Origin of the sequence: Pantoea wallisii, from assembly GCF_002095485.1 — a bacterium.
Taxonomy (GTDB): Bacteria; Pseudomonadota; Gammaproteobacteria; order Enterobacterales; family Enterobacteriaceae; genus Pantoea; species Pantoea wallisii.
Window position 1 is genome coordinate 1 of sequence record NZ_MLFS01000004.1, and the last position, 56,711, is coordinate 56,711.

General features: G+C 56.1%; 51 protein-coding genes, 1 tRNA gene and 5 pseudogenes (1 of these 57 running past the window's edge). 31 read left to right on the plus strand and 26 right to left on the minus strand.

Features of this window, described 5'->3' with window-relative positions; genetic code table 11:
• Positions 1-125: 125 nt before the first annotated feature.
• The 3 genes from eptB to HA48_RS02065 form a co-directional block, all read right to left on the minus strand.
• Positions 126-1,820, minus strand: coding sequence for a kdo(2)-lipid A phosphoethanolamine 7''-transferase (gene eptB / locus HA48_RS02055; RefSeq protein WP_128599556.1), 1,695 nt, complete (start codon positions 1,818-1,820; stop codon positions 126-128).
• A gap of 271 nt (positions 1,821-2,091) precedes the next feature.
• Positions 2,092-2,520: an organic hydroperoxide resistance protein gene (locus HA48_RS02060; RefSeq protein WP_128599557.1), complete on the minus strand. Its 429-nt coding sequence runs from the start codon at positions 2,518-2,520 to the stop codon at positions 2,092-2,094.
• A 96-nt stretch (positions 2,521-2,616) separates the two neighbouring features.
• Positions 2,617-3,081, minus strand: coding sequence for a MarR family winged helix-turn-helix transcriptional regulator (locus HA48_RS02065; RefSeq protein WP_128599558.1), 465 nt, complete (start codon positions 3,079-3,081; stop codon positions 2,617-2,619).
• 61 nt (positions 3,082-3,142) lie between these two features.
• Between HA48_RS02065 and HA48_RS02070 the strand changes: the two genes are divergently transcribed.
• Positions 3,143-3,736: an HD domain-containing protein gene (locus HA48_RS02070; RefSeq protein ID WP_128599559.1), complete on the plus strand. Its 594-nt coding sequence runs from the start codon at positions 3,143-3,145 to the stop codon at positions 3,734-3,736.
• Positions 3,737-3,783: 47 nt separating this feature from the next.
• On the opposite strand, the gene HA48_RS02075 is transcribed toward HA48_RS02070, so the two are convergent.
• Complete coding sequence (locus HA48_RS02075; protein WP_128599560.1) at positions 3,784-4,080, minus strand: HTH-type transcriptional regulator; 297 nt, start codon at positions 4,078-4,080, stop codon at positions 3,784-3,786.
• Between the two features lie 616 nt (positions 4,081-4,696).
• On the opposite strand from HA48_RS02075, the gene HA48_RS02080 reads away from it, so the two are divergent.
• The 5 genes and pseudogenes from HA48_RS02080 (at position 4,697) to HA48_RS02100 (ending at position 10,131) form a co-directional block, all read left to right on the plus strand.
• Positions 4,697-5,413: a DUF3053 domain-containing protein gene (locus HA48_RS02080; protein WP_128599561.1), complete on the plus strand. Its 717-nt coding sequence runs from the start codon at positions 4,697-4,699 to the stop codon at positions 5,411-5,413.
• A 432-nt stretch (positions 5,414-5,845) separates the two neighbouring features.
• Positions 5,846-7,779: pseudogene (locus tag HA48_RS02085) on the plus strand (PTS mannitol transporter subunit IICBA).
• A 94-nt stretch (positions 7,780-7,873) separates the two neighbouring features.
• Positions 7,874-9,021: pseudogene (mtlD, locus tag HA48_RS02090) on the plus strand (mannitol-1-phosphate 5-dehydrogenase).
• Between the two features lie 65 nt (positions 9,022-9,086).
• Entirely contained in the window at positions 9,087-9,632 is a 546-nt protein-coding gene (gene mtlR / locus HA48_RS02095) for a mannitol operon repressor MtlR (protein WP_208613095.1), read from the plus strand.
• A 136-nt stretch (positions 9,633-9,768) separates the two neighbouring features.
• Entirely contained in the window at positions 9,769-10,131 is a 363-nt protein-coding gene (locus tag HA48_RS02100) for a YibL family ribosome-associated protein (protein WP_128599562.1), read from the plus strand.
• Positions 10,132-10,136: 5 nt separating this feature from the next.
• Here the strand turns inward: HA48_RS02100 and HA48_RS02105 are convergent, their stop codons facing one another.
• From HA48_RS02105 to HA48_RS02125, 5 genes are all read right to left on the minus strand, one after another.
• Entirely contained in the window at positions 10,137-11,099 is a 963-nt protein-coding gene (locus HA48_RS02105) for a VirK/YbjX family protein (protein WP_128599563.1), read from the minus strand.
• Between the two features lie 193 nt (positions 11,100-11,292).
• On the minus strand, positions 11,293-11,802 hold the full coding sequence (locus tag HA48_RS02110; RefSeq protein WP_128599564.1) for a hypothetical protein: 510 nt from the start codon (positions 11,800-11,802) through the stop codon (positions 11,293-11,295).
• Positions 11,783-12,280 (minus strand): DUF2778 domain-containing protein, encoded by a 498-nt coding sequence (locus tag HA48_RS02115; protein ID WP_128599565.1) that lies wholly within the window; start codon positions 12,278-12,280, stop codon positions 11,783-11,785. The genes HA48_RS02110 and HA48_RS02115 overlap by 20 nt, the downstream gene beginning before the upstream one ends.
• A 259-nt stretch (positions 12,281-12,539) precedes the next feature.
• Entirely contained in the window at positions 12,540-13,157 is a 618-nt protein-coding gene (gene sodA, locus HA48_RS02120) for a superoxide dismutase [Mn] (RefSeq protein ID WP_128599566.1), read from the minus strand.
• Between the two features lie 158 nt (positions 13,158-13,315).
• Positions 13,316-14,341, minus strand: a complete 1,026-nt coding sequence (locus HA48_RS02125; RefSeq protein ID WP_128599567.1) for a LacI family DNA-binding transcriptional regulator — start codon at positions 14,339-14,341, stop codon at positions 13,316-13,318.
• Positions 14,342-14,636: 295 nt separating this feature from the next.
• On the opposite strand from HA48_RS02125, the gene HA48_RS02130 reads away from it, so the two are divergent.
• Genes HA48_RS02130 through alsE form a run of 4 tightly spaced genes read left to right on the plus strand, consistent with a single transcriptional unit; the run spans position 14,637 to position 17,388 of the window.
• Entirely contained in the window at positions 14,637-15,077 is a 441-nt protein-coding gene (locus HA48_RS02130; RefSeq protein WP_128599568.1) for a PTS sugar transporter subunit IIA, read from the plus strand.
• Positions 15,078-15,095: 18 nt separating this feature from the next.
• Positions 15,096-15,362 (plus strand): PTS sugar transporter subunit IIB, encoded by a 267-nt coding sequence (locus HA48_RS02135; RefSeq protein ID WP_128599569.1) that lies wholly within the window; start codon positions 15,096-15,098, stop codon positions 15,360-15,362.
• A gap of 31 nt (positions 15,363-15,393) precedes the next feature.
• Positions 15,394-16,653 carry a PTS ascorbate transporter subunit IIC gene (locus HA48_RS02140; protein WP_128599570.1) on the plus strand — a complete coding sequence of 420 codons (1,260 nt, stop codon included), beginning with the start codon at positions 15,394-15,396 and terminating at the stop codon, positions 16,651-16,653.
• A 54-nt stretch (positions 16,654-16,707) separates the two neighbouring features.
• A complete protein-coding gene (alsE, locus tag HA48_RS02145) occupies positions 16,708-17,388 on the plus strand; it encodes a D-allulose 6-phosphate 3-epimerase (protein WP_128599571.1) in 681 nt (226 codons plus the stop codon).
• 100 nt (positions 17,389-17,488) lie between these two features.
• Here alsE and HA48_RS02150 read toward each other — a convergent pair whose 3' ends face one another.
• Positions 17,489-18,829: an aspartate aminotransferase family protein gene (locus HA48_RS02150; protein ID WP_128599572.1), complete on the minus strand. Its 1,341-nt coding sequence runs from the start codon at positions 18,827-18,829 to the stop codon at positions 17,489-17,491.
• A gap of 171 nt (positions 18,830-19,000) precedes the next feature.
• On the opposite strand from HA48_RS02150, the gene HA48_RS02155 reads away from it, so the two are divergent.
• The gene (locus tag HA48_RS02155) at positions 19,001-19,777 is read left to right on the plus strand and encodes a DeoR/GlpR family DNA-binding transcription regulator (protein WP_128599573.1); all 777 of its coding nucleotides are present in this window, start codon (positions 19,001-19,003) and stop codon (positions 19,775-19,777) included.
• Here the strand turns inward: HA48_RS02155 and fdhD are convergent.
• Positions 19,774-20,625 (minus strand): formate dehydrogenase accessory sulfurtransferase FdhD, encoded by an 852-nt coding sequence (gene fdhD / locus HA48_RS02160; RefSeq protein ID WP_128599574.1) that lies wholly within the window; start codon positions 20,623-20,625, stop codon positions 19,774-19,776. The two genes, HA48_RS02155 and fdhD, sit on opposite strands and share 4 nt — an antisense overlap.
• A 129-nt stretch (positions 20,626-20,754) precedes the next feature.
• On the opposite strand from fdhD, the gene fdnG reads away from it, so the two are divergent.
• The 9 genes from fdnG (at position 20,755) to HA48_RS02210 (ending at position 30,887) form a co-directional block, all read left to right on the plus strand.
• Positions 20,755-23,802, plus strand: a complete 3,048-nt coding sequence (fdnG, locus tag HA48_RS02170; protein WP_139807974.1) for a formate dehydrogenase-N subunit alpha — start codon at positions 20,755-20,757, stop codon at positions 23,800-23,802.
• A gap of 12 nt (positions 23,803-23,814) precedes the next feature.
• Entirely contained in the window at positions 23,815-24,714 is a 900-nt protein-coding gene (gene fdxH / locus HA48_RS02175) for a formate dehydrogenase subunit beta (protein ID WP_128599577.1), read from the plus strand.
• A complete protein-coding gene (gene fdoI / locus HA48_RS02180; protein WP_128599578.1) occupies positions 24,714-25,355 on the plus strand; it encodes a formate dehydrogenase cytochrome b556 subunit in 642 nt (213 codons plus the stop codon). The genes fdxH and fdoI overlap by 1 nt, the downstream gene beginning before the upstream one ends.
• Entirely contained in the window at positions 25,355-26,281 is a 927-nt protein-coding gene (gene fdhE, locus HA48_RS02185; protein ID WP_128599579.1) for a formate dehydrogenase accessory protein FdhE, read from the plus strand. The genes fdoI and fdhE overlap by 1 nt, the downstream gene beginning before the upstream one ends.
• A gap of 85 nt (positions 26,282-26,366) precedes the next feature.
• On the plus strand, positions 26,367-26,978 hold the full coding sequence (locus HA48_RS02190; protein ID WP_128599580.1) for a glutathione S-transferase: 612 nt from the start codon (positions 26,367-26,369) through the stop codon (positions 26,976-26,978).
• Positions 26,979-26,986: 8 nt separating this feature from the next.
• Positions 26,987-28,366, plus strand: a complete 1,380-nt coding sequence (selA, locus tag HA48_RS02195) for an L-seryl-tRNA(Sec) selenium transferase (protein WP_128599581.1) — start codon at positions 26,987-26,989, stop codon at positions 28,364-28,366.
• The gene (gene selB / locus HA48_RS02200; RefSeq protein WP_128599582.1) at positions 28,363-30,216 is read left to right on the plus strand and encodes a selenocysteine-specific translation elongation factor; all 1,854 of its coding nucleotides are present in this window, start codon (positions 28,363-28,365) and stop codon (positions 30,214-30,216) included. Before selA ends, selB begins: the two co-directional genes overlap by 4 nt.
• 112 nt (positions 30,217-30,328) lie before the next feature.
• Positions 30,329-30,616, plus strand: a complete 288-nt coding sequence (locus tag HA48_RS02205; protein ID WP_128599583.1) for a type II toxin-antitoxin system ParD family antitoxin — start codon at positions 30,329-30,331, stop codon at positions 30,614-30,616.
• Entirely contained in the window at positions 30,579-30,887 is a 309-nt protein-coding gene (locus tag HA48_RS02210) for a type II toxin-antitoxin system RelE/ParE family toxin (protein WP_128599584.1), read from the plus strand. The genes HA48_RS02205 and HA48_RS02210 overlap by 38 nt, the downstream gene beginning before the upstream one ends.
• A 57-nt stretch (positions 30,888-30,944) precedes the next feature.
• On the opposite strand, the gene glyS is transcribed toward HA48_RS02210, so the two are convergent.
• Together glyS and glyQ are read right to left on the minus strand one after the other, a co-directional pair.
• Positions 30,945-33,014 (minus strand): glycine--tRNA ligase subunit beta, encoded by a 2,070-nt coding sequence (gene glyS, locus HA48_RS02215; protein ID WP_128599585.1) that lies wholly within the window; start codon positions 33,012-33,014, stop codon positions 30,945-30,947.
• Between the two features lie 9 nt (positions 33,015-33,023).
• Positions 33,024-33,935: a glycine--tRNA ligase subunit alpha gene (gene glyQ / locus HA48_RS02220; RefSeq protein ID WP_128599586.1), complete on the minus strand. Its 912-nt coding sequence runs from the start codon at positions 33,933-33,935 to the stop codon at positions 33,024-33,026.
• 200 nt (positions 33,936-34,135) lie between these two features.
• On the opposite strand from glyQ, the pseudogene HA48_RS02225 reads away from it, so the two are divergent.
• Positions 34,136-35,130 (plus strand): annotated as a pseudogene (locus HA48_RS02225) (acyltransferase).
• Here HA48_RS02225 and HA48_RS02230 read toward each other — a convergent pair.
• The 3 genes from HA48_RS02230 to xylA all read right to left on the minus strand — a co-directional run bounded on the left by HA48_RS02230 (position 35,115) and on the right by xylA (position 38,942).
• Entirely contained in the window at positions 35,115-36,047 is a 933-nt protein-coding gene (locus HA48_RS02230; RefSeq protein ID WP_128599587.1) for a GlxA family transcriptional regulator, read from the minus strand. The pseudogene HA48_RS02225 and the gene HA48_RS02230 overlap by 16 nt on opposite strands.
• A 112-nt stretch (positions 36,048-36,159) precedes the next feature.
• On the minus strand, positions 36,160-37,602 hold the full coding sequence (gene xylB, locus HA48_RS02235) for a xylulokinase (protein WP_128599588.1): 1,443 nt from the start codon (positions 37,600-37,602) through the stop codon (positions 36,160-36,162).
• Positions 37,603-37,619: 17 nt separating this feature from the next.
• Positions 37,620-38,942, minus strand: a complete 1,323-nt coding sequence (xylA, locus tag HA48_RS02240) for a xylose isomerase (protein ID WP_128599589.1) — start codon at positions 38,940-38,942, stop codon at positions 37,620-37,622.
• Between the two features lie 357 nt (positions 38,943-39,299).
• Here xylA and xylF point away from each other — a divergent pair, with 357 nt between their 5' ends.
• From xylF to HA48_RS02275, 7 genes and pseudogenes are all read left to right on the plus strand, one after another.
• On the plus strand, positions 39,300-40,292 hold the full coding sequence (gene xylF, locus HA48_RS02245) for a D-xylose ABC transporter substrate-binding protein (protein ID WP_128599590.1): 993 nt from the start codon (positions 39,300-39,302) through the stop codon (positions 40,290-40,292).
• 26 nt (positions 40,293-40,318) lie between these two features.
• Positions 40,319-41,839 (plus strand): xylose ABC transporter ATP-binding protein, encoded by a 1,521-nt coding sequence (locus tag HA48_RS02250; RefSeq protein ID WP_128599591.1) that lies wholly within the window; start codon positions 40,319-40,321, stop codon positions 41,837-41,839.
• Positions 41,832-43,013 (plus strand): xylose ABC transporter permease XylH, encoded by a 1,182-nt coding sequence (gene xylH, locus HA48_RS02255; protein ID WP_128599592.1) that lies wholly within the window; start codon positions 41,832-41,834, stop codon positions 43,011-43,013. Before HA48_RS02250 ends, xylH begins: the two co-directional genes overlap by 8 nt.
• A 93-nt stretch (positions 43,014-43,106) precedes the next feature.
• Positions 43,107-44,284 (plus strand): annotated as a pseudogene (gene xylR, locus HA48_RS02260) (D-xylose utilization transcriptional activator XylR).
• 60 nt (positions 44,285-44,344) lie between these two features.
• Positions 44,345-44,439: transfer RNA gene (locus HA48_RS02265), tRNA-Sec, on the plus strand.
• 77 nt (positions 44,440-44,516) lie between these two features.
• On the plus strand, positions 44,517-45,554 hold the full coding sequence (locus HA48_RS02270) for a hypothetical protein (protein ID WP_128599593.1): 1,038 nt from the start codon (positions 44,517-44,519) through the stop codon (positions 45,552-45,554).
• A gap of 32 nt (positions 45,555-45,586) precedes the next feature.
• Positions 45,587-46,450: an AraC family transcriptional regulator gene (locus HA48_RS02275; RefSeq protein ID WP_128599594.1), complete on the plus strand. Its 864-nt coding sequence runs from the start codon at positions 45,587-45,589 to the stop codon at positions 46,448-46,450.
• On the opposite strand, the gene HA48_RS02280 is transcribed toward HA48_RS02275, so the two are convergent.
• Complete coding sequence (locus tag HA48_RS02280; protein WP_128599595.1) at positions 46,392-46,790, minus strand: helix-turn-helix domain-containing protein; 399 nt, start codon at positions 46,788-46,790, stop codon at positions 46,392-46,394. The two genes, HA48_RS02275 and HA48_RS02280, sit on opposite strands and share 59 nt — an antisense overlap.
• Positions 46,791-46,988: 198 nt before the next feature.
• Between HA48_RS02280 and HA48_RS02285 the strand changes: the two genes are divergently transcribed.
• A complete protein-coding gene (locus HA48_RS02285) occupies positions 46,989-47,366 on the plus strand; it encodes a DUF1360 domain-containing protein (RefSeq protein ID WP_208613096.1) in 378 nt (125 codons plus the stop codon).
• A 5-nt stretch (positions 47,367-47,371) separates the two neighbouring features.
• Here HA48_RS02285 and HA48_RS02290 read toward each other — a convergent pair whose 3' ends face one another.
• From HA48_RS02290 to HA48_RS02295, 3 genes and pseudogenes are all read right to left on the minus strand, one after another.
• Positions 47,372-47,836 (minus strand): Rrf2 family transcriptional regulator, encoded by a 465-nt coding sequence (locus tag HA48_RS02290; protein ID WP_128599596.1) that lies wholly within the window; start codon positions 47,834-47,836, stop codon positions 47,372-47,374.
• A 111-nt stretch (positions 47,837-47,947) separates the two neighbouring features.
• Positions 47,948-48,155, minus strand: a pseudogene (locus HA48_RS22355) (MFS transporter); the annotation flags it as partial.
• Positions 48,156-48,184: 29 nt separating this feature from the next.
• On the minus strand, positions 48,185-49,105 hold the full coding sequence (locus HA48_RS02295) for an alpha/beta hydrolase (RefSeq protein ID WP_128599670.1): 921 nt from the start codon (positions 49,103-49,105) through the stop codon (positions 48,185-48,187).
• A gap of 313 nt (positions 49,106-49,418) precedes the next feature.
• On the opposite strand from HA48_RS02295, the gene HA48_RS02300 reads away from it, so the two are divergent.
• On the plus strand, positions 49,419-50,495 hold the full coding sequence (locus HA48_RS02300) for an EpsG family protein (protein WP_244182783.1): 1,077 nt from the start codon (positions 49,419-49,421) through the stop codon (positions 50,493-50,495).
• Between the two features lie 244 nt (positions 50,496-50,739).
• Entirely contained in the window at positions 50,740-51,774 is a 1,035-nt protein-coding gene (locus HA48_RS02305) for an acyltransferase family protein (RefSeq protein ID WP_128599598.1), read from the plus strand.
• A 42-nt stretch (positions 51,775-51,816) separates the two neighbouring features.
• Here the strand turns inward: HA48_RS02305 and HA48_RS02310 are convergent, their stop codons facing one another.
• From HA48_RS02310 to HA48_RS02335, 6 genes are all read right to left on the minus strand, one after another.
• A complete protein-coding gene (locus tag HA48_RS02310) occupies positions 51,817-52,809 on the minus strand; it encodes a substrate-binding domain-containing protein (RefSeq protein WP_128599599.1) in 993 nt (330 codons plus the stop codon).
• 84 nt (positions 52,810-52,893) lie between these two features.
• Positions 52,894-54,027, minus strand: coding sequence for an ROK family protein (locus HA48_RS02315; protein ID WP_128599600.1), 1,134 nt, complete (start codon positions 54,025-54,027; stop codon positions 52,894-52,896).
• A 100-nt stretch (positions 54,028-54,127) separates the two neighbouring features.
• The gene (gene dnaC / locus HA48_RS02320; RefSeq protein WP_128599601.1) at positions 54,128-54,868 is read right to left on the minus strand and encodes a replicative helicase loader DnaC; all 741 of its coding nucleotides are present in this window, start codon (positions 54,866-54,868) and stop codon (positions 54,128-54,130) included.
• Positions 54,868-55,404 carry a primosomal protein DnaT gene (gene dnaT / locus HA48_RS02325; protein ID WP_128599602.1) on the minus strand — a complete coding sequence of 179 codons (537 nt, stop codon included), beginning with the start codon at positions 55,402-55,404 and terminating at the stop codon, positions 54,868-54,870. Before dnaT ends, dnaC begins: the two co-directional genes overlap by 1 nt.
• A gap of 101 nt (positions 55,405-55,505) precedes the next feature.
• Positions 55,506-56,183 (minus strand): hypothetical protein, encoded by a 678-nt coding sequence (locus tag HA48_RS02330; protein WP_128599603.1) that lies wholly within the window; start codon positions 56,181-56,183, stop codon positions 55,506-55,508.
• 80 nt (positions 56,184-56,263) lie between these two features.
• Positions 56,264-56,711, minus strand: partial view of an autotransporter domain-containing protein gene (locus HA48_RS02335; protein WP_128599604.1) — the 3' portion only. It continues 245 nt past the right edge of the window; only the last 448 of its 693 coding nucleotides appear in the window; its start codon lies off the right edge, out of view — the gene reads right to left on this strand; the stop codon is at positions 56,264-56,266.

Below are 56,711 nucleotides of genomic sequence, written 5' to 3' on the forward strand. Positions count from 1 at the left end.
TGGGGGCGAATATTACTGCCGTGCCTTTAGAGCGTCAATCCCTTTTCCCGAAAATCCGCCCGATCGCCTGGAAAGCAAGCAGCGCCTTAAAAAACAGCGCTGGCTTAATAAGTTTCAGGCACAAATTATAGCGGCTTCGCGGTGGCTGTTGTCGCCGGCGCCTGGCACCAGTTATTCGCGGCTTTAATACCGCCATCTGGCGAACTGTAACCCAGGCAGCCCAGAATGGTATCAAACAGCTCAACATGACGATGCGTTTTGCCTACGCGCTGCTGCGCCTGTAAACGCTCAAAGTTGCTGCGATTGGTAGGGTCCTCCAGGTACTTATCCGAAGCCCACACCATCATCGGCACGCGGAACTGCTCCGGCGGTGCCATCTCACGCGGCGTACCGTGCAGATGCATATTCTCGCTAATCGACTCACCGTGGTCGGCGGCGTAAAACACCAGCGCCTTCTTATCCCGTAGCTGATCCAGCACGCTATCCAGCATGGTATCAACGTACAAAATTGAGTTGTCATAAGCGTTAATCAGCTGCGCTTTACTGCACGTCTCATCAACGCCCATACACTCTGGCTGGTAGCGTGCAAAACTACGCGGATAGCGCTGCGAATAGAGATAATGCGACCCTTTGGTATGCAGCACAACCAGATGCTTGCCTTTCGGGAAACGCTGCAGCGAAGCCTGCAGTTCCGGCACCAGCAGCATATCGTCGACCGCTTTACCCTGGTTACGCTTCTCAGAACCGATCTGCTCGCGGAACGAGAAATTATTTACATCGGCATTATCGTAGAACCACACTTCGCTCTGCATGGCGAACAGCTCAGAGGTAAAACCAAGCTCTTTCATCACGGCAAAAATATTCTGCTCTTTCAGCGTACGACCTGGATTATCCATGGTGCCGCCCTCGCGCACGAACATACAGCGCAGCGACAGCTTGGTCGCGGTATCACAGGATTCGCCACGGAACGCCACCAGGTTCTTCTCTTTTGACAGCTTCGGCGTGGTGTCGCGATCGTAGCCCAGCATCCCCATATGATCCCAGCGCGTGGTCTCGCCAATCACAAACACTACGTACGTATCATCAATGCCCGGCGGTGCGATATAGGTAAATTTCTTCGCCGGATCGAGCAGCTCCTGGCTATCCAGCTTCTCATCGACCTTTGTCCACGCAAACAGCCCCAGCGCGGCAATCCAGTTTGACGGCAGATAGGAGTGCGCCACCACACCACCATAGCTCGGCAGATCGATATTGGTGATCTCTTCGTTCGCCTTTTGCAGCTTATCGAAGTAGCGAATCGGCAGCCACACCAGCGCCACACTCAGCACCATGATCACCAGCGGCTTCAGGCGCTGTCCCGGGGTTTTCAACTGTTCAATCAGCGTCAGGCGCAACGTATTGCGCCAAATCAGTAACAGCGGCAGTGCACTGACCAGCACCATCCACAGGATAAAATGCAGGCCAATCACCTCTTTCGACAGATCGATATCGGTGGTCATGACTGAAGCCACAATGCCGTAGCCAATGACAACGTTAAAGAACGCCATGTAATAGGCTGCCGCAACTGAGATGACTACCAGCAGGCTGGCGATGACGCGATAAAACCAGCGCCCACCCAACGAAAGCAGGCGCATAAGGAAGAAGGTGAGCAAGACCGCAGCGGTCACTTCCGCCATAGCGGAAAGCCAGTTTGAGACGGTGGAGTGCGTAAGGAAACCATCAAAGCGGCGATAGAATATCGGTAAATTCAACAATATACCGAGGTAGAGCGACAGCCAAAGCGAGAGCTTCTGCTGCGTTAAGCTTTTAATATAATTCATCTAAATTTCTGTTCCCGACCTGGTGCCGATGTTTCAACCACAGTTGTGACTATATAAAGACAGCAAGGTTCGCTTTCAGAGTGGAAAAGCGTGACGTATCGAGCAGGATCGGGACGAATCTGAACCGAAAAAACTACGATGCCGCACAAAGCGCAGCAGTAGAACATTTAACCAATGGTAAGACCAGAAAATTCTTTAGCTCAAATGGATGGAGGATTTTTCTGAAACGCAAAAAGGCCCCCGCAGGAGCCTTTATCACGCATCACCAACCTTAGTTGATAATATTCAGCGTCACATCAATGTTGCCGCGCGTCGCGTTTGAGTACGGGCATACAATGTGTGCTGCATCTACCAGCTTCTGCGCTTCTGCTGCATCCATCTCTGGCAGGTGGATATTCAGTTTGGCTTCAATACCGAAACCGGTCGGAATTGGACCGATACCGACTTCACCTTCAATCCATGCATCTTTTGGCATTGCGATCTTGTCACGACCGGCAACGAACTTCATCGCGCCAAGGAAGCAGGCAGAATAACCGGCTGCAAACAGCTGCTCGGGGTTGGTGGCCTCACCGCCTGCGCCGCCCATCTCTTTCGGCACGCCCAGTTTCACGTCCAGCACATTGTCAGAAGAAGTAGCACGACCATCACGGCCGCCGGTGGCTTTGGCTTTTGCGGTGTAAACAACTTTCTCTAAAGACATGATAACCTCACTATTCGCTATATAATCGCGCGCTATCTATAAAGCGCAAGGGTAAACTTCACTGACCGGACGCCGCTTTCGCGACATCCCGTATACTTAACTGCTGCGATTCAGGCTGGCACGCAGATCGTCCAGCTGCTGTTTCAGCGCCACCATCGTGTCGAGATCGCACGCGGTCGCGCACTGTACCGCATCAGGAATGCTGGCAGCTTTTGCCTGCAGCGCACGTCCTTCATCAGTCAGCGTCACAATCACCAGCCGCTCATCCTGACGCGAACGCTGGCGACGTAACAAGCCTGCACTCTCCAGACGTTTCAACAGCGGCGTCAGCGTGGCCGAATCCAGAAACAGGTGTTCACCAATTTCAGAAACCGTGACTTCATCCTGATTCCACAGCACCAGCATCACCAGATACTGCGGATAGGTAATCTCCAGCGGGGCAAGCAGCTGGCGATAGACTTTGTGCATAGCGAGATTCGCCGAATACAGCGCGAAACAGAGTTGCTGATCAACCCGAAGTAGCGTCTGCTGCACTTTTTTGTCATCTTGATTACTGTTCATGGGACTTAATATAAATAGCGCGCTAGATAATTGCAAGCTACTTTTTACGGGAGAGTAGAAAATGCGTGATTCACTGGAAGAGCAAGCGCGCCGTTATGCCACACAGGCGCATGCCGCTGCAGGTCAGCGTCGTAAATATACGGATGAACCCTATATCGTTCATCCGGCAGCGGTGGCTGAACTGGTCCGCAGCGTCACCGATGATGAAGAGATGATCGCCGCAGCCTGGCTACACGATACGGTAGAAGATACCCCAAGTACATTACAGGATATCGAAAGCCACTTTGGCCCGCGCGTTGCCGGGCTGGTTGATATGCTAACCGATAGCGCCCAGCCACAGGCGAAAAACCGTGCCGCACGTAAACTGGCCCACTTTCGTCACACCGCTGACGCCTCGCCAGATGCGCAAACCATCAAACTGGCTGACATCATTGATAACACGCGCGCCATCGTGCAGTTCGATCCCAATTTTGCCCGGGTCTATCTGGTGGAGAAGCAGATTCAGATTCAGTTATTAAACCAGGGCGACAAGCGTCTGTGGCAGCAGGCGGATCACATTATCGCGCAGGGCATCAAACAGCTGGAACAGCCCCCGTACAGCGTACCCGAGAGCTGGTTTGTGAAACAGGCGGCAAAATACGGTGGATTAAGCTAATAAAAAACCCGCCACGCAGGCGGGTTACAGAGAACCGTTAGCCGGTCTTACTCCAGCAGCTGGCGTCCCAGATACGGGTTAGCCTGCAGCAGTTTCATCAATTTACGTGCCGTAGCGGATGGGCGCGTGCGTTGCGCTTCCCAACTTTTCACTGACGAGACGCTCACCCCCATCACGCGGGCGAACTCATCCACCTGCATGCCGGTCATCTCGCGTAAACGCTGTGGCTCGGGAACTGAAACCGTGTTGAGTGCAATTTCTGATACGGAAGGCTGTGCATCACGTGTCAAAACAATTTGCTCAAGACTGCTGAGTAATTCGACCATTGGATCTTTTATTTCCATAGAGAACTCCTTAAAACTCACTATGAAGCACATGAAAGTAAAGAGGTAAGCGCCAGCAGGCGCTGAAACCTGGTCGTTTCAGGCTGTATCCCACAGCGGTTTATACGTTATGGTTATGAAACCGTTACGGGACACAGCCTGTTGCACACTGCAAAAAGATGTCAGCGCAATGCAACAATTGACCGGGTTTCTAAGTATGGGTCAGTTCTCCGGTTTTGCCGGGTAAATCGTGATTATTTTTTCATCTTTTTTAAGTCAAATTCCGGCAATGGCAGTTAAGTCTCTGGAACATAAATAGTAAAGTGCGTTACCGGATCGCTTAAAAAGCGTTAACTATTAAGCAAAATTAGCGCCAACTTGTTATCTGCCTGATATTACATACAAAGTGACCCAATCTGCCGCTTACCGGCCGGACACTGCATCATAACGCGGCAATGTTGCATCAATATGAAGCAAAACCGCGCGTGACGGCGGCAGTCAGGATTGTGATGCTGACCAGACTTAACTGCCCGCAGACCGCGACAGGCCGTTGTACACGCCCTGCCATTGCACTATTCTTTAGGACCATTCCCACCAAAGCACACTTTGCCATTTTGTCACGACAGGAGTTGAAAACATGGCGTCAGGAATTTCCCGCATCTGGATGCGTACCGGCATGCTGATGGTTGGCGCGCTGGTCGTGCTGCAACTCACCGCCTGTGGCGATAAAGAGGGCGATCAGCGTAAAGCCTTTAATGATTTTCTGCAGAACACCGTTATGCGCAGCGGCGAGCATCTGCCAAGCCTGAGCGAAAATCAGAAGCAGACCTTCGGCAACTATGCCAGCGACTACGCCATTTTGTATGGTTTCTCACAACAGGTGAACCAGGCCGTTGAGCAGGGTATGCGCCCGGTGGTTGATGAGCTGGCAGCCATCCGCGTGCCGCAGGATTATCTGACCCGCCGCGATAGCCTGCGTCAGGCCAGCGGTAACCTCAGCGTGCTGACGCAGCAGATTCAAAGCGCCAAAATGCAGGCCGATAGCAGCAAAGCGACGCTGAAACAGCCGGACGATCTGAAAAAAGTGTACGACAGCGTCTATGCCAAAGTGGTCACACAGCCGGCCAGCACGCTGATTCCGCTGCTGCCGAAACTGCAGGCACTGAGTCAGACGGCCGTTCAGACCGGTGACTATCTGCAATCGCAGGGCGCACGCGTCAGCTTTAACGATGGCGGCGTACAGTTCCCGACCCAAGAGCAGGCCACGCAGTACAACGCACTGATGACCGATCTCTCCGGCAACGCACAGGCACTAACCCAGGCGCAGAGTGCCGTACAGGGTGGGTTGCAGTAAGATACACAACGGGCAGTGACCTGCTGCCCGTTTTTCAGATTTTTGTCACTTCCTTACAGCTTCATTTTCTGTTCAGGCAGAGTGTGATCTGGCGCATTTTCAACCAAAGATTGTTTGTGATCTAAGTCACATTTAAGAAACAAAACCGGGAATCGCAAAGGTGATATTCATCACATTTAACGGTTTGATCCGCCTGGATTTTAGCCTTCGTTGCTTTCTTACACCCTTATTTTGTGATCGTCATCACCTTATAGCCCCCTGCCCACCCCAAATTAGCGTGATCTGCATCACACTTGTTCAGGACTCTACGCAGCGTAATAAACTAGTGCTAGAGTCCGCGTGCATACAGTAATGCCACGGCCCCCGCCGTAACGTCTCAACAAAAACAAACGCGCTCTCTTATTGCAGCGCGTCTCAATAAGGGGTGGGTTTATGTCTTCATCAGTCAAGGTCAAGGTCCAGAGCTTTGGTCGCTTTCTGAGTAATATGGTGATGCCTAACATCGGGGCGTTTATCGCCTGGGGTATCATCACTGCACTGTTCATTCCAACCGGATGGATTCCTAACGAAACGCTGGCGAAACTCGTCGGTCCGATGATCACTTATCTGCTGCCGCTGCTGATCGGTTTTACCGGTGGTCGCCTGGTCGGTGGCGATCGCGGTGGCGTGGTCGGTGCTATCACAACCATGGGCGTGATCGTCGGTGCCGATATGCCGATGTTCCTCGGCTCAATGATTGCCGGTCCGCTGGGCGGCTGGGCGATCAAATCGTTTGACCGCGCGGTTGACGGTAAAATCAAAAGCGGCTTTGAGATGCTGGTTAACAACTTCTCGGCCGGTATTATCGGTATGCTGCTGGCGCTGCTGGCGTTCCTGGCTATCGGTCCGCTGGTAGAGGGTCTGTCGCACATTCTCGCCGCCGGCGTAAATCTGATGGTGCAGAACAACCTGCTGCCGCTGACCTCGATCTTTGTTGAACCGGCGAAAATCCTGTTCCTCAATAACGCTATCAACCACGGCATCTTCTCACCACTGGGTATCCAGCAGGCGAGCGAAGCGGGCAAATCCATCTTCTTCCTGATTGAAGCGAACCCGGGCCCGGGCATGGGCGTGCTGGTGGCCTATATGATGTTTGGTCGCGGTAGCGCTAAACAGTCAGCCGGCGGTGCAGCCATCATCCACTTCCTCGGCGGTATTCACGAGATTTACTTCCCGTACGTGCTGATGGCACCGCGCCTGCTGCTGGCGGTTATCCTCGGCGGTATGACTGGCGTATTTACCCTGACCCTGCTGAACGGCGGTCTGGTTTCACCGGCCTCTCCGGGTTCAATCCTGGCCGTCCTGGCGATGACGCCAAAAGGCGCTTACTTCGCTAACATCGCTGCCATCATTGCCGCCTTTGCTGTCTCCTTCGTGGTCTCTTCCATTCTGCTGAAAACCAGCAAAGTTAAAGAAGAGGATGATATCGAAGCGGCCACACAGCGCATGCGTGACATGAAAGCGCAGTCCAAAGGTCAGGCCGTTGCGGGTTCGCCGATTGTTGCTGATGCCAATAGTGTTGAGGTCAGCCACGTACGTAAAATCATCGTGGCCTGTGATGCCGGCATGGGTTCAAGCGCCATGGGTGCAGGCGTACTGCGCAAGAAAGTACAGGATGCCGGCCTGATCAATATCTCCGTCACCAACAGCGCCATTAACTCGCTGCCGGGAGATGTTGATCTGGTGATCACCCACCGCGATCTGACCGAACGCGCGATGCGCCAGGCACCGCAGGCGCAGCATATCTCGTTGAACAACTTCCTCGACAGCGCGCTTTACAGCAATCTGACCGAGCGCCTGGTTGCCGTTAACCGCAGCGTAGCGCACCGTGAAACCGTGCAGACCGCGCTGGCTGACAGCTACGATGAAGGCAACGCGCACCTGTTTAAACTGGGTGCAGATAACGTGTTCCTTGGCCTGAGCGCCAGCAATAAAGAGCAGGCCATCCGCTTCGCCGGTGAGCAGCTGGTGAAAGGCGGTTACGTTCAGCCTGAGTACGTTGAAGCGATGCTGGAGCGTGAGAAGCTGACGCCAACCTACCTCGCGAATCGATTGCCGTACCGCACGGCACTGTTGAAGCGAAAGACCGCGTGCTGAAAACCGGCGTTGTATTCTGTCAGTATCCGGCGGGCGTGCAGTTTGGCGATGAGCCTGATGAAATTGCGCGTCTGGTTATCGGTATCGCCGCACGCAATAACGAACACATTCAGGTCATCACCAGCCTGACCAACGCGCTGGACGACGACAGCGTGATTGAGAAGCTGGCGCACACCACCAGCGTGCAGGATGTGCTGGATCTGCTTTCGGGTAACGCTGCCAAAGCGTAATCCTACGTTTTAACTTCCCTGGGGCGGGCAAGCCCGTCCCCACTTTCCGGGGCGGACATGCCCGCCCTTTCGTCATTTGATATGGGTCAAATTTATGAAAGCGTTACATTTTGGAGCAGGTAACATCGGCCGCGGTTTTATCGGTAAGCTGCTGGCCGATGCCGGGATCGAACTGGTGTTTGCCGATGTGAATCAGGTGGTGCTGGATGCCCTGAACGCCCGTCATGAGTATCCGGTTCACGTGGTCGGCGAGCAGGCGAAAGTGGAAATCGTTAAAGGCGTCAGCGCCGTAAACAGCACCAGCGATGACATCATCACGCTGATCGCTGAGGTTGATATCGTTACCACGGCGGTTGGCCCGCAGATTCTGGAACGCATCGCCAGCGGTGTTGCAAAAGGTCTGGCCAAACGCAGCGATAACGGTAATGTCCGTCCGCTGAATATTATCGCCTGTGAAAACATGGTGCGCGGCACCAGCCAGCTGAAACAGCACGTGCTGAAGGCGCTGCCGGAACAGTATCACGCATGGGTTGAAGCGCATATCGGCTTCGTGGACTCTGCGGTTGACCGCATCGTACCGCCATCGGAAGCCGGCAGCAGCGATCCGCTGGAAGTCACGGTTGAAACCTTTAGCGAGTGGATCGTTGATAAAACCCAGTTCAAAGGCGAACTGCCTGATATTCCGGGCATGGAGCTGACAGACAACCTGATGGCCTCGTTGAGCGCAAGCTGTTCACGTTAAACACCGGCCACGCCATTACCGCCTATCTGGGCCAGCAGGTGGGCCACGCGACCATCCGCGAGGCCATTCTGGATCCAAAAATTCGTGCCGTAGTACAGGGTGCGATGCAGGAGAGCGGCGCGGTGCTGATTAAGCGCTACGGTTTCGATGCAGAGAAGCATGCGGCTTACATCCAGAAAATCCTCACGCGCTTTGAAAATCCGTACCTGAAAGATGACGTGGAACGTGTCGGGCGCCAGCCGCTGCGTAAGCTCAGCGCAGGCGATCGTCTGATTAAACCCACGCTGGGCACGCTGGAGTACAACCTGCCGCACGCCAGCCTGGTACAGGGTATCGCTGCTGCGATGCACTATCGCAGCGCAGCCGATCCGCAGGCGCAAGAGCTGGCCACTCTGATTGAGCAAAAAGGTCCGCAGGCCGCACTGGCTGAGATTTCGGGTCTTGATGCTAATAGCGAAGTGGTCACCTCAGTGGTGAGCACTTACAACGCTATGGCATAATGCGCGCCCTTTAGTGGTCAAAACCGGGCACGGAGTACACCGTGCCCGTCGACGGTAGCTGAACGATGCAGGCAATAATGGAAGAGAAGCAGGCTTTTGAAAACCGGGTGCTTGAGCGCCTGAACGCCGGTCGTTCGGTGAGAAGCTTCCTGATCGCCGCTGTCGAACTGCTGGCTGAAGCGGTGAATCTGCTGGTCTTGCAGGTATTTCGTAAAGACGATTACGCCGTGAAGTATGCGGTAGAGCCGCTGCTGCTTGGCGATGGCCCGCTGGGTGAACTGCCGGTGCGTCTCAAACTGATCTACGGGCTCGGCGTCATCAATCGCCATGAATATGAAGATTGCGAGTTACTGCTGGCGCTGCGGGAAGAGCTAAACCACGACACCAGCGAGTACCGGTTTACGGATGATGAAGTGCTTGGCCCGTTTGGCGAGCTGCACTGCGTTACCGCCTGGCCGCCCCGCCCCGATTTTACCGGCGATGATGATCAGCTGCGCGCCATGCAGCAGCAGCGTTATCTGCAGATGGTTCGCTCGACCATGGTGCTCTCACTGACCGAGCTGATTTCGCGCATCTCCCATAAGCAGGCGTTTAAAAAGCCGGCGCTATAAGCCACTCTGTTAGCAGGATATCGACGCCTGTCCGATGCGGCATAGCGGTACGCGTTTTATCTGCGCTCAGCGCTGTACTGCAAAGTCGCCCTGATTTCATGTATCCTTTGCCTGTTTTCCTTAACGAGTTTCCCCGATGAAAGAACAAGAAAAAGCCGAAATCAAACGCCTCAGCGACCAGCTGGACGCGCTGAATCGCAAAGAACCGCAGCTGCTGGAAGCAGGCGATGCCGAAAAGCTCGGTGCGCTGCTGAAAGAGAAAGAGGTGCTGGTGCAGGAGATTGAGCGTCTGCGCAACGTGCGTGAGGTCAAGCTGAGCAAAGAGGCACAACAGCTGCAGAAGCTGCCATTCAGTCGTGAAATCACGAAAAAAGAGCAGGCCAACATGGGCGCGCTGAAGAAGAGCGTGCGCGGTCTGGTGGTGGTGCATCCAATGACCGCGCTGGGACGTGAGATGGGGCTGCAGGTGATGACCGGCTACGCAAAGCAGCCGTTCTGATTGCCTTACGCGGCGTGGGCCACGTCGCGTTTGTCTCCTGCCGCCTCTCGCACTTGCGCGATTAAGGTATCCAGCAGTGCATAGCGACGGCGATACTCCGCGCGCTTTTTACTGGCTATCTCTTCCGGATCCTTACGCACCATATTTAACGGCAGCGTAAACAGCCCATCGGCGCGCGCCTTACCGCCCAGCGAAAGCCAGAACTCACTGTAGCTGGCGAAGAATTTATCCCCTTTACTGTGACGATAGCGCAGGCTGCGGAACACGTGCGTGTCATCACCTACTGCGGTCATCGCCTGCACGCCGCACTGGTCAGCCAGTACAAACAATGCCTCCATCAGCAGACGTTTCGGGAACAATCCGTGCGCCGCTTTGGTCGCTTCACGGATAACGTCAGCAGGAATGTGTTTACGTGGGCCCTGCAAACCGCCAATGAATAGCGTGCGTTGCTGCTGTTGCTGGATAACCGAGAATGACAGTGAAGCAATGGTCATCGCCTGATAGCGCAGTATCAGCGTGATCTCCCCTTCGCGATCGTAGTACCCGGAACAGCAATCGATGACGAACTGCTCATCATTTTTGCCACAGAAACGGGCGAGAGGGTTATTCGCCGGGCTTAACAGCAGCTGACGGAGCGCAACGTTATCAAGCTGCTCCATCAACTGGTAGTGATCGAGAATTGCCTGCGCGCGCTGCGCCACGCTGAAACCGGCACTCAGATAGGGCCGGTGCGGTTTTGCCGGTAGCAGGCCCTGGCTCTTCATTAACGCTGGCAGAAATGAGAGCTGCGCTAACTGATTGAGGTAATGAGCGGTAGTCATCGGGAATACCACAGACCTTAAGGCAAATTTCAGCCGGAATCTTCTGCTATCCCACAGCTTATTTGGGCGAAACGTACCCCGTATTAAAGGTACAAACAGCGCTACCGAAGAGCGGGTATTCGGCTCAGAGTGAGTGATTACAGACATGGTTATTTTTACGTTGCGGGATAACAGGTGGCTACTGTATGCCCCGAATTATCAACGGCACGTTAATAACTGACGTAACAGATCCTCAGAGTATTTACTGTTTACTTTCGGTTTAGATTGCTGTTTACAGATAACTCCCGGACAGATAAGCCGGGGGAACGGTATCCTTGTTCATCCGGTGTGGGTTTATGGCTTATCTTTTATGTAACCGGGTAAACAATAATATTGTTAACCTATACAGAATAATTGTTACTATACCATCCAATAATAGTATTGCCATCATAATTGGCCGGGCATATTCAGCGTTCTCACCAACATCTGAAGGTATGAAATATAAAATCATCAGAAACAGAGTCAGAATGAATAGCGACTTAATAAGATTAGTAAAAACACTCATTGCAAGAGCTTGAAAAGAGTAGTCGGTATTCCTGAAAACCAACGATATCATAAAATCCAGTAATCCATAGATTAAAACGCAAGTTATTGCATAGGCATAAACGGTAACATAGAAGATCAACGTGTCGTAGGGCTCAGGATCTGTCCGGCCGTCAAAGGAAACGGTGATTTTTTCCGCTACCTCATATTTCACACTCTCCCAAATAGCGTGAGAAATATATTCACTAACGGGTTGCTGTAAGAAGATAAATCCTGTTAACAGCAGTACAAATATTATCATCACAGACTTACGGACATGTTGTGCCATTAGCAATCACCTCAATCGTTCCGTATGATTGTAATCCAGCCATGCCTGGAACCCAAATCTTACTTGTGCTTAATAAACTCTGTCTTATTCTTTGAAAATCAGAATAGTATGGCAACGTTATACAGCCTTCAGAAATGCGCCCAGGGTGCAGGCGAAAATGACCTCTTTCAACACCTTTTATCCATGTATAATCATCTATCTGATTATCATCATGGTATAAAGCAAACCACTCATCGTGGTTATTACCCGTCCATAAGTCTTTAACGTAATTCTTTAACTGGTTTAACTTACCGCCCATTGCACGATCAACTATCCAATACTTACCCGGCGGAATAGGACCAAGATTACTGATATGAACGCATCCTCCATGGTTTCTGTATCCTCCCTGACCAGAAAAAGCCATAAATATACCAGCCCCCATAATTTTCAAAGGGGACCAGTGTGCATCATTAATTGTGAATATTCCTTCAACTGGCATAGCGGATTCCTTTCCATTAATAAACCGTCATGACTATAAAGTAAATTATCAAAAAATGAAAAATAAAGAGAAGATCAGGAAGCTGGCTCACAAAAAATTGATGAAGTAATCAAATAAACACTTTTTAATAAAAATATGCGTAGAAATTCTGTAACACAATAAAAAACTCCCTGCCAGCTCAGCGCCAGCAGGGAGTTGATATTATCTGCGATTAACCGTGACTCAATAGCAGCGGTGATCCGCAGTAGCCGTTCTGAACTTATTTAGCCGATGCAAAACGCGCAGCAGCTTCGTCCCAGTTCACAACATTCCAGAAGGCTTTGATGTAGTCAGGACGTTTGTTCTGATACTTCAGGTAGTACGCATGTTCCCACACGTCCAGACCGATGATTGGGAAACCGGATGCGCCGGAGATAGCTTCACCCATCAGCGGGTTGTCCTGGTTAGCCGTTGAAACAACCGCCAGTTTGTCGCCTTTTTTCACCAGCCATGCCCAGCCAGAGCCGAAACGGGTCGCTGCCGCTTTCTCGAACTCTTCCTGGAATTTCTCGACGCTGCCGAAATCTTTTTCGATAGCTGCTTTCAGGTCGCCCTGCAGCGTGGTGCCGGTCTTCAGGCCTTTCCAGAACAGGCTGTGGTTAGCGTGACCGCCCGCGTTGTTACGCAGTGGGCCTTTTTTGTCTGCTGGCAGCTGATCCAGTTTGGTGATCAGTTCGTCAACCGGCAGGTCTGCGAATTCAGTACCTTCCAGCGCAGCGTTAGCGTTGTTAACGTAGGTCTGGTGGTGTTTAGTGTGATGGATTTCCATCGTCTGCTTGTCGAAGTGCGGTTCCAGTGCGTCGTAGGCGTACGGCAGGGATGGCAGTGAATAACTCATGTTCTTCCTCTCCATTTAGTGTTTTGCAGCACAACCTTGCCGGCGTGCCGCGTAAGCAGTCGGATCATTATAGTTAAAATCATGATCCGTAAAAGGGTTATCAATGCCTTAGAAATGATAAGGGTTTGATCAATCTGGCAAAGCATGCGCACACAAGGCTACACCTTGTGGGTACTGGCGCGCAGCTTAAGCTGTACCGGCAACTCGTTAATGGCTGGTGGTTCATCACCATTCAGCGCTGCCAGTAGCCGTTTGCCCGCCGTGCGCCCCATCTCTTCATAGGGCAGTACAACGCTGGTGAGCGGCGGCGAGCAGACGGCTGCCAGTGGACCGCCGCCGATGCTGGCGATCGCCAGCTGGCTCGGCATCGAGATGCCTGCAGCATGGCAGGCCATCATGGCGCCGCAGGCTACCTCATCGCTGGTGCAGATCAGCACATCCAGCTCCGGCCAGGTGAGACGAATCTCCGCCAGCAAGCTGTGTCCGGCAGCAAAAGTGGGCATTTTAGGCGATGTCACCACGCGATGCGGTGCCTGATTGAGCGCCAGCATGCCGCTGTGCCAGCCGTTCAGCAGCTGGCGAAAAATGGTGTTGTTAGTCTGCGTACACAGCAGTCCCAGGTGACGGTAGCCGCGCTCGACCAGGCTTTGCACCAGCTGGCGAATCGCTTTGGCATAATCAACACCAATACTGATCCCGGCTGACTCCTGATGCACGCCACCGATATCCATGACCGGCAGCCCGGAGTTGCTCAGTAACCGGTGTGCCTCTGCGGCATTATCAAAATTGAAATGCACCATCGCTGCCGGGTTGTAGGAGAGCAGCATCTCAATCAGCTCGCTCTCCTCTGCCGCCGAGTGGTTGGCCTCAGCCAGCATCATGTTATAGCCCTGCGGCCGTAAAACTTCCTGTAGCGCTTCCGAGACAATCGCGCTGCCCGGCGTGGCAAACGACGGCACCACCATGGTGATCAGCCGCGAGGACGCCGACGCAAGGTTGCGCGCCTGAACATTCGGCACATAGGCCAGTTCAGTGACTGCTGCATCGATTTTGGCGCGGATCTCAGGGGAAACTTTCTCCGGCATACGCAAGGCGCGCGACGCTGTCATGGCGCTCACACCGACCAAACGGGCAACATCAGCCAGCGTACTTTTGCCGGTACTGCGCCGTCGTTTTTCTGTCATGCGTTCTCCTGTGTAACTTGCTACTCATGCCCGCACGCAGCTTAAAACCAAAAGAGTCAGCGCGCTATGTTAAAAACCACAGAATCGGTCATCGGCGACCCATGAGAAAGATTCCGCAAACGGCGAGCATGTCAGGGTGTTGCAACGCTGACAAACCCGGCGCTTGAAAATGTTATCGCTAACACAGTTTTTAACAAGATTCGTGTTAGCGCTAACTTTTGCGACAAACATCACAGAAAAAAGGCGAGAAAATCACCTAAAGTGCATCGCATCAACGAATAAACAGGAATTACTGATGCTCACTCAATGGCTGACGCCGCAACACATTCGCGTGGTTGATCAGGTTAACGATTGGCAGCACGCCGTGCGCTTATCCGCCGAGCCTCTGCTGGCTGAAGGTGCCATCAGCCCGGCGTATCTTGATGCGATCTTCACCTCGCACGCTGAGCTGGGCCCCTATTATGTGCTGGCCCCGGGCCTGGCGATGCCGCATGCACGTCCGGAACAGGGCGCACGCAAGAATGGCTTATCGCTGTTGCATGTAAAAAACGGCGTGAGCTTCGAAGCAGATGAAAACGATCCGGTATTTGTCGTGATCATGCTGTGTGCTGTATCCGGCGACGATCATATCCAAATGATCACCGCGCTGGCTGAAGTATTCAGCGATGAAACCCGCCTGCAGCAGTTGCTGTCGGCTTCTACCCTGCCAGCAATTGAAGCTGTCATTCAACATTAATTACCAGAGAATCCGATAATGAAAAAAGTACTGATTGTGTGTGGAAATGGTTTAGGTAGCAGCTTCATTGTTGAAATGAACGTGAAGAAAATCATTACTGAGTTAGGCAAAGAGGCGGAAGTGGGCCATACCGATTTAACTTCGGCAAAATCTGAAAAGGCCGATTTAATTATCAGCGCCAAAGATATAGCCGATCAATTATCCGGCCATAGCGCACAGGTATTTGGCCTGAGCAACCTACTGGATAATGCAAAAATCAAAGAGATTTTGGCGGAACACCTGTAACAACCACATATTTGCTCGTATGGAGTAAGTTATGCTGCAGTTTATTATAAAGGATGTTCTTGGAACACCCGCAATACTTGTCGGCCTTTTCTCCCTGATTGGTTTATTACTGCAAAAGAAACCGGTATCCGATGTTATTTCCGGTACGCTGAAAACCATCATGGGCTTTGTTATTCTCATCGCCGGGGCCAATTTAATTGCGGCCACACTGACCATTTTCAGTCAGCTGTTTGAGCACTCGTTCAGTATCCAGGGCGTGGTGCCGAATACCGATGCCATGGCGGCGCTGGCGCAGAAAAATTACGGCACCGAAACCGCCATGATCATGGTGTTCGGCATGCTGGTGAATATCCTGCTGGCGCGCATTACGCCGCTGAAATACATCTTCCTGACCGGCCACCACACGCTGTATATGTCGGCCATGCTGGCAGTGATCTTGTCGGTAGGCGGCGTGCACGGCTTCTGGCTGGTGGTGATTGGTTCACTTATTCTCGGCACCATGATGGTGGTCTGCCCGGCAATTCTGCAGCCCTTTACGCGCAAAATCACCAACTCTGACGATCTGGCGCTGGGCCACTTTGGCTCTACCGGCTATCTGCTGGCGGCGCTGGTGGGTAAAGCGGTTGGCAAAGGCAGCCCATCCATTGAAGAGCTGAAGGTGCCGAAGACCCTCAACTTCCTGCGTGATTCATCGGTCGCTATCTCACTGACCATGATGATTCTGTTTATTGCGCTGGTGCTGGTGGCGGGCAAAGCCTTTACTGAAACCCTGAGCGGTGGCCAGAACTTCATCGTCTTCGCCATCATCCAGTCAATCACCTTTGCCGCAGGCGTTTATATCATCCTTGCCGGTGTACGTATGGTGATTGCTGAGATCGTCCCCGCGTTTAAAGGTATCGCCGATAAGTTAGTGCCGAATGCAAAACCGGCGCTGGACTGCCCGACCGTCTTCCCGTTCGCACCAAACGCGGTGATTATCGGCTTCCTGTGCAGCTTCGCCGCCGGTTTGATCAGCATGTTCCTGTGTCCGCTGTTTGGCCTCAGCGTGATTGTGCCGGGCCTGGTACCGCACTTCTTCTGCGGCGCAACGGCTGGCGTATACGGCAACATTACCGGCGGACGTCGCGGCGCCATTATTGGTTCCTTTGTACAGGGCCTGCTGATCTCCTTCCTGCCCGCTATTTTACTGCCGCTGATGGGCGACCTCGGTTTTGCCTCCACCACCTTTGGCGATGCGGACTTCGGCATCGTCGGTATCGTGCTCGGCCATATTATTTCGCTCTTCCATTGATGTCAGACACAGCGTCCGGTAACGGGCGCTGTGTCTGTAATGAGGAAACACCCCATGAACGCCCGATTTTCACCGTCATTAATGTGCATGGATCTGACCCGCTTCCGTGAGCAGATCGAAGCGATGAACCCTACCGCCGCGTTTTACCATGTTGATATTATGGACGGCAGCTATGTGAAGAATATTACGCTGTCGCCGTTCTTTATTGAGAATCTGCGCAAAATCACCGACGTGCCGATCGATGTGCATTTAATGGTGAATCATCCGGAAGATATTATTCCGATGTGCATTGACGCCGGCGCCGATGTTATTAGTTTCCATCCGGAAACCGCCAACAATAAAATATTCCGCCTGCTGACGCAGATTAAAGATGCCGGCCGCCGCTGTGGGGTAGTGTTGAATCCCGCGACGCCCGCAGAAACTATTCGTGAATATGCGCATCTGCTGGATAAGGTGACGGTCATGTCGGTCGATCCCGGTTTCGCCGGCCAGAAATTTATTCCGGAGACGCTGAATAAGATTCGCCAGCTTATCGCCATGCGTAAAGAGCACGGCTATCACTATCTGACCGAGATTGATGGTTCATGTAATGCAAAAACGTTTAAACAGATCGCTGCGTCTGGCGTTGATGTATTTATTGTCGGCACCTCGGGTCTCTTTAATCTGCACGATGATGTCGCGCAGGCCTGGCAGAAGATGGAGAGCATTTTCGCCACGGAAACCGCAGCTGCGTGAGGTTGTCAGGTGCGTATGCGCAGCGATTAATATCCAGGTGCGCATCAATGCGCACCCTACATGTTCTGTACCGGAACGCCATTCATCGCGACCGGATGCACTACCGCCCTAACTCTGTCAGTGACTTATCCAGCGCGCCCACCAGCCAGTCGATATCGCTTAACTGGAACGCCAGAGGTGGGCGCAGCTTCAGCACATTACCATAAGGGCCGGCTACCGAGGTCAGCACATGGTGTTCGCGCAGCTTCTCAATCACATCCAGCGCCAGCGCTTTATCCGGCGTTTTACTGGCGCGATCCTGTACCAGCTCAAAACCAATAAACAGCCCGGCTCCGCGTACATCGCCGATGCACTCATGCCGCGACATCAGCGCCTGCAGCTCGGCCAGCAGCTGCGCCCCTACCACGCGGCTGTGCTCCTGCAGGCCCTCTTCTTTAATCACGGACAACACCGCCTGCGCAGCCGCCATCGCCACCGGGTTGCCGCCAAACGTATTGAAGTAAGGGATGGCATCGCTGAACGCGGCCAGCACATGGCTTTTTGCCAGCAGCCCCGAAACCGGAATGCCGTTGCCCATTGGCTTGCCGGTGGTGATCACATCCGGTACTACGCCATGGCGGGCAAAGCCCCAGAAGGTATCACCGGTGCGGGCGAAGCCTGGCTGCACTTCATCGGCGATGAAAATGCCGCCGTTGGCGTGCACCACATCAACTGCTTTTTGCAGGAAACCGCGCGGATTCGGCAGGACGCCATCGGAAGAGAAGATCGAATCAGCAAGGAAGCCGGCAAATTTAATGCCGTGCGCGTGCATGTCGTTAATCTGCTTCTGGATCTCGCTGGCAAACCACTCACTAAGGTCGGGCGCAGCCACGCGATACGCGTCCGGTGGCGGCACTAATCGCGTGGTGGCGGCCAGTGGCTGGCCACTGCCCAGCGCCGGTGATGCGCCGGAGGTGAGATCGCTGGTGCCGTGATAGGCCTCCTGCGACACAATAATACCGGTGCCGCCACTAAAAGCACGCGCCACGCGAATCGCCAGATCGTTCGCCTCTGACCCGGTGCACATATACATGGCGCGGTCGATAGCCTCCGGCGTGGTCGCCAGCAGCGCTTCGCTGTAATCAAGAATACGCTCATGCAGATAGCGGGTATGCGTGTTCAGCATCTTCATCTGCTGCGTGACCGCATCAATAACTGCCGGATGGCAGTGCCCAATACTTGCCACGTTGTTATACACATCAAGATACTTATTACCCGCCGCATCCCACAGATACTGCCCTTCACCCCGAACCAGATGTACCGGCTTGCGGTAAAACAGACGGTAGGACTCACCCAATATGTGGCTGCGCTTCTCCGTTAGCTGTCGGGTAGCCGCGTCCAGACCTTCAGCATCTTCAGCACGAAAACTGTTGGTATCCATGATGGTGGATCGTGTCGCCATGGGAACTCCCGTTGCCAGGTTAAAAGGGGGTGTTAAAGGACAGCACTCTCATTATCATGCCTGCCCCGCCGACAAAAGCAACCAAATACACAAATACAACCAAATACACATGACGCCCGTATGACACTTCGGTAAGCTTAAGCACCAGCCAGAGACACCCGGGGAGACATCATGCTGCAGGAAACCCGTTTACACCGCATTCGCGCGCTGCTGAACACGCAGCATCAGGTCAGCACTGAGCGCATCATCAACGAGCTGGGCGTTTCCCGGGAGACGGCGCGGCGTGACATCATTACACTGGAAGCGCAGGGATTTGCCCGACGCGTTCATGGTGGCGTAGTGGCACCTGAAAGCCAGCCGGAGCCGCCCTTGCAGGTACGTCGTAACGCACAGGCACGGGAGAAACGCGCCATCGCCGCAGCAGCGGTGCAGCATTTGCAGCCCGGTCAGACACTCTTTTTGGATGCCGGCACCACAACGACCCTGCTGGCGGAAGCGCTGCGCAGCATGTCCGGCCTGACCATTATCACTAACAGCCTGCAGGCGGCGCTGGCCCTCAGTGCGGCGGAAGAGCATGAGTCGCTGAACAATCAGGTGATGTTACTGGGCGGCGTAATGATGGCGGGCGCACAGCAGACGCGCGGTGAGATTACCGTAGGGGAAATTTACCGCTATCGCGCCGACATTGCGCTGTTATCACCGGTAGGGATTGATGCGGAAAGCGGCGCCAGCAGTTTTCACCCCCATGAAGCGGCGATTGCCCGCGCCATGGTGCAGCAGGCCAGCCGCACCTTTTTACTGGCGGATCACAGCAAGCTTGGCGTTGTCAGCCGCACGGTGTATGCACCCGTGGGTGATATCGATCTGCTGATTTGCGATGGCGGTGCGGCAAAAACGGGTGCGCTGGACGCCCTGCAGCAGGCACTGCCGCAGGTACAGGTGGTTTAGCGCAAACGCTGTGGGTGGCTGTATACCGTTGCACGCCCGGGTTTACTGAATCCAACCAGCGTCAGGTTACAGCGCTGTGCCACTTCAACAGCGAGCTGTGTGGCCGCAGAGACGGCAAACAGAATCTCTACACCACACATGGCAGATTTTTGCACCATCTCATAGCTGGCGCGGCTGGAGACCAGCACCGCGCCCTGCTGCCACGCTTGCTGACTGCGCCAGCCTAGCAGTTTATCCAGCGCCACATGGCGCCCGACATCTTCGCAGCCGCCCTGTAGCTCGCCCTGCGGCGACATCCAGGCCGCCGCATGCGTACAGCCGGTCAGGTTGCCGATGGGCTGATAATCACGCAGCTGTGCCAGGCCCGCATCCAGCTGCGCCAAATCGAACGTCTGGCTAAACGGCAACGGCGTGAGCGGCTTACCGATTTGATCGAGCTGCTCAACGCCGCATACGCCGCAGCCGGTGCGTCCGGCCATGGCACGGCGCTGCTCTTTCAGCGCCATAAAGCGGCGGCTGGAGAGCTCAATCTGCACTTCGATACCGTTACAGCCCGGCACGATATCCATGCCATAAATCTCTTCAGGTTTCTCAATAATGCCCTCTGAGAGCGAGAAACCGAGCGCAAAAGCGTTCAGATCGTTCGGCGTGGCCATCATCACCACGTGTGAGATGCCGTTATACACCAGCGCCACCGGCACTTCCTGCGCCAGCCAGTCCTGCTCTGCCTGCGCCAGTTCGCGGCGCTGCCACACCTGCGCCTGCGTCGCACCTGAGATCTCACTCACATTACTGTGAGTTTCCTGCCCTTTCGCTTTCACTTTTGTCGCCTCGCATAACAACCACATTAAAGTAGTGGTAATATCTGGTCGCTATTGTCGCAATCTTAGTTGGGTCATTGTGCACGCCGGCCCGGCGCCCCGCAAAATAAAAAAATGCAGTAACACACCTTAGTAATGTCGACTCAAGGATTAACCATGAACGTCAGCCGAAGAAAATTCTTCAAAATCTGTGCTGGCGGTATGGCAGGAACAACGGCAGCGATGCTTGGCTTTACGCCGGAAGTCGCGCTGGCGGAAACGCGGCAGTACAAATTGCTGCGCGCTCGTGAAACCCGTAATACCTGTACGTACTGCTCAGTGGGCTGTGGTCTGTTGATGTACAGCCTCGGCGATGGCGCGAAAAACGCCAAAGAGACCATTTTTCATATCGAGGGGGATCCGGATCATCCGGTAAGCCGCGGCGCACTCTGCCCGAAAGGCGCAGGCCTGCTCGATTTTGTTCACAGCGAAAGCCGTCTGAAATACCCGGAATACCGCGCGCCAGGCTCAGATAAATGGCAGCGTATCAGCTGGGACGATGCGTTTGACCGCATCGCTAAGCTGATGAAAGCCGACCGCGATGCAAACTTCGTGGCGCAGAATGATAAGGGCACCACGGTTAACCGCTGGCTCTCCACCGGCATGCTGTGTGCGTCGGCCTCCAGCAATGAAACCGGTTATCTGACCCAGAAATTTACCCGATCGCTCGGCATGTTAGCGGTCGACAACCAGGCGCGCGTTTGACACGGACCAACGGTAGCAAGTCTTGCTCCAACATTTGGTCGCGGTGCGATGACCAACCACTGGGTCGATATCCGTAATGCCAACCTGATCGTTGTGATGGGCGGGAACGCCGCTGAAGCGCATCCTGTGGGTTTCCGCTGGGCGATGGAAGCTAAAATTCACAACAAAGCCAAACTGATTGTTATCGATCCGCGCTTTACGCGTACGGCATCGGTGGCGGACTTTTACACGCCGATTCGCTCCGGTACTGACATCACCTTCCTGTCAGGCGTACTGCTGTGGCTGATTCAGAATGACAAGATCCAGCACGAATATGTGCAGGCGTACACCAACGCCAGCCTGATTGTGCGCGAGGATTTTCACTTTGAAGATGGCCTGTTTAGCGGCTATGACGCGGAAAACCGTAAATATGACAAGACCAGCTGGAACTATGAGCTGGGCGACGACGGCTTCGCTAAACGTGACGAGACGCTCACGCACCCGCGCTGCGTCTGGAACCTGCTGAAGCAGCACGTCAGTCGTTATACGCCGGAAATCGTCGAGCGCATCTGCGGCACGCCAAAAGCGGACTTCCTGCACGTCTGCGAACTGATTGGTGAAACCAGCGCGCGCGATCGCACTACCTCGTTCCTGTATGCGCTGGGCTGGACGCAGCACTCCGTCGGGGCACAGAACATCCGTACCATGGCGATGATTCAGCTGCTGCTCGGTAACATGGGGATGGCGGGCGGCGGCGTGAACGCCCTGCGCGGCCACTCCAATATTCAGGGATTAACCGATCTCGGCCTGCTGTCGCAGAGCCTGACCGGGTACATGACGCTGCCGTCTGAGAAACAGGCCGATCTGCAAACCTATCTCACGGCGAATACGCCGAAAGCGCTGTTGCCAGGCCAGGTCAATTACTGGAGCAACTACCCGAAATTCTTCGTCAGCATGATGAAAGCCTTCTACGGCGATAAAGCGCAGGCGGAGAACAGCTGGGGCTTTGACTGGTTGCCGAAGTGGGACAAAGGTTACGACGTCCTGCAGTACTTCGAGATGATGTCGCAGGGCAAAGTGAATGGCTACCTCTGCCAGGGCTTTAACCCGGTGGCTTCGTTCCCAAACAAACGGAAAGTGATCGCCTCGCTGTCGAAGCTCAAGTTCCTTGTCACTATCGACCCGCTAAACACCGAAACCGCGACGTTCTGGGAAGATCACGGCGAGTTCAACGACGTTGATCCGGCACAGATTCAGACTGAAGTGTTCCGTCTGCCGTCAACCTGCTTTGCTGAAGAGAACGGTTCTATCGTGAACTCCGGCCGCTGGCTGCAGTGGCACTTCAAAGGCCAGGATGCGCCGGGCGAAGCGCTGAACGATGGCGAAATCCTTGCCGGCATCTATCTGCGTCTGCGTGAGATGTACGCACGCGAAGGCGGTGCGCTGCCTGAGCAGGTGCTGAATATGAGCTGGAACTATCTGACACCGGAAAACCCGGCGCCGGAAGAGGTCGCGATGGAGAGCAACGGCAAGGCGCTGGCGGATATCTTTGATGATAAAGGCACCCTGCTGGTGAAAAAAGGCCAGCAGCTCAGTACCTTTGCCCATCTGAAAGATGACGGCAGTACCAGTAGCGGCTGCTGGATCTTCGCCGGCAGCTGGACGCCAGAGGGTAACCAGATGGCGCGGCGTGATAACACCGATCCCACCGGGCTGGGCAACACGCTGAACTGGAGCTGGGCGTGGCCGCTCAACCGCCGCATTCTCTACAACCGTGCCTCGGCGGACCCGCAAGGCAATCCGTGGGATCCAAAGCGTCAGATCCTCAAGTGGGATGGCAGCAAATGGGGCGGCATGGACGTGCCGGACTACAGCGCCGCCGCGCCAGGCAGCAATGTGGGTCCGTTCATCATGCAGCCTGAAGGCATGGGTCGCCTGTTTGCGCTCGATAAAATGGCCGAAGGTCCGTTCCCGGAACACTACGAGCCGTTTGAGACGCCGCTTGGCACCAACCCGCTGCACCCGAACGTGATCTCCAACCCGGCAGCACGCGTGTTTAAGGACGATCTGGCGGCAATGGGTAAAGCGGAGCAGTTCCCGTACGTCGGCACCACCTATCGCCTGACCGAGCATTTCCACTACTGGACCAAACACGCACGGCTCAACGCCATTGCGCAGCCGGAACAGTTTATTGAAATCGGTGAGAAGCTGGCGAACAAGCTGGGAATTGCACAGGGCGATACGGTGAAAGTGAGCTCGAATCGCGGCTATATCAAAGCCAAAGCGGTAGTGACTAAGCGTATCCGTCCGCTGCAGGTGGATGGCAAAACCATCGACACCATCGGCATCCCGATTCACTGGGGTTATCAGGGCGTAGCGAAAAAAGGCTTTATCGCCAACACCCTGACGCCGTTTGTCGGTGACGCCAACACGCAAACGCCAGAGTTTAAGGCGTTCCTGGTTAACGTTGAGAAGGTGTAACGGAGAACGAATATGGCTTATCAATCACAAGACATTATCCGCCGCTCCGCCACCAATGGCGTGACGCCGCCGCCGCAGGCGCGTGACCATCAGCAGGAGGTGGCGAAGCTGATCGACGTCACCACCTGTATTGGCTGCAAGGCGTGTCAGGTGGCGTGTTCGGAGTGGAACGACATTCGCGATGAGGTCGGTCATAACGTTGGGGTGTACGACAACCCGGCGGATTTGACCGCCAAATCCTGGACGGTGATGCGCTTCTCGGAGGTAGAGGAGAACGGCAAGCTGGAGTGGCTGATCCGCAAAGATGGCTGCATGCACTGCGCCGATCCGGGTTGCCTCAAGGCTTGTCCGTCAGAAGGCGCGATCATTCAGTACGCGAACGGTATCGTCGATTTTCAGTCGGAACAGTGCATTGGCTGCGGCTACTGCATTGCCGGCTGCCCGTTCGACGTGCCGCGTCTGAATAAAGAGGACAACCGCGTGTACAAATGCACGCTGTGCGTCGATCGCGTCAACGTCGGTCAGGAACCGGCCTGCGTGAAAACCTGCCCGACCGGCGCGATCCATTTCGGCAGCAAAAGCGATATGCAGGCGCTGGCGGCGGAGCGCGTCACCGAGCTGAATACGCGCGGTTATGCCAATGCCGGCCTGTACGATCCAGAGGGCGTGGGCGGAACGCACGTCATGTACGTGCTGCATCATGCCAACAAGCCGCAGCTCTATCACGGCTTGCCGGATAACCCGAGCATCAGCCCGGCGGTGACGTTCTGGAAAGGGATCTGGAAACCGCTGGCGGCGATTGGCTTCGCTGCCACCTTTGCGGCTTCGGTGTTCCACTATGTCGGTGTCGGTCCGAACCGGGTGGAAGAGGATGAGGATGAGAACCTGCATGAAAAAGAGGAGCGCGAGTAATGAAAAAACGCGATCGTCTGGTGCGCTATAGCGCGCCGGAACGCATCAATCACTGGATTGTGGCGTTCTGTTTTGTGCTGGCCGCGCTGAGCGGGCTGGGTTTCTTCTTCCCGTCCTTTAACTGGCTGATGCATGTGCTTGGCACTCCCCAGCTGGCGCGCATCCTGCATCCGTTTGTCGGGGTTGTGATGTTTGCTGCCTTTATCATCATGTTCTTACGCTACTGGAAGCATAACCTGATCAATCGCGAAGACCTGGTGTGGGCGAAGAATATCCACAAAATCGTGCGTAACGAGGAGGTGGGCGATACCGGCAAATACAACTTCGGGCAGAAGTGTGTGTTTTGGGCTGCTATTATCAGCTTAGTCTTGCTGCTGGTGAGTGGCATTGTCATCTGGCGTCCTTACTTTGCCGGTGCCTTTGCCATCCCGCTGATTCGCGCCGCGCTGGTGGTGCATTCGGTCTCAGCTGTGGCACTGATCGTGGTGATTATGGTGCACATCTATGCGGCCCTGTGGGTCAAAGGCACCATTACCGCCATGGTTGAGGGCTGGGTGCCCGCCGCGTGGGCGAAGAAGCATCACCCACGCTGGTATCGCGAGCAGCGCCAACGCCACACACAACAGGAAAAACGTCCCTGATGAGTATTCGCATCATCCCGCAGGACCAGCTGGAGAGAGGCGAAAAGCGTACGGCGGAACAGGTTCCGCCGTTACTTTTCCCCCGGCTGAAAAATCTGTATAGCCGCCGGGCGGCACGCTTGCGTGAGCTGGCGGCGAAGAATCCGCTGGGCGACTACCTGCGTTTTGCCGCTGTCATCGCGCAGGCGCAGGAGATCGTACTGTATGACCATCCGTTACAGCTGGATCTGCATGCACGCCTGTCTGAGAGCGCTGCCCAGGGCAAACCACCGCTGGATATTCACACTTACCCACGCGATGCGCACTGGCAGCGTTTGCTGCATTCGCTGATCGCTGAGCTTAAGCCAGAGATGAGCGGCCAGGCGCTGGCGGTGCTGGAGAACCTGGAGAAAGCCTCTTCGACCGAGCTGGAGAGCCTTGCCAGCGCCCTGCTGGAGGGCGAATTTGCCCAGGTCAGCAGTGATAAATCGCCGTTTATCTGGGCAGCGCTATCGATCTACTGGGCGCAGATGGCGGCACTGATTCCAGGCAAAGCGCGTGCTGAATATGGCGAGCATCGCCAGTTCTGTCCGGTCTGCGCCAGCGTGCCGGTCACCAGCGTGGTACACATGGATGTGGGCCAGCAGGGCCTGCGCTATCTGCACTGCAATCTGTGCGAGAGCGAATGGTATGTGGTGCGCAGCAAGTGCTCCAACTGCGAACAGACGGGCGATCTGCACTACTGGTCGCTGGATAGTGAACAGGCCGCGGTGAAAGCAGAGAGCTGCGGCGACTGCGGTACCTACCTGAAGATGCTTTATCAGGAGAAAGATCCGGCCGTTGAGCCGGTGGCCGATGATCTGGCCTCGCTGGTGCTGGATGCGCGCATGGAGCAGGAGGGATTTGCGCGCAGCAGCCTGAATCCGTTTATGTTCCCCGGCGATTAACCGGCCATGAACGGCGCGCATAAATGCGCGGTAAGAGGATGACCGTAGGGTCGCCATGCCACACTCATTCAACACGGAGGCTTCAATGAAACTGATTGGCAGCTATACCAGCCCGTTTGTGCGCAAAATTTCGGTGATCCTGCTGGAAAAGGGCCAGGTGTTCGAATTCGTCAACCACTCTCCGTGGGATGATGAGAGCCACGTGCCGCAGTACAATCCGCTGGGCAAAGTGCCGGCGCTGATCGACGATCGGCAGCTCACCTGGTTTGACTCCTCCATCATTGCGCAGGTCATTGAGCTGCGTGGTGAAGCGCCTGCGCTGCTGCCCACCGATGCGCTGCACGCGCTTCAGGTGCGCCAGCTGGAGAAACTGGCCGATGGCATCAATGACGCCGCCGTGATGATTGTGCGTGAACAGCTGCGCCCGGGCGATCAACAGTCAGAAGAGGTGTTGCTGCGCAACCGGGAAAAAATCCAGCGCGGGCTGGATGCGCTTGAGACTGCAGCGGCACAGGGTGAACTGCTCAACAGCGGCACGCTCAACCTGGCTGACATCGCCACCGGCTGCATGATTGGCTACCTTAACTTCCGCCGCGTGCTGCCTAACTGGTGCGTCAATCGCCCGGCGCTGGTCAAACTGGCGGAGACCCTGTTTGAGCGGGAGAGCTTTGCCCGTACCGTTCCGCCCGCCAGCTAAGTTACCTGATGAAAAACCTCTACAGCCAGTTACCCGCCATTGATAACCTGCTGCGCGATCCGGCGCTGCAAACTCTCCTCACCGATGCCGGCACCGCGTTAACCACGCGCCAGCTGCGCGCCATGCAGCAGGAGGCGCGTGAGCATATCCGGCTGCACCAGACCCTGCCTGACTGGCATGCAAACTGGCCGCAGGAAGCACAGCGCCGCGTGCAGCAACAGCAGCAGAGCGCGCTGCGACCGGTGTTCAACCTGACCGGTACCGTGCTGCACACCAACCTTGGCCGTGCTCAGCTCAGTGAACATGCTATTGCGGCAGTTGACGCCTGTCTGCGTCAGCCGGTCACGCTGGAGTATGCGCTGGACGATGCCACTCGCGGTCACCGCGATCGCGCTGTGAGCAAGCTGCTGTGCGAACTGACCGGCGCCGAAGCGGCCTGCATTGTTAACAATAATGCCGCGGCGGTGCTACTGATGCTGGCCAGCCTGGCGCCCGGGCGCGAGGTGATTGTTTCACGCGGCGAGCTGGTGGAGATCGGCGGTGCCTTCCGTATCCCGGACGTGATGCGTCAGGCGGGCTGCCAGCTGGTAGAGGTCGGCACCACCAACCGCACGCACGTTAAAGATTATCAAGGCGCCATCGGCGAACAGACCGGCCTGCTGATGAAGGTGCACACCAGCAATTACCACATCGAGGGTTTTACCCATGCGGTGACAGAGCAGGAGCTGGTCACGCTGGGCGAAGCGCATCAATTGCCGGTGATCACCGATCTCGGCAGCGGCTCCCTGATCGACATGACTGCTTACGGGCTGCCCGCCGAACCGATGCCGCAGCAGCTAATTGCGGCCGGTGTCAGCCTGGTCAGCTTCTCCGGCGACAAACTGCTTGGCGGCCCGCAGGCGGGGATTATCGTCGGCAAACAGGCGCTGATCGACCAGCTGCAGCTGCATCCGCTCAAGCGCGCGCTGCGCGTGGACAAAATGACGCTGGCCGCGCTGGAAGCCACGCTGCAACTCTATCGCCAGCCGGAAACACTGCAGGAAGCGCTGCCAACGCTGCGCCAGCTGACGCGCAGCTCGCACGCGATTCTGCAACAGGCCGAGCGGCTGATGCCGGCGCTTGAACAGACGTATGGTGGTGAATTTTCGCTGGCGATTGCTGCCTGTTCATCGCAAATCGGCAGCGGTTCGCTACCGGTCGAACGTCTGCCCAGCTTCGCGATTACCTTCGCGCCGCATAACGGCCATGGCGGCCAGCTTAATGCGCTGGCGCAGCGCTGGCGTCACCTGCCGCGCCCGGTAATTGGGCGGATTCAGGAGGGCAAGCTGTGGCTGGATTTACGCTGTCTTGAGGATGAAGCCGCCCTGATTCGGACGCTGGTACCATGATTATTGCTACCGCCGGACATGTCGATCACGGTAAAACGGCGCTGTTACAGGCGTTAACCGGTATCAATGCCGATCGCCTGCCCGAAGAGAAACGGCGCGGCATGACCATCGATCTCGGCTATGCCTACTGGCCACAGCCGGATGGCCGCGTTATTGGCTTTATTGATGTGCCGGGCCATGAGAAATTTCTCGCTAACATGCTGGCCGGCATTGGCGGCATCCATCATGCACTGCTGGTGGTGGCCTGCGATGACGGTGTGATGCCGCAGACGCGCGAGCATCTGCAGCTGCTGAGCCTGGCCGGCCAGCCTCCCCTTAGCGTGGCGCTCACTAAGGCCGACCGCGTTGATGCTGCCCGCCTTGCTGAGGTGCAACAGCAGGTGGCGCAACTCACGCAGCAGCTCGGCTGGCCCGCGGCGCCGCAGTTTGTGACCAGCAGCCATACCCAACAGGGCATTGACGCACTGCGCCAGCATCTTTGCCGCCTGGCCGAGCCGGTGTTTAACTTGCAGCAGCGCTTTCGGCTGGCGATCGATCGCGCCTTTACGCTGAAAGGTACCGGCCTGGTAGTGACCGGCACGGCGCTGGGCGGTGACGTGCAGGTGGGTGATACGCTGTGGTTAAGCCGCCTCAGCATACCGGTACGCGTGCGGGCGCTGCATGCACAGAACCAGACGGTGACGCGCGCGCAGGCCGGTGAACGCATTGCGCTGAACATTGCGGGTGAGGTCGAAAAAGCGCAGATAGCACGCGGTGACTGGCTGCTGGCCCAGGCGCCGCCGGAAGGTACGCAGCGGCTAACCGTAGCGCTGCGGCTGCTGCAACCGCTGAAAAACGCCTCCCAGCCGGTACATATCCACCACGCCGCCAGCCACGTCACCGGCCGTTTAACTTTACTGGATGACGCGCTGGCTGAGCTGGTACTGAACGAACCGCTGTGGCTGGCAGAGAACGATCGGCTCATTATCCGTGACAGTAACGCACAACAGACGCTGGGCGGCGGCCGCGTCCTGCTGCTCGACAGTAAAAAACGCGGCAAGCGTCAGCCGGACTATCTCGCCTGGCTGCGCACCCTGGCCGCCGCGACAGACGATCGCGCCAGTTTGCAGGGCTATCTCAGCCAGCAGCCCGCGCAGTATGACGAGCTCGGCTGGGCGCGTCAGCTCACGCCAGCAGCGCTCGATGATTTGCTGACGGACATCGCTCCGGTGCGGCTTGGTAACCAGCTGATCGGTACTGCACAAGCCGCCGGCTGGCAGCTGCGGATACAGGAGGCGCTGGCCCACTTTCATCAGCACCATCCGGAGCAGCCGGGTATCGGTCACGATCGTCTGCGCCGCGTCGCCCTGCCCAATCAACCTGCTGCGCTGATAGTGGCGTTGATTGATCAGATGCTGGCGCAGGGCATATTGCAGCAGAAAAATGGCTGGCTGCACCTGCCGGACTTTGAACCTCGCTTCAATCCACAGGAAGAGACGCTGTGGCAGCAGGTGGCACCCCTGTTTGCCGGGCAGCCGCTGTGGGTGCGCGATATCGCTGAAGCCGTACAGCAGGATGAAGCCGCCGTGCGCAGCCTGCTGCTGACCGCCGCGCGTCTTGGGCACATTACCGCGATCGTGCGCGATCGCTACTACCGCAGCGACCAGATCCAGATCTTCGCCGATCTGATTCGCCAGCGTGCCGCTCAGGGTGGCAGCACCAGCGCCGCCGATTTTCGTAACCAACTGGGTACCGGGCGCAAAGTAGCGGTACAGATTCTGGAGTTCTTTGACCGCAGCGGCTTTACCCGCCGGCGCGGTAACGATCACCTGCTGCGCGATGACCGTCTCTTCACCGCTTCTGCCACCTGAATACCTTCGCGTTGCCTCGCAGTTATCGCTGTAACTGCGCTGCAACGCACATTCCCCGTTGTACAAAAATGTGCCAGGATGTAAGAAATACTCTTACATTTGGTGAGCAATGATGGCACGTACCATGACAATCGATTTAGGTGATGAACTGCGCGAGTTTGTTGAATCTCTGGTGGCATCCGGTGACTACCGGACGCAAAGCGAAGTGGTGCGGGAATCCCTGCGCCTGCTGCGCGAAAAGCAGGCGGCGTCGAAACTGGAGAATTTAAGGAAATTGATCAAGGAGGGGATGGAGAGTGGAGAACCCATTCCCTGGGACGTAGACGATTTTCTACGGAGAGCGAAAGCCAGGGTAGGCATTTATGAAAAAAGAAATCGTGATAACACCGAGAGCGAGTGAAGACTTGCTGACCATCTGGCTTTATGGATGCTGGAACTTTGGTGAACCTCAGGCTGATCGCTATGCCTTGAAAATAAATACATTATTTTCCAGCCTCCAGGTAAATAACCTGGGACGACGCCGCATAGATTATGGCCGTGATTTTTACTCCATTATCCACAGCGAACATATCATCATTTACCGCGTTGAACCTGAGCAGATCATCATTGTTCGTATTCTGCATCATTCTCAGGATTATTCATCCCATATCACCTGGGACACCTCGCTTTAAAAAGCAAAAAGGGACGATTTCTCGTCCCTTTGGCTCTGGTTTACATCAGCGCATCGCTTACTGCAGCAGTGAAATATCCGCTACCTGCAGGAACAGCTGACGCAGTTGCGCCAGCAGCGTCAGGCGGTTGACGCGTACCGCTTCGTCGTCAGCGTTAACCATCACGTTATCGAAGAAGTTATCAACCGCTTCGCGCAGCTGTGCCAGCTCTTCCAGCGCATCCTGATAGCGGCCTTCAGCGAAATAGGGCTGCAGCTTGTCACCAAGGGCCGTGACGAAGGTCGCCAGCTGAATCTCGGCGTTCTCTTTCAGCAGCGAAGCCTGCACGCTGTCATTCAGGGTCTCCGTGGCTTTTGCCAGGATGTTTGACACGCGCTTATTGGCGGCAGCCAGCGACGAGGCCGCTTCCAGCGTACGGAAGTGCGATACCGCTTTCATGCGTGCATCGAAATCGGCCGGACGGGTTGGACGACGTGCCAGTACCGCCTGGATGGTATCGACGCTGTGGCCCTCTTCCTGATACCAGGCGCGGAAACGGCCCAGCATAAAGTCGATCACCTCATCAACCACCTTCGCATTGCTCAGCTTGCTGCCGTAGAGACGCACTGCTTCTTCGGTCAGGGTTTGCAGATCGAGCGGCAGGTTCTTCTCAACGATAATGCGCAGCACGCCCAGCGCAGCACGGCGCAGCGCGAACGGATCTTTATCGCCTTTCGGATGCTGACCAATACCGAAGATGCCCGCAAGAGTATCCATCTTGTCAGCAATCGCGACGGCACAGGCGACCGGACTGGAAGGCAGATCGTCGCCGGCAAAGCGCGGCTGATACTGCTCGTTCAGCGCAACCGCAACATCCTCAGCTTCGCCGTCGTGGCGCGCATAGTGCATGCCCATCACGCCCTGGGTATCGGTGAACTCAAACACCATGTTGGTCATCAGGTCACACTTCGAGAGCAAGCCCGCACGCGTGGCGTGATTCACATCTGCACCAATCTGCGCGGCAATCCAGCCAGCCAGCGCCTGAATGCGATCGGTCTTGTCACGCAGCGTGCCCAGCTCCTTCTGGAACAGCACGGTTTCGAGGCGCGGCAGATTGTCTTCCAGACGCTTTTTACGGTCGGTGTTGAAGAAGAATTCGGCATCGGCCAGGCGCGGACGCACCACCTTTTCGTTACCGGCGATGATCTGCTGCGGATCGCGGGATTCGATGTTGGTCACGAAGATGAAGTGCGGCAGCAGCTTGCCGTCTGCGGCATACACCGGGAAGTACTTCTGGTCACCTTTCATGGTGTATACCAGCGCTTCTGCCGGTACCGCCAGGAACTTCTCTTCAAATTTCGCGGTGAGCACCACCGGCCACTCTACCAGCGAGGCGACCTCTTCCAGCAGGCTGTCGCTCAGATCGGCGATACCGCCCAGCTGCTGCGCCGCGGCTTCCGCATCGGCTTTGATTTTGGCTTTACGCGTCGCGAAATCAGCCACCACTTTACCGCGCTCCAGCAACAGCTGCGGATACTGGTCTGCGTGATCAAGGGCAAATTCCTGCTCGCCCATAAAGCGGTGACCGCGAATGACGCGATCGGACGAAATGCCCAGAATGGTTGCCGGAATCAGCTCGTCGCCCAGCAGCAGCGTCACGGTGTGCACCGGACGGACAAACTGCACGTCGCTGGCGCCCCAGCGCATCAGTTTTGGAATCGGCAGCTTGCTCAGCGTGGTGGCGACCATCGCAGGCAGCAGTACCTGGGCGCTCTCGCCTTTTACTGCGGCACGATGCACCAGCCATTCGCCTTTATCGGTGCTCAGGCGTTCGGCCTGCTCAACGGTGATGCCGTTACCGCGCGCCCAGCCTTCAGCCGCTTTGGTTGGCTTGCCGTCTGCATCAAACGCCGCCGCAATGGCCGGGCCGCGTTTTTCAATTTCGCGATCCGGCTGGGCTGCAGCCAGCGCGGCGACTTTCAGTGCCAGACGGCGCGGAGCAGCAAACCAGCTCACCTCGCCGTGTGCCAGGCCGGCGCTATCCAGCTCTGCAGTAAAGTGCGCGGCAAAGGCTTCCGCCAGGCTGCGCAGCGCTTTCGGAGGCAACTCTTCGGTGCCAATTTCCACCAGGAAAGTTTTATCGGTCATGGCTGCCTCTTACTTGTTACGGTTGCACATTGGGAAACCGAGCGCCTCACGGGACGCATAATAGGCTTCAGCCACGGCTTTCGTCAGGGTACGGATACGCAGAATGTAGCGCTGGCGCTCAGTCACGGAGATCGCCTTGCGCGCGTCCAGCAGGTTAAAGCTGTGCGCCGCTTTCAGAATGCGCTCATAGGCCGGCAGCGGCAGAGGTTTCTCCAGCGCCAGCAGCTGCTGCGCTTCCTTCTCATACTGCTCGAAGCAGCTGAAGAGGAATTCCACGTCTGCATATTCAAAGTTGTAGGTGGATTGCTCCACTTCGTTCTGGTGGAACACATCGCCGTAGGTGGTTTTACCAAACGGACCGTCGCTCCAGGTCAGATCGTAGACGCTGTCCACGCCCTGAATATACATCGCCAGGCGCTCCAGACCGTAGGTGATCTCACCGGTGACCGGCTTGCACTCAAGGCCGCCAACCTGCTGGAAATAGGTGAACTGCGTCACTTCCATGCCGTTCAGCCACACTTCCCAGCCCAATCCCCAGGCACCCAGCGTTGGGTTTTCCCAGTTATCTTCCACGAAGCGGATGTCGTGCACGGTGGGATCGATACCCAGCTCTTTCAGCGAACCAAGGTACAGCTCCTGAAGGTTGTCCGGGTTCGGCTTGATCACCACCTGGAACTGGTAATAGTGCTGTAAACGGTTTGGGTTTTCACCGTAGCGGCCATCGGTTGGACGGCGTGAAGGCTGCACATACGCGCTGGCCATTGGCTCAGGCCCGATAGCGCGCAGGCATGTCATAGGGTGTGAAGTGCCAGCGCCCACTTCCATGTCCAGCGGTTGAACAATGGTGCAGCCCTGGCGCGCCCAGTAATCCTGCAAGGTCAGGATCAGGCCCTGAAAGGTCTTGGTATCAAACTTTTGCATGTTGAGTACGCGATACGGGTCGATTAAAAAAGAGTGCGACAGTATACCCTTTGACCGCGCATTGTGCAGCCGGAAATCCTGCTGGCAGGCCGCACGGTTGTGCTGCGCTTAACAGAGTGATCTGAATTACCCGCTGATATGTTGTTGGCGGGCGACGCAGTAGCTACGCTTCCTTCGCACTCAGTACGTACGAGGAAGACATGTCGCAAAAAATTAGCTGGATAGATAACTTACGCGCGATTGCCTGCCTGATGGTAATCGTCATTCACACGACCACCTGGTATATCACCGGACCGATGGCAGTGACGGGCATCACCTGGGATATAACGAATGTCATGAACTCCGCTTCACGCGTCTGTGTGCCGCTGTTTTTCATGATTTCAGGTTATCTGTTCTTTGGGGAGCGCAGCGCGCAGGGGCGGCACCTGCTGCGCATTGTGCTGTGCCTGCTGTTCTATAGCGCAGTGGCACTGGCCTATATCACCTGGCTGACGCCAATCAGCGAAGGACGATCGCTGATTAAACTGCTGCAGAAGCCGGTGTTCTACCACCTGTGGTTCTTCTTTGCCATTATCGGTATCTACCTGCTTTCACCGCTGATTCAGGTGAAAAGCGTGCAGCCGCGCTATGTGGTGCTGCTGGTATTGGTGCTGGCGGTGCTCGCCAACCCCAATACCGTCAGCCAGTCGCTGGGGCCCTTTCACTGGCTGCCGGTGAACCTGTATGTTAGCGGCGACACGATCTATTACCTGCTGTATGCGCTGCTGGGCCGTGCGATTGGCTGCATGGATACTGATAAACGCGGCGTTAGCTGGCTGGCCGGTTTTGGCTTTATCGCCTGCGTAGCGGGCATTGCGCTGGGTACAAAACAGCTGCTGAAAATCAACGGTGCTTTCAACGATACCTGGTATCTCTACTGCGGCCCGCTGGTGTTCATCGCGGCGATCAGCCTGCTGGTGCTCAGTAAAAATGTGCTTAATCACCGCCCGCTCCCCGGGCTGGCGACAATTTCACGCTACTCCCTGCCCATCTATGGTTTCCACGCGCTGTTTATCCACTATCTGCGCACGCATCACTACGACGATATGTCGCGTCCGTGGCTGGATCTGCATGGGTGTTCGGCGTGACGCTGGCGGGCAGTTTACTGCTGGCAGTGATTTTAAAACGGGTGGATAAGCATCATCTGGTGAGCTGATCGTCCCAGCGCTGACGCGCCCGGCGTAGCTGGCGCGCCGAGGAGAAGCCGGCCGCCAGTGCCGCCTTCTCTGCCGCCTCCCCCTGTTGCTGGCGCTGACGTGCAATCACCAGCCGCAGCTGCTCATGGTATTCACGTACGCTGATGCCAAGATGCTGACGGAACAGCCGTGTGAGATGGCGTTCGCTAACGTGCGCCCGCTCCGCCAGCGCAGTGAGGGACCAGTCATGTTCAGGATGCGCAATCATCGCATCCTGAGCCCGATGAATGGCGGGATGCAGGTGATTACGATAGCGCAACCATGGCGACAGCTGCGGATCGTCGCCGGATCGGCGGAACCACACCACCATCTCCCGCGCCACCGTTAACGCCTGACGCGATCCGCACAGGCGATTGATCAGATGCAGCGCCAGATCGATGCCGGCGGTGATACCTGCACTGGTCCAGATACCGCGATCTTCTACGAAAACACGATTATCTTTCACAATCGCCGCGGGCGCCGCCGCTTTGAGACGCGGCAGTACATCGTGGTGCGTGGTGCAGGCAACGCCATCCAGCAATCCCGCCTGTGCGGAGAGCAGCGTACCCGAGCAGATGCACACCAGCGTAATGCGCTGCGAATGAATAGCGTAGTGTTGCTGGCGCAGCCAGACACGCGCCGTAGCGGCCGCCCCGGTATCAAACCAGACGCGCGAGTCAAACACGCCCGGCACCACCAGCAGACTGTTGTCAGGCAGATGCTCAGGCAGCGGCGCAATATCCGCGAGGGTCATGCCGGTAGAGCAGCGCACCTGCGGCTGCGGACCGATGTAGTGCAGGGCAAAGTGCCCGTCGGCCAGCTGCAGCGTCTCCGCCGGGCCGGTGAGATCCAGCGCCATCACGCCGGGCAAGACGAGGAAATAGACGGACTGGGGCATGTCGGGCTCCTGCGAAAGAGGCGGTTTACAGCGCTTACCTTAAACGGCTTCGCGCCATCTTACCCCAGAAACAGGCACCTTTACGCCCTCATCCGGCCATCAGCCAGCCAAATCAGGACATCAGCGGCAGCAACTGCTGATAGAGACGCGCAAAGGTTTCCCGCCGTGGCTGATACGCCTGATGCCGCGTCGCGTCCGGTTGATGACGCTGCACCCGCTCCGGCGTCGGCCATGCGCTGGCGGGATAAATCGCCTGCTGCGCCAGCCTTGCCGCGCCCAGCGCCGGGCCCACTTCGCCGCCGTGACTGTAATCAAGGGTTAATCCGCTGATGTCCGCCAGCATCTGGCGCCAACAGGCACTGCGCGCGCCACCGCCGATCAGCATGACGGTGTCAGGTTGTACACCGCACTCATGCACCGCATCCATCCCCTCCGCCAGGGCAAAACCGACGCCCTCAAGCACCGCACGCGCCAGCTCGGGCCGGCCATGCTGGTGCGTCAGGCCAAAAAACGCGCCCTGCGCCTGCGGGTTGTTGTGCGGTGTGCGTTCGCCGGAGAGATAGGGCAAAAACCAGACGGGTGCTGCATCCGCCCGCGCTTTTTCCGCTTCTGCCAGCAGGTGCGGCACATCGTCGCAGCCGGTCAGGGCGGCGGCCCAGTCAAGGCAAGAGGCCGCGCTGAGCATCACTGACATCAGATGCCAGCGCTGCGGCAGCGCATGACAGAAACTGTGCACCGCGCGCTGCGGATTACTGAGATAGCCTTCGCTGACCAGAAAATAGACGCCTGAAGTGCCCAGCGACAACATGCCCTGACCCGGTTCAACCATCCCTACCCCAACCGCGCCTGCGGCGTTGTCGCCACCGCCTGCCACCAGCGGCACGGGCTGCATGCCCCAGCGCGCGGCGATATCCGGCTGCAGCGTCCCCGTGATCTCACTGCCTTCAAACAGTTGTGGCATGTGCCGGCGTGCCAGCCCGCAGGCGTCCAGCATGGTATCGCTCCAGTCGCGCTGCGCCACATCCAGCCACATTGTTCCGGCCGCGTCCGACATATCAGTGGCGAAATCACCGCTCATGCGCCAGCGCAGGTAATCTTTCGGCAGCAATACTTTTGCCACCTGCGCAAACACGTCGGGCTCATGCTGTTTTACCCACAGCAGTTTGGGTGCGGTAAAGCCCGGCATCATCAGGTTGCCGGTAATCTGCCGTGAATCAGGTACGCGCGTTTCCAGCTCACGGCACTGCGCTTCGCTGCGTCCATCGTTCCATAAAATGGCCGGACGCAGCACGCAGTGACGATCGTCCAGCAGGGTGGCACCGTGCATCTGCCCACTCAACCCCAGCGCTTTCACCGCGCTCAGATCGTGTTGCTGCGCCAGCGCCTGCATGGCGTTATCGGTAGCCTGCCACCAGCTTTCCGGGTCCTGCTCGCTCCATAACGGCTGCGGACGTGACACCTGAAGCGGTGCGCTGGTACTGGCTTTCACCTGCCCGTGCGCATCCAGCAGCACCACTTTTACGCCGGAGGTGCCCAAATCAATCCCGATAACCATGCCATGCTCCTGATGGGTTAAAAGTCGTACAGATAGTGATTAACCAGATTTTCCAGCTGCTCCTGGCGTCCGCTATGGTGCTGCGGATTGAGCTGCTGCTGCTGAGCATGCGCTGCCAGCGAGGCAAGTGAAAACTCGCCTTTCAGAATTTGCTGGCCGAACTCACCATTCCAGCCGCTATAACGCTGCGCCACACGCTTATCCAGCTCGCCTTCGCTGACAATGCGCGCCGCCACTTTCAGCGCCAGCGCCAGCGTATCCATCGCGCCGATATGACCGTAGAACAGATCGTATTTATCGGTGCTCTGACGACGCACTTTGGCATCAAAGTTCAGCCCGCCAGTCGTGAAGCCGCCGGCCTTAAGGATCTCATACATGACCAGCGCGTTCTCCTCCACGCTGTTCGGGAACTGATCGGTGTCCCAGCCGCACTGGCTATCCCCGCGGTTGGCATCGACCGAGCCGAAAATGCCCAGCGCAATCGCTGTCGCAATTTCATGGTGGAAGGAGTGCCCCGCCAGCGTGGCGTGGTTGGCCTCCACGTTCACCTTGATCTCCTTTTCCAGCCCGAACTGCTTAAGGAAACCGTACACCGTCGCCACGTCGTAATCGTACTGATGTTTTGTGGGTTCCTGCGGCTTCGGCTCAATCAGCAGCATGCCCTGGAAACCGATTTTGTGCTTATGCTCGACCACCATCTGCATGAAGCGGCCGATCTGCTCGCGCTCCTGGCGCAGGTCGGTATTTAGCAGCGTTTCGTAACCCTCCCGGCCGCCCCACAGCACATAATTCTCTCCGCCCAGCGTCTGCGTTGCCTGCATGGCGCTGCACACCTGGCTGGCGGCCCAGGCAAAAATCTCCGGGTCCGGGCTGGTGGCGGCACCTGCCGCATAGCGCGGATGGGTAAAGCAGTTGGCCGTGCCCCACAGCAGTTTGACGCCGGTCTCCTGCTGTTTCTCCAGCAGTTTATCGGTCATGACAGCCAGGTTCTCCCGATAGCTGTGCAGCGAATCGCCCTCCGGCGAGACATCCACATCATGGAAGCAGTAATAGGGCACGTTCAGCTTGTAGAAAAATTCAAAAGCTACATCCGCTTTCTGCTTCGCCAGCTGGAGTGCATCGCCGTTTTTCTGCCAGGGGCGATCAAACGCGCCAACGCCAAACATATCCGCACCGTTCCAGCAGAAGGTGTGCCAGTAGCAGGCAGCAAAGCGCAAGTGCTCCGCCATGGTTTTCCCCAGAATCACCTCTTCCGGATTGTAGTGACGAAACGCCAGTGCATTCGTGGTTTTGGCCCCTTCATAGCGAACGCGCTCAAGCTGGTCGAAATAAGCGTGCATGTTTTGCTCCTTAGCATCAGACCTGGATGGTCAGCAGTGAAGCGTTATTTTGCGGATGCGCTGGCGTCCGGCTCAATTACGATATTTCACACTCAACGTAAGATAATTATTATTTGTGCGCCCGCTCGCAAAACGCTGTAATAAATTTCATTGCGCACTGCGACGCACAGGAATTGCAACCGCTGATTTATCGCAACTGAAAATATCGATCGCGCTCAAAGAATCATAAATAAACAAAAAAACGTAATAGCAGGATAAAAATCAGTAATTGATGTTGGCGCAGAGTCAGGTCAACAATTCATCCGCCTGGTGCATAGCCTTACAACGACAATAGCCTCAACCTACAGGATGACCATGATGAAAATGAAAATCACGCTGTTAGCACTCAGTGCTGCGCTGGCCCTGTTCAGCCATGCCAGCCTGGCGAAAGAAGTGAAAATCGGTATGGCGATCGATGATTTACGTCTGGAGCGCTGGCAGAAAGACCGCGACATTTTTGTTAAGCAGGCGGAAGCATCAGGCGCGAAAGTATTTGTTCAGTCCGCCAATGGCAATGAAGAGACGCAAATCTCACAGATTGAAAATATGATCAACCGCGGCGTCGATGTGCTGGTCATCATTCCTTACAACGGTCAGGTATTGAGTAACGTGGTTGCAGAAGCGAAACGTGAAGGCATTAAAGTGCTGGCCTATGACCGTATGATAAATAATGCCGATATCGATTTTTATATCTCTTTTGATAATGAAAAAGTCGGTGAGCTTCAGGCAGAAAGTATTGTTAAGCAGGTACCTAAAGGTAACTACTTTTTAATGGGCGGATCGCCGGTTGATAATAATGCCCGCCTGTTCCGTGCGGGCCAGATGAAGGTGCTCAAGCCCTACATTGATAACGGCGCGATTAAAGTGGTCGGCGATCAGTGGGTTGATGCCTGGCTACCGGAAAACGCGCTAAAAATTATGGAGAACGCCCTCACGGCGAACAGCAACCATATTGACGCCGTGGTTGCCTCAAACGATGCGACTGCCGGCGGCGCTATTCAGGCCCTGAGCGCGCAGGGGCTGGCGGGTAAAGTCGCCATTTCCGGACAGGACGCGGACCTCGCCGCCATCAAGCGCATCATGAGCGGCACGCAGACCATGACGGTCTACAAACCAATAACCGAACTCGCCACCGAAGCAGCGAAGATCGCGGTTGAGCTGGGGGAGGGTCAAACGCCGGCCAGCAACAGCAAACTCAATAACGGCCTGAAAGATGTGCCGTCGCGCCTGCTGAAGCCGATCCCGGTTAACAAGGACAACATCGAAAGCACCGTAGTGAAAGACGGTTTCCATAAACAGAGCGACCTCTAAGCGCCACCACGCGCGGGAGCACACCGATGCTGCTGGAAATGAATAACATCACCAAGCGTTTCGGCGCAGTGAAAGCGCTGGATGACGTGAGCCTGCGGCTGGAAGCCGGTGAAGTGCTGTCGCTGTGCGGCGAAAATGGTTCAGGCAAATCGACGCTGATGAAAATCCTGTGCGGACTCTATCCGCACGGTGAATTTGAGGGCGAGATCCGCTTTGCTGGCGAACGTCTCCAGGCGCAGACCATCCGCGATATGGAGCGCAAAGGGATCGTGATTATTCACCAGGAGCTGGCGCTGGTGCGGCAGCTCACGGTGATGGAGAATATTTTTCTCGGTGCCGAACTGGGCCGCTTTGGCCTGGTGGATGATGAGACCATGACGCTGCGCTGCCAGCAGTTGCTGGAGCGGGTCAGGCTTAACGTACGGCCTGATACCCGCGTGGGCGAGCTTGGCTTAGGGCAGCAGCAGCTGGTGGAGATCGCACGAGCGCTGAACAAGCAGGTGCGGATACTGATTCTGGATGAACCCACTTCGTCGCTTACCGGGCAGGAGACTGAGGTGCTGCTGAGCATCATCACCAATCTGCGCGAACACGGTATCGCCTGCATCTACATCTCGCACAAGCTCAACGAAGTAAAGGCCATCTCCGACACGATCTGTGTCATTCGCGATGGGCAGCATATTGCCACGCGCCCGGCCGCCGGACTGAACGAGGATGACATCATCACCATGATGGTGGGCCGTGAACTGACTGCGCTCTATCCGCATCAGCCGCATGAGATTGGCGAGACGGTGCTGAAAGTCGAAAACCTTACGGCCTGGCATCCGGTCAATCGCCATGTGCGCCGGGTGAATAATGTGTCGTTCAGCCTGAAGCGCGGCGAGATTCTCGGTATTGCCGGGCTGGTCGGCGCCGGAAGAACGGAAACGGTGCAGTGTCTCTCGGGCGTCTGGCCCGGCCGCTGGCAGGGCGATATCTGGATCAACGGCCAGGCAGTGCAGATTGCGGATTGCCGGGCAGCGATTGCCCACGGTATCGCGATGGTGCCTGAAGACCGCAAGAGAGATGGCATCGTACCGCTGATGAGCGTAGGCAAAAACATCACGCTGGCCGCGCTCGATCGCTACACCCACCGCCTCTCCACGCTGGACGACGCGCAGGAGCAGCACGCCATCAACGATGCCATACGCCGCCTGCGCGTTAAAACTTCCTCCCCCGAGCTGGCGATTGGCCGGCTGAGCGGCGGGAATCAGCAAAAAGCGATTCTGGCGAAGTGTCTGCTGCTTAACCCGCAAATCCTCATCCTCGACGAACCCACGCGCGGCATTGATGTCGGGGCTCGCCAGGAGATTTATCTGCTGATCAACGCACTGGTGCAGCAGGGCATCGCGGTGATCGTCATCTCATCCGAACTGCCTGAAGTGCTGGGCCTGAGCGATCGCGTGTTAGTGATGCATGAAGGGCAAATCAAAGCCGATCTGATTAACGATAACCTGACTCAGGAGCAGGTCATGGAAGCTGCCCTGCGGAGCGAACATTATGCTTAAAACCGAAAGTACCCAAAGCCTGCCCGGTACGCCGGGCAAGCCATCGCCAGGCAAGTTTCCCCGCATCAACCTGCAAGTGCTGGTGATGCTGGGCGCGATTGTGCTGCTTGCCCTGTTCTTTACCTGGACCACCGATGGTGCGTGGCTCAGCCCGCGTAATGTCTCGAACCTACTGCGCCAGACGGCAATCACCGGGATTCTCGCGGTCGGTATGGTGTTTGTCATTATCTCGGCGGAGATCGATCTCTCCGTCGGCTCAATGATGGGCCTGCTGGGCGGCGCAGCGGCGATTTTTGATGTCTGGCTCGGCTGGCCGCTGCCGCTGACGATCGTGGTGACGCTGGTGCTGGGCCTGCTGCTGGGGACCTGGAATGGCTGGTGGGTGGCGTACCGCAAAGTGCCCTCCTTTATCGTTACGCTGGCGGGCATGCTGGCGTTCCGCGGCATTCTGGTGGGTATCACTGACGGCACGACGGTTGCCCCGACTACGCCAGCCATGTCGCAGATTGGCCAAAGCTATCTGCCTGGCGGGGTTGGATTTGGTTTCGGCATCGCCGGCCTGGCGCTGTTTATCGTCTGGCAATGGCGCCTGGTTCGCCGCCGTCAGCAGCTGGGCTTGTCGCAGGCTGCCGTCAGCAGTACGGTCGCACGGCAGGCTATCACCGCCGTGCTGGTGCTGGGGGCTATCTGGCTGCTGAACGATTATCGCGGCGTGCCTACGCCGGTTCTGCTGCTGGCGCTGCTGCTGCTTGGGGGCATGTTTATCGCGACCCGCACCGCCTTTGGACGGCGCATCTACGCCATCGGCGGTAACCTTGATGCAGCACGCCTTTCAGGGATCAACGTGGCGCGAACCAAGCTGGCGGTGTTCGCCATCAACGGCGTAATGGTGGCGATCGCCGGGCTGATCCTGAGTTCCCGTCTCGGCGCGGGTTCACCTTCGGCGGGTAACATTGCTGAGCTGGACGCCATTGCCGCCTGCGTCATTGGCGGCACCAGCCTGGCGGGCGGCGTTGGTTCAGTGGCAGGCGCGGTGCTGGGCGCGTTTATCATGGCTTCGCTGGATAACGGCATGAGCATGATGGATGTACCGACCTTCTGGCAGTACATCGTTAAAGGAACCATTTTGCTGCTGGCGGTGTGGATGGATACGGCGACGCGTCGTCGGGTATAACCGCGTGGCCGATCACAAAGTGGCGCAAACAATTTCTGACGCCTTTTCCGCCATGCTATGCAATGCGCAAAAGGTTTAACGGAGCGCGCCACTATGCATGAAAAACGTTACCGCATTACGCTGCTATTCAATGCCAACAAAGTCTACGATCGCCAGGTGGTAGAGGGCGTTGGCGAATATTTGCAGGCTTCGCAAACTGACTGGGATATCTTCATTGAAGAGGATTTCCGCTGCCGCATAGAGAATATCCGCGAATGGCTCGGTGACGGCGTGATCGCCGATTATGACGACGGTTCGATTGAGCGCTTGCTGAGTAAAGTACCGGTGCCGATTGTCGGCGTCGGCGGCTCTTATCACCATGAGCAGGACTATCCACCGGTGCACTATATCGCCACCGATAACGCGGCCCTGGTCGAGAGCGCTTTCCTGCATCTGAAAGAGAAAGGCATTAACCGTTTTGCGTTTTATGGCCTGCCCGCCGCCAGCGGGAAACGCTGGGCGCAGGAGCGCGAGCACGCTTTTCGCCAGCTGGTGATGCGGGAGCGCTATCAGGGCGTGGTGTATCAGGGCATGGAAACCGCACCGGAGAACTGGCAGCACGCGCAAAACCGGCTGGCCGACTGGCTGCAAACGCTGCCGCCACAAACCGGCATTATTGCCGTCACCGATGCCGCGCGCGCCATTTGCTGCAGGCGTGCGAGCACCTGAAAATCCCGGTACCGGAGAAGCTCAGCGTAATTGGTATCGATAATGAAGAGCTGACGCGCTATCTCTCCCGCGTGGCGCTCTCTTCCGTGGCGCAGGGTACGCGCCAGATGGGTTATCAGGCCGCCAAGCTGCTGCATCGCCTGCTGGATCAGCAAACCTTACCGCTGCAGCGCATTCTGGTGCCGCCCGTCAAAGTAATTGCCCGCCGCTCAACCGATTTCCGCTCGCTACGCGACCCGGCGGTGATTCAGGCGATGCATTACATCCGCTTTAACGCCTGTAAAGGCATCAAGGTTGAGCAGGTGCTGGATGCAATCGGGATGTCCCGCTCCAACCTGGAGAAGCGCTTCCGCGACGAAACCGGTGACACCATTCATGCCATGATCCACCGCGAAAAACTGGAGAAGGCGCGCGAACTGCTGGCCTGCTCTTCACTGAATATCAATGAGATTTCGCAGATGTGCGGCTATCCTTCACTGCAATACTTCTATTCGGTGTTTAAGAAAAGCTATTTGACCACGCCGAAGGAGTATCGCCAGCATCACGGCGAGAACGTGCAGTAACCTACACTTGAGATCAAGATTTTACGGTGATTTGCCGCTATACTGCGCGGCATCTTCAAAGGAAGATCGTCGTCTCCGGTGAGGCGGCCGGATTTCAAATCCGGTTGGGGCCGCCAGCGGTCCCGGGCAGGTTCGACTCCTGTGATCTTCCGCCACTTATCTCCCTGCACTCCCCTGACTTTATTCGTTAAACTCCCCCTGACTGACCCATCTCACACGGAGAGGAAACGCGATGACGCAGCACTGGTGGAAGGATTTTCACGACCGCGATGATCGCTGGCAGGGCCTGGCGCTTCACGCCGCCGCATCGCCTTCGGCGGCAACCACGCTGGAAATGCGCAGCGGCCATCACGGCCGGATGGCGTTATATCTGCAGGATGAGCCTCTCTTCTGGGCGACCACCCTGCTCGATCACTCAGGCGTCTGGCTGGTGTTTAACGCTGACCATAAACACCAGCACAACTTGTTACCGCCGATCACCTCTCAGGACATAGAGCATCTTTGCCGTAAAGCACCGCACGACAGGGAACGCGAATGGTGCCGCTACTTTGCTCGCCGGTTAACCGATACCGGGCATCCCTTGCTGCCCGGCCAGCGCTGCCTGCTCAGGCCGATGCTGCCGGCGAAACATACAGCGGCACACGCGAACTCACCAGTGCAAGCCATCACGGACTGGCGCTTCCAGTCTCCTGACAGTCGCGGCAATCTGGCTTTTAACTGGAGGCTATACGGTGAGGATTTTCCCGATCTGCGCCAGCCTGAATACGTGACTTTCGTTGACTGGTGGTTTGGCGGCGATCAATTGTTGCCGCGTTACGCCATCGAGCCTGATTCCGGGCGTTTAAAATGGTGGCGCAAGAAGTGTCGTGAAGGCACCCTGCCGCCTATTCTGGTGTGGCATGTTGCCGGGCTCGCGTCGTTTGTTATCCTTGATGGTCACTACCGATTACAGGCCGCGATTGAAGAGCAGATTGCTCCGCAATTTGTGGTGCTCAGCGAACTCAGTGAAAGAGTCATCGCCCCTACAGCAGCGCACGAGGCGAAGATCACGCAGGCGCTGGAAGCGCAGCTGAGGAAAAATCCGCATGGTAAAATTGATGGCATCAACCAGACGTTGATTGATCTCTATGATACGCGGTATCACTATGCATCCACGCACAGCCGCGCGGTATTAGGCAACGGCGATGCGTGGGCACGGCAGGTCAGTACTTACCTGCGACACCATCAGGCCGATGCGTTGCTCGATAAGATCCTCGCCCGGCTTGAGTAAACCGCAATCCGCCATCAACGTGGAATGTCTCTATGCTCATCCATCCCTCCGATAACATTCCCTTCTCTGGCGATGCCCGTAGAGATGCCTTGCGCCACCGCTTAATGGCCCCTGATGCCCCAAAAGTGATTGCCGTGGCGTTATCCAAAGAGCTGAACGGTGAGCGTCGTACGCATCGCCACGCCGCGGGCCAGCTCTACTGCCTGAAGCAAGGTTTGATGACGGTGAATACGCCGTCGGGCATATTTGCCAATCCGCCGCGCCTGGTGGGTTGGATTCCGCCGTGGTTTGAACACGCTATTGTCGGGCCGGGCCGCGTACTGGGCTGGACGGTATTAATAGACGAAGCGCTGGCAGCGCCGCTGCCAGATCGCCCGGTTCTGCTCTCATGTCCGGACGTACTGGAGCCGCTGGCTGAACGGCTGGCGACGCTCGATCCCGACTGCTGGAGCAGCGAACGTTATCATCGTCTCGGTCAGGTCTTTCTCGACGAGCTGTACGAATCGACCCAGCAGGCATTGACGTTGCCGCTGCCGGAAGAGCCACGTTTGCGCCAGATCGCCTGTTTACTGATGGATGATCCCTCTGATGCGCGTACCGGGCCAGAACTGGCGCGCTGGGCCGGTCTGAGCCCGCGTAGCCTGAGCCGCCACTGGTCGATCGCCACCGGTATGAGCCTGAGCAAATATCGGCAGATGTCGCGGCTGCTGAAGTCGCTGGAGGCGCTGGCGGCGGGCAAAAGCGTGCAGCAGGTGGCCTGGCAGGTCGGCTTTGATAGCGTAAGCAGCTACATCAGCGCCTTCCGGGCGGCATTCGGCTCTACGCCAGGCAAATATTTTACTGTGACAGCCGACGCGGCGGATGCAGTAGCAGCAGACTCGCCGGGCCATCAATAGGCGGCAGGCTGTGCTGATACTTGCGACGAAACGCGCCTGGCGGCAGATCGAAAACGCGCCGGAACGTGCGGCAGTAGGTCTGTTGTGAATCAAAGCCAAACTGCAGCGCAATCTGCATCAGCGAGGTATTGCTGTTCAGCAACGTAATCACCGAGGCAGTGAGTTTGCGCTCGCGGATATAGGTACCGAGCGCCACGCCGGTATAGCTGCGAAACAGCCGCTGCAGGTGCCATTGCGAATATCCGGCGCGTCGCGCCACCGTTTCCAGAATCAGCTTTTGTTCAATGTTCGCCTCAATCCACATCATCAGCTGATGCATAAAGGCTGCATGTATATCCATCGTTCCTCCTGATGCCGTGCGTGCCACTGATGCCGGATTATAAAAAGCGCAGCATTGGCTATGTTCCTGCTAAAAGCCAATAAATAGCGATAACTCGCCAATTTATGCGCTGCCATTCAGCATGTCGTATCGGTCGCTTGCGGTCATATCATGTAATATTGTAAGTTACATGAATACACCCATTGAGGAGCAATAACCATGAATTCGCTAATAACGCCGGATGTCTGGATCTGTCTGAGCATTGCGCTGGCTTCCGCCAGCATCTCCATGACCCTGACGCAAACCGAGCTGTTTGCCGGCCTGCGTGCCTGGACCGCCAGACTCCATCCGATGGTGGGCCACTTATTTCACTGCTTCTACTGCCTGAGCCATTGGGTGGTTTTTGCGGGCATGCTGATCTATCGTCCGTACCTGCTGCACAGCGGCATCACGGTGATCGACTGGGTGATGACCGCGTTCATCACCCTAACCATTACCACCTTTATCAATGGATTGCTGTTTAAGGTGTTTCAGGCGGCGGTCACCACGCACGCGATGAAGCACAACGCGCAGATTACTCTGCAGAAGCAGGATTGAGGCCGCTATTCGCTACAGCCCGGCAAGGTTTCCGGATTCAGACCGAGGTGGGCCATCTTTTGCAGGTAATCGTCGGCGATATCCGCCACGGTAATCTGGCTGAAGCGCTGAAGCAGCAGCGCTTCAGCCTCATTGAGTGCCTGATCGAGCCGCGCATCCACCGCGTGCTCTACCAGGCAGGGCGAAGGTTCTGCTGCGGGACCGATGCTGAACAGCGCTGGCGAGCCAATCGCCTGATAAACATCAAACAGGGTGATGTCGCGCAGACTGGTGCTCAGCTCCCAGCCGCCGCCGTGACCTTTCTCCGACACCAGATAGCCCTTATCACGCAGGCCCGACATCATGCGCCGCACGACCACCGGGTTAGTGCATAACATTTTCGCCAGCGCCTCTGAGGTCGCGCGCTTAACGTGGCGATCAAGGTGGATAAGCGCGTGCAGCGAGCGGGACATGCGGTTGTCACGTGGCATGAAGGTTTCCTCTGAAATTCACGCCACTGTAGCAAACCGCAGCTGCGGCAACAATTATCCGGGCAGATCGCCGGCAACGCGTTGCTTACTCATCAGCATCGACAGCGGCGCTGCCGTCATCAGGAAATTTATCACCCTATAAGCCACGGCGCCGCCCAAAATGGCCGCGAGGCAGAACAGAGAGAGTGAGCTGACCGATCGCCGCCACAGCGGCCAGCAGGTCGGTCAGCACACCTGCGCCCGTGCCGAACGGCAAAATGCACGCCGCCATGCCCGGCACAAACACCGTCAGCGGCAGTGTCGCAAGAGAGGGACAGGGATAATGAACGGCCGGTTACACGCGTTCCTTTAACCCTGCTTCACCAGGCTGCTTTGCCAGTCGCTGAATAATGTTAGCCAGTTCTTTGCCGGGATGTTTTGCTGGATACCGGTACCAAACCCGTGACCGCCCTGCTGGAACAGGTGCATCTCAACCTTCACCTTCTGTTTACGTAGCGCTTCAAACATGCGCAGCGTGTTTTGCGGCGAAGCCGTCCCGTCATTCAGCGCCTGTACCAGGAAAGTGGGCGGCGTTTTCGCGCTAACGCGGTCTTCCTGGGAGTTCTGCGCAATAACCTGCGCACTGACGGATTTACCGTACAGCGCCGCACGGGTGCCGGGATGCGTTACGCCGTCCTTTAGCGACACCACCGGATAGATAAGCGCACTGAAATCCGGCCGGGCCGAAACCGCATCCTGCGCATCAGCTGGCGCGTAGTTTGTTTCATCCGGATTGTTACTCAGATTGGCTGCCAGGAAAGCGCCAGCGGAAAAGCCCATCACGCCGATGCGATCGGGCTCAACCTTGTAACGGGCGGCGTCGGCACGGATCAGACGCATGGCGCGCTGCACATCGGCAAAGGCGTGAGTGCGGTTTTCATCTGTGCCGCCGTGCGGCAGGCGGTAAAGTAAAACAAATGACGCATAGCCATGCTGACTAAGCACCTTCGCCACATCCAGCCCTTCACGGTCTTTCATAATATAAGAAAAACCCCCGCCGGGAATGATTAGCACCGCCGAATGATTATTTTTACCGGCGGCCGGAACATAAATCATTTCTGGTGAATCAACATTTGTGACGGCCCGGTTATTTACCGCCGGGTTCTTACTAAAGTTAATAAATTTATTATTTCCTGACATTTCTTGTGGCCAGATCGGAATTTCCTGATTGGCAAAGGCAGCCGGTAGCCATAGCGCAACCAGCAGGGCAGCAAAACGCGGAAAACACATCACACGCACTCCAGTTCCTGAGTAAAAACAGCGACAAAAGCCAAATCTTACGCAAAAGATTTTTCTGGCCACGGTACACTTACCCACGAGATATCGAAAAAAGCAGTTAAATAACAATTATCCTTAACAGTAGCAAATAATAATAAGGAATCGCAGTCAATATAATACCGGGCCAGTAAAAATTAGACTTTTCTCATGTTTACGTTAACAAGGCCGTATGTTATAAGTGAATTTTAAACTATAAGAATCTGTGACCATGGGAATTTACTGGATCATAAGTCTTAGCCTGACTTTCGTCGCTATTGTCGAAATCATGTTAAGTAAAAATGAAAACACAGCACAAATCAGGACATGGCTTTATTTTGTTGCCGTAATAGTACTTATTACTTTCTGCGGTATTCGTGGCCTGGGAACCGGCCTCGATGACTTCCAGTATCGCGATTTTTATGCACAGTTTATCGATAAAATTATCATCGAAGGTTTCTGGCGCGCCGTTATCGAGTTTCGTTATGAACCGATGATTTATGCGATCGCCGGTGCCACGCGCATATTCACTGCGAATCCGGATATCTTCCTGTTCGTCTTTGCAGTCATTGCCGTTGGCGTTAACGCGCACTATTTCCGTAAGCTCACGCCGCTGCCACTGGTGGCACTGGCGGTCTACTCGGCGCACCTGTTTATCAACAAAGACATGAACCAGATCCGCTTTGGCTTGTGCTCTGCGTTCCTGATGGGCTTTGTGTATCACATGTCGCGCCGCAGCAAATCGGGCATGTTCACCACGTTTATCCTGTCCTTTATCAGCCACGCCACCGCCATCGTTTCAATTCTGATTCCGCTGGCGATGATCGTCCGAAAAAATAAGTACATCCCGATTGCTATCGTGGTGGCCAGCCTGCCGCTGGCGTTTATGGGCAGTTCAGCTCTCATCACTGCGCTCTCCAGCCATCTTGGTTCACTGGGCGACAGGGCAATGGGCTATGCCGATGTTGACTCACGCCAGGAGCAGGGCATCCTGACGCTCTCTAACCTGAAGAATATCGGCTTCGTCTTTATCTTCAGCTATATGCTGCTGAGCGACAAAATTAAGAACTTCGATGCGGAAAAGTTTAATACTTATTACATTCTGGTGATCACTTTTGCCATTGGTAGTGGGCTGAGGATGGCGCTGCAGGATTACGCTTCAGGTGGTCGTCTGGCGAACTACCTGCTGCAGGTTGAGCCGGTGCTTATTTCGCTGTGTATCTGGGAAACCAAAAAGCTGATGAAGGTGGCGGCCACCGCTGTCACCATTCTGATGGTGCTGTACTATCTCTACTACAACACCATATCCAGCAAGCAGTCGATTGTCGGCTATGAAGTTTCACGTACTTTCCAGCTGTTCAAATAGGTCCGGTTAAAACGCCAGCTACAGAGCTGGCGTTTTTTCGATTTATAAGCCTGACAACACATTTTCCAGGGAAATTCCGAATCATCCTCTGGTCCTGACGATCGCTTGATTTTTGCTGCTTTTAAACCTCTAATAGACACCGTTCGCTGCGCGGACATCAGGCAGTAAGATTGTTCTTAATAATCCACACGAAGTCTTTCATGACTTTCTATGGCGCGACGTCACTTAATGAAAGAATGCTGACATGAATGAAAAAAATAACTTTGACATTGTAAGGTTCTCGCTTGCCTTTATCGTAATGCTGGTGCATTCCGCTGAGGTCACGAGAAACGCAGATATCCGCTTCCTTGCGCATTTTTTAAATAGTGATTTTGCCGTAAAAGGATTTTTCGCAATAAGTGGATTCCTTATTGCAAAAAGTTACTTAAGAAGTAAATCGCTTACATCCTATTTTATTAAGCGTGCACAACGTATTTTACCGGCTTATATATTTGTCATCCTGATGTGTTTCACCATTGGCCTCTGTCTCACCACGCTGCCGCTGATGGATTTCCTGAAAAATAAAGAGACGCTGAAATATCTGGTTGCCAATTTTACCTTCCTGAACTTCATTCAGCCTTCACTGCCTGGCGTATTTACGCACAATCCTAACCAGCCGCTGGATGGTTCGCTGTGGACTATCAAGGCGGAGCTGACGCTCTATGTGCTGCTGCCCTTTATTGTGCCGCTGTTGAAGAGAAGTCCGATGAAAGTGTGGGGGGCAATTTTTGTTATCTCCTGCGCGTGGTTCTTCTACTTCACCTCTATTTACAGTGGGCCAAAGGCCGATACGCTGGCGAAGCAGTTTGTTGCGCTCTCCTCCTACTTCTTCTTCGGCAGCCTGCTGGCGGTACATAAGCCTGCCTTCGACCGTCTGAAGGAGATCACCATCGTTTCCCTGGTGGTGTTCCTGCTGTTTAAGAGCACGGATTATGCGTTTATCGTTGAGCCGGTGGCGTTTTCATCCGTGGTGATTCTGTTCTGCACCAGCCTGTGCAAAGAGATCAAAATCAGCCAGTACGGCGACCTCTCTTACGGCATGTATTTGTATCACTGGCCGATTATTCAGGTCCTGCAGCATTTCGGCGTGTTTGATACCAATGCCTGGCTCGGCGTGCTGATGGTGATTGTGCTGACGCTGGTGCTGGCGTATCTCTCCTGGCATCTGCTGGAGAGCCGCTTCCTCAAGCGCGCCCACCATGCCCAGCCACCGATTGTGCCCAGCGTAGCGCGCGATTGAATAATCAGGTCGCTGCGGGGCGACTTTTCAGAAACAGAAGTGTCAGATGGTTGCGCCCATCGACAGGCGATAGTGCAGGTTAACCTGCTCGATGGTCGGCTGCTGACGGATTTTTTTCAGGATGATCTCCGTAGCAACTTTGCCCATCTCAAAACGCGGTGTGATTACGCTGGCCAGCCGTGGCGTGGTCGCCTGACCAATATCCAGGCCATGAAAACCGGCAATCGCCAGCGCGTGTGGCACCGCAATCCCTGCCGCCTGGCACTCCTGCAGTACGCCCACCGCTAAATCATCATTGGTGCACAGAATCGCATCCATTTGCGGGTAGAGCTGGCGCGCCAGCGTCATCATGCCGGTGCCAATCGATACCGATGAAACCTTATTCGGCACGATACGCCCTGCGGACAATCCGGCCGCTTCTACCGCCGCGCAGTAGCCGGCATAACGCTGCTCGTCGCGATGATCGGACATCGCGCCAAAATAGATAACACGCTGCTTGCCGCTCGCCAGCAGCATCGCTGTCATGTCATAACCCGCGCGATAGTTATCAAAACCGACATTGATGCGCCCGCGCGCGTCGGTCATTCCCATCACTTCCGCCACCGGAATATTCGCGGCATTCAGGTACTTCTCCGCACGTACGGTGTGCACCGATTCGGTCAGGATCAACCCTTTGATATCACATGCCAGTACGGTGGCGATCTGCTCCTCTTCGCGCTGCGCGTTGTAGTCGTAATTCACCACCAGCGTTTGGTAGCCGTGCGCGCCCGTCACCGACTCGATACCGGCCAGCAGATCGGCAAAAATTTGATTATTAAAGGAGGGGATTAACACGCCGATGCGCGGCGGGCTCTGTCTGGCGGCGGTTGTGCCGTGATGCTCTGCAACATAACCGATTTCTGCGATCACGCTGGCAATCTTCTGCGCCGTTTCGCTTTTGACCTTTTCCGGCGTGCGTAAATAGCGGCTCACCGTCATTTTGGTGACGCCCGCCAGCGTGGCGATATCATCCAAAGTAATGCGCTGCGTTTTCATTGCGTTGTCCGCAAAGAGGGCCCGTGAATCAACGTATTATGCCCAATTGCCGCGCGCCAGTCAGCCGTACCGCAGCAGATCCCTTTAATGCGTCGGTCGTTCATACTGCTCAACCACCGCCAGCGCTAAGCCGTTCGCCGGATCGATGCGCTGTGGCAGGAAGTGCAGCGCGGTGTGAGCAAAGGTAAAAGCCAGCGTTGTTGCCTGTGCGCTCTGCTGTACCGCCTGAACAAACGCCGGCTGCGCGTTCCACGGCCCATCGATAATGATGCTGGCCGGATTGATCAGCTGCATCACCTGGCTCAGGGCGTGGCCGAGGTGAGTGCCCGCTTCCGTCATCACCGCACGCACGATCTCTGGTTCGTTGTCACAATTTTGCCAGCGCAGGCCGGATTTGCGCCGCCCCAGCTGCTGCTGGATCGCCGGCAGGCTGACCAGCGTTTCCAGACAGCCATTACGTCCGCATTTACACGGTGCGCCGTTGTTCTGTACGGCCAGATGCCCGATCTCGCCGGCGGTCCAGCTGTGACCGGTGAACACTTCACCCTGCTCCACCAGCGCGCCGCCAAGGCCTTCGGCAATACGCAGATAGAAATGGCTTTGTGCTTTGTTCAACTCCAGATGCTGTACGGCCAGTAGCGCCGCTGCTTTGACGTTATTCATGATACGCAGCGGCAACTCCACGCTGTTCAGCAGCGGCGTCAGCACATCCACATCCCGCCAGCCAAGGTGCGCCGAAAAGTGCACCCGGCCACGTAGCGGATCGATAATGCCGGGAAAACCAATCGCCACGCCAAGCAGCTCCGGGTGGGCCGCACGCAGCGTCTGGCACACTTCAGCCAGCTCGTGCAGTAAGGTGTCAGGATCGGTGGTTTCCGTGCGCCAGGTTTGTTCGGCAATCACCTGCGAGAAGTAGTCACAGACGCGCCAGTGGATGGCCTGACGCTCAACCATAATCCCGGCGCTTTTCAGTTTTTCCGGACGCAGTGAAATTTCGATTTTGGGCCGGCCAGCCGCAGCGACGCTCACCGGGCCAAGCTCGCGGATCAGCCCCTGCGCCAGCAGGTCGTCAACAATTAGGGAAACGGTGTTTTTACTGAGATCGAGCGCCAGCGCCAGATCCTGCCGCGAGGTGATACGGATGCCACGCAGTTGCGTCATTACCCGCTTAAGGTTGTTCAGTCGAAGTACCGCTGGGCCTTTACCGGCTGCTTTCATCGCACCCTCACCTGACAAAGAGTTAAGAGTGTAAGTTTAGCAGCCTGGCGCCCGGGCCAATCGTCGGCTGAATCGAGGTTTTTAGCGATTGAGCAGAATATTAATACTCATCGCCGCGTACGCGGCTGCGGTAGCTATCCCAGTCAAAACGCACCCACAGGCTATTACCCAACCGCATGCGGTCCATTACACGCTCACCCAGTAGCGCATTCATTCCCGCCGGATCGAGGTTCGAAAGCATACCGGTCGGGCGTTTTGATGACGAACGGCGGTCAACAATCTGGTTGATGATCACTTTTTCATAGCGCGATTCGCTCTGCATCCCGATCTCATCGATCACCAGCAGATCAACATGACTGAGATCCTGCAGCAGCCGCTCTTCGGTCAGATCGCTGCCGCCGCTAAAGGTGCCTTTCATGCTCGACATCAAATCGGCCACCGTGACAATCAGCACGCTCTTACCGCGTATAATCAGGTCGTTGCCGATCGCCGCCGCCAGATGATTTTTTCCGGTGCCGGGACGGCCCGAGAACACAAAGCTGGCGATGCTGTTATCAAACCCGGCCGCGTATTCGCGCGCCAGCGCCAGCGCTTTACGCTGGCCGTCATTTTCAACGCGGTAGTTATCGAATGAGCAGTTCATGTGCAGCTCACGAATACCGGAGCGCCCCATAATGCGCTGCATCTTCATGGCGCGGTTTTCACGCACAATCGCTTCCGAGCGCAGGCGGCCCTGCTCCTGATTCCATGCCAGCAGCTCTTCACCGTTTTTGAATTTCGGCTTCACATCGGCGGGCATAAACTTTTTCAGGCGATTGAAAAGATCATTCGGCGTTTTCATCACTCACCTCGAAATCCATCGGGAATATCGTAATCAGTATTACTGACCTGGGTGATATCGCGCTTCGGCTGACCGCCGTTAGCGGCGCGATTCATCTGTACGCTACGCGCCAGTTTCTGCTGCCACTGCACATGGTGGAACAGGCGGCCTTCGGCCTGCCAGTAGGCAACAAAGGTGGCGAGCTCCGCTGCGGTGACCGGCTCGCTCAGCGCCACACCCCAGATGGCAGCCTGGCGCTGAAAATCGTTATCCGGCTGCCAACCCTGATACATGGCAAATTTGCCTGCTGGCGTGGCGATCGGTGGCGCATCGTTGTGGAACAGGCTGTCATCCAGCGAGACGTCATTGGGCTGCTGCGCTGCCGCTTCCAGCGCCAGTAACTGCGCCAGACGCTGCGGCGTCAGCGCATAAAAAGCGGGCGCATTGTTGTGCAGCACCGCCAGCGTGCCGTTATCGGCCTGCTGCAAAGTCGCGAGCGGATCGTGGCAAAAGCTATCCAGCCCGATCAGCGTTGAAGATAAGATTTTAACTGACATGAGAAACCTGACGTTGAGCAACCTGGCGCGCCGATCAGCCCGGCGCTAAGCGGTCAGTGTACCTGTTTTAGCACCGGGGATCGCCATAAATGGATGAGGAATTAACGTGGCGCGGAGTAGCTCAGATCCGGCGTTGCCCCGGTAACGCTGCGTGCTGCGCGGACGGCGCTCCGCTGCGGGCGGGTTTGCCACACATAGCGCACGGAAGCGAGCAGGCACAGGCTGTAACCAAACAGTTCGCTACCCTCTTCAGCCATATTTTTCACTACCCGGTTATAGCCATCCAGCATCAGGTGCTGCCACAGCTGATGCATGCCAAACAGGCGGGAAAAGACCAGAACGGCCAGCAATCCGGCGGCCATCATCTGCCAGCTGCGGTGCTGCAGCAGCGCGGCCAGACCGGGCAGAATCTGACGCGGCTGACGCAGCGCCAGAGCAAAGCATGCTGCCGTGGTGGCCAGCGCAAACCAGACCCATGCACCGTGCTGCACCAGATCAAACAGAAAATCCATCTCCCGAATCAGCATGCAGCTATAAAAGCCGCCGATCAGAATCAGCGCGCTGCGTTGTTGCGGGCGCTGTGCCGCCGTGAAGAAAAACAGCGCAGCAATCAGCGCCAGCATCCCTTCCTGCGTAGCTTCCGTGAATGAGGTTTCGTGCAGCGCATCGTTCATCCAGTTGACGTCGATGTAAACCATCGCCATGCAAAAAACGAGTACGATTCCACTGATGAAGAAGGCCGCTAATTCACGGCTAATAAGAGTAATATTTTCGCGCATAATGTTACCAAAAGAAGAAATATAATTAGCGCGCTTATTATATTTTGCTTTGCTGCGGTAACTTCGCTTTTCATGCCGATTCAGAAGCTGGCGCTCACGCCCAGACTGTAAATCAGCTGTTCACCGCTGCTTTCTGCGCCGCTTTGGGCAAAGGAAGCGAATGCCGCCATATTCTGGCCGATGGGCAGATTCGCCCCAACGCTGACATCCACCCAGTTACTTTCGCGGTTTCCATCATCTGGCCGGTCACGCATCGGCGCCGGGCTGATGTCATTGAGCTGGTGGCTATAGCTCACCTGCGCCCAGGGGGATATCCAGCCCAGCGCGGAGTCCATGCGCCAGCCCACCGAGGCAATGTGTGCGGCGTTGTTGCTATCGACCCATTCACACTTCGGGCAGCTTAGCCGTGAATCATCCACTGCAAATTGCGCAACCGGCCCGGTACTGAGTGCCGCACTCATTGGCATGGACCAGCCGGCGGAGTAGCGACTCACTAACGGCCCGTTGCCGACGCTGGCGGTTTCGTTG

What these genes read in the sequence shown, in the direction of transcription:
- HA48_RS02290 (WP_128599596.1), bottom strand. Translation starts at nt 47,836, where the DNA reads ATGCCACGTGACAACCGCATGTCCCGCTCGCTGCACGCGCTTATCCAC.
- glyQ (WP_128599586.1), bottom strand. Translation starts at nt 33,935, where the DNA reads ATGCAAAAGTTTGATACCAAGACCTTTCAGGGCCTGATCCTGACCTTG.
- HA48_RS02190 (WP_128599580.1), top strand. Translation starts at nt 26,367, where the DNA reads ATGAAACTGATTGGCAGCTATACCAGCCCGTTTGTGCGCAAAATTTCG.
- fdhE (WP_128599579.1), top strand. Translation starts at nt 25,355, where the DNA reads ATGAGTATTCGCATCATCCCGCAGGACCAGCTGGAGAGAGGCGAAAAG.
- xylA (WP_128599589.1), bottom strand. Translation starts at nt 38,942, where the DNA reads ATGCACGCTTATTTCGACCAGCTTGAGCGCGTTCGCTATGAAGGGGCC.
- eptB (WP_128599556.1), bottom strand. Translation starts at nt 1,820, where the DNA reads ATGAATTATATTAAAAGCTTAACGCAGCAGAAGCTCTCGCTTTGGCTG.
- HA48_RS02060 (WP_128599557.1), bottom strand. Translation starts at nt 2,520, where the DNA reads ATGTCTTTAGAGAAAGTTGTTTACACCGCAAAAGCCAAAGCCACCGGC.
- HA48_RS02330 (WP_128599603.1), bottom strand. Translation starts at nt 56,183, where the DNA reads ATGCGCGAAAATATTACTCTTATTAGCCGTGAATTAGCGGCCTTCTTC.
- xylB (WP_128599588.1), bottom strand. Translation starts at nt 37,602, where the DNA reads ATGGTTATCGGGATTGATTTGGGCACCTCCGGCGTAAAAGTGGTGCTG.
- HA48_RS02300 (WP_244182783.1), top strand. Translation starts at nt 49,419, where the DNA reads ATGTTAAGTAAAAATGAAAACACAGCACAAATCAGGACATGGCTTTAT.
- dnaC (WP_128599601.1), bottom strand. Translation starts at nt 54,868, where the DNA reads ATGAAAACGCCGAATGATCTTTTCAATCGCCTGAAAAAGTTTATGCCC.
- HA48_RS02110 (WP_128599564.1), bottom strand. Translation starts at nt 11,802, where the DNA reads ATGGCACAACATGTCCGTAAGTCTGTGATGATAATATTTGTACTGCTG.
- glyS (WP_128599585.1), bottom strand. Translation starts at nt 33,014, where the DNA reads ATGACCGATAAAACTTTCCTGGTGGAAATTGGCACCGAAGAGTTGCCT.
- fdxH (WP_128599577.1), top strand. Translation starts at nt 23,815, where the DNA reads ATGGCTTATCAATCACAAGACATTATCCGCCGCTCCGCCACCAATGGC.
- HA48_RS02270 (WP_128599593.1), top strand. Translation starts at nt 44,517, where the DNA reads ATGACGCAGCACTGGTGGAAGGATTTTCACGACCGCGATGATCGCTGG.
- HA48_RS02130 (WP_128599568.1), top strand. Translation starts at nt 14,637, where the DNA reads ATGCTCACTCAATGGCTGACGCCGCAACACATTCGCGTGGTTGATCAG.
- fdoI (WP_128599578.1), top strand. Translation starts at nt 24,714, where the DNA reads ATGAAAAAACGCGATCGTCTGGTGCGCTATAGCGCGCCGGAACGCATC.
- HA48_RS02080 (WP_128599561.1), top strand. Translation starts at nt 4,697, where the DNA reads ATGGCGTCAGGAATTTCCCGCATCTGGATGCGTACCGGCATGCTGATG.
- HA48_RS02155 (WP_128599573.1), top strand. Translation starts at nt 19,001, where the DNA reads ATGCTGCAGGAAACCCGTTTACACCGCATTCGCGCGCTGCTGAACACG.
- HA48_RS02210 (WP_128599584.1), top strand. Translation starts at nt 30,579, where the DNA reads ATGAAAAAAGAAATCGTGATAACACCGAGAGCGAGTGAAGACTTGCTG.
- dnaT (WP_128599602.1), bottom strand. Translation starts at nt 55,404, where the DNA reads ATGTCAGTTAAAATCTTATCTTCAACGCTGATCGGGCTGGATAGCTTT.
- HA48_RS02150 (WP_128599572.1), bottom strand. Translation starts at nt 18,829, where the DNA reads ATGGCGACACGATCCACCATCATGGATACCAACAGTTTTCGTGCTGAA.
- HA48_RS02310 (WP_128599599.1), bottom strand. Translation starts at nt 52,809, where the DNA reads ATGAAAACGCAGCGCATTACTTTGGATGATATCGCCACGCTGGCGGGC.
- HA48_RS02135 (WP_128599569.1), top strand. Translation starts at nt 15,096, where the DNA reads ATGAAAAAAGTACTGATTGTGTGTGGAAATGGTTTAGGTAGCAGCTTC.
- HA48_RS02205 (WP_128599583.1), top strand. Translation starts at nt 30,329, where the DNA reads ATGGCACGTACCATGACAATCGATTTAGGTGATGAACTGCGCGAGTTT.
- mtlR (WP_208613095.1), top strand. Translation starts at nt 9,087, where the DNA reads ATGCAGGCAATAATGGAAGAGAAGCAGGCTTTTGAAAACCGGGTGCTT.
- xylF (WP_128599590.1), top strand. Translation starts at nt 39,300, where the DNA reads ATGAAAATGAAAATCACGCTGTTAGCACTCAGTGCTGCGCTGGCCCTG.
- sodA (WP_128599566.1), bottom strand. Translation starts at nt 13,157, where the DNA reads ATGAGTTATTCACTGCCATCCCTGCCGTACGCCTACGACGCACTGGAA.
- HA48_RS02125 (WP_128599567.1), bottom strand. Translation starts at nt 14,341, where the DNA reads ATGACAGAAAAACGACGGCGCAGTACCGGCAAAAGTACGCTGGCTGAT.
- HA48_RS02275 (WP_128599594.1), top strand. Translation starts at nt 45,587, where the DNA reads ATGCTCATCCATCCCTCCGATAACATTCCCTTCTCTGGCGATGCCCGT.
- HA48_RS02295 (WP_128599670.1), bottom strand. Translation starts at nt 49,105, where the DNA reads ATGTGTTTTCCGCGTTTTGCTGCCCTGCTGGTTGCGCTATGGCTACCG.
- HA48_RS02280 (WP_128599595.1), bottom strand. Translation starts at nt 46,790, where the DNA reads ATGGATATACATGCAGCCTTTATGCATCAGCTGATGATGTGGATTGAG.
- HA48_RS02070 (WP_128599559.1), top strand. Translation starts at nt 3,143, where the DNA reads ATGCGTGATTCACTGGAAGAGCAAGCGCGCCGTTATGCCACACAGGCG.
- HA48_RS02115 (WP_128599565.1), bottom strand. Translation starts at nt 12,280, where the DNA reads ATGCCAGTTGAAGGAATATTCACAATTAATGATGCACACTGGTCCCCT.
- HA48_RS02230 (WP_128599587.1), bottom strand. Translation starts at nt 36,047, where the DNA reads ATGCCCCAGTCCGTCTATTTCCTCGTCTTGCCCGGCGTGATGGCGCTG.
- xylH (WP_128599592.1), top strand. Translation starts at nt 41,832, where the DNA reads ATGCTTAAAACCGAAAGTACCCAAAGCCTGCCCGGTACGCCGGGCAAG.
- HA48_RS02250 (WP_128599591.1), top strand. Translation starts at nt 40,319, where the DNA reads ATGCTGCTGGAAATGAATAACATCACCAAGCGTTTCGGCGCAGTGAAA.
- HA48_RS02305 (WP_128599598.1), top strand. Translation starts at nt 50,740, where the DNA reads ATGAATGAAAAAAATAACTTTGACATTGTAAGGTTCTCGCTTGCCTTT.
- HA48_RS02315 (WP_128599600.1), bottom strand. Translation starts at nt 54,027, where the DNA reads ATGAAAGCAGCCGGTAAAGGCCCAGCGGTACTTCGACTGAACAACCTT.
- HA48_RS02065 (WP_128599558.1), bottom strand. Translation starts at nt 3,081, where the DNA reads ATGAACAGTAATCAAGATGACAAAAAAGTGCAGCAGACGCTACTTCGG.
- fdhD (WP_128599574.1), bottom strand. Translation starts at nt 20,625, where the DNA reads ATGTGGTTGTTATGCGAGGCGACAAAAGTGAAAGCGAAAGGGCAGGAA.
- HA48_RS02075 (WP_128599560.1), bottom strand. Translation starts at nt 4,080, where the DNA reads ATGGAAATAAAAGATCCAATGGTCGAATTACTCAGCAGTCTTGAGCAA.
- selB (WP_128599582.1), top strand. Translation starts at nt 28,363, where the DNA reads ATGATTATTGCTACCGCCGGACATGTCGATCACGGTAAAACGGCGCTG.
- HA48_RS02105 (WP_128599563.1), bottom strand. Translation starts at nt 11,099, where the DNA reads ATGTCTGTAATCACTCACTCTGAGCCGAATACCCGCTCTTCGGTAGCG.
- HA48_RS02285 (WP_208613096.1), top strand. Translation starts at nt 46,989, where the DNA reads ATGAATTCGCTAATAACGCCGGATGTCTGGATCTGTCTGAGCATTGCG.
- alsE (WP_128599571.1), top strand. Translation starts at nt 16,708, where the DNA reads ATGAACGCCCGATTTTCACCGTCATTAATGTGCATGGATCTGACCCGC.
- selA (WP_128599581.1), top strand. Translation starts at nt 26,987, where the DNA reads ATGAAAAACCTCTACAGCCAGTTACCCGCCATTGATAACCTGCTGCGC.
- HA48_RS02140 (WP_128599570.1), top strand. Translation starts at nt 15,394, where the DNA reads ATGCTGCAGTTTATTATAAAGGATGTTCTTGGAACACCCGCAATACTT.
- HA48_RS02100 (WP_128599562.1), top strand. Translation starts at nt 9,769, where the DNA reads ATGAAAGAACAAGAAAAAGCCGAAATCAAACGCCTCAGCGACCAGCTG.